We start from the raw sequence: 55,310 nt of genomic DNA, 5'->3' as shown, positions 1-55,310 counted from the left end.
TGGGTGGTGCGCTGGCCATCGGGCTTGCGCTGTTCCAGTTCTGGGGCGAATGGCACTGGATTGTCGCCGTCGCCATCGTCTTTGGCATCGGTCAGGTGGTCGAAGGCAATATTCTCACCCCCAAACTGGTTGGCGAAAGCGTGGGCCTGCACCCCGTCTGGCTGATCCTCGCCCTGTCCGTCTTTGGCGCGCTCTTTGGTTTTGTCGGCATGCTCGTGGCGGTGCCCATGGCCGCAGCCCTCGGCGTGTTCGTCCGCTTTCTCATCGAGAAATACCAGGACAGCCGCCTTTACCGCGGCATCGAGGCGGACGAAACCGAGGCCCGAGACTGATCATGGCCACGCAGCTTGGATTTGACCTGCCCGTGCGCGCCGCATCGGGGCGCGACGATTTCATGGTCGCCCCGTCCAACGCGGTGGCGCTGGCCATGATCGACAACTGGGCCGCGTGGCCCCTGGGCAAGTTGGCGCTGACTGGCCCCACAGGCGCGGGCAAGACGCACTTGGCCCAGGTCTGGGCCGCAGCCAGCGGGGCGCAGATCCTGACCGCATCGCAGCTGCCACAGCACGATATCGCCGCACTGGCCCATGCCCCCACAGCGGTCGAGGACGTGGACCGGATCGCAAGTGACATGGACGCACAAACCGCCCTTTTCCATCTGCACAACATGCTGCAAGCCGCAGGCCACCCCCTGCTGATGACGGGCACCGCGCACCCGGCCCACTGGCGGCTGTCCCTGCCCGACCTGCAAAGCCGCGTGGACGCCGCCGGGCACGCCGCCCTCGAGGCACCCGATGACAGCCTGCTGGCCGCCGTGGTCGCCAAGCTTTTCGCCGACCGCCAGCTTGCCCCCCACCCCGGCGTCATCGCCTATCTCACCACCCGGATGGAGCGCAGCTTTGCCGCGGCCCAGCAGATCGTGCGCGATCTGGACGCCGCCAGCCTCGCCCGCAAAAAGCCCATCACCCGGGCCCTCGCGGCGGAAGTGCTGGACAATACCGGCCCCCACGGGGGATAAACGTCATTCAAACGTCACACCGAATTGACATACCCCCCGAATGACAAACGCAGATTTCCTGACCTCCCCCTTTCCGCAGGCCGTCGCCATCGACGATCTGGACACCACTGGTCCGGGCCGGTTTTTCAACCGTGAACTCAGCTGGCTGGGCTTCAACTGGCGTGTGCTGGAAGAGGCGGAAAACCCCCGCGTGCCGCTGCTGGAACGGCTGCGGTTCCTGTCGATCTCTGCGGGCAACCTCGACGAATTCTACACCGTGCGCGTGGCGGGCCTGCGCGAACTGGCCATTGCGGGCAACACCACCCCCGCCGCCGACGGGCTGACGCCCGCGCAACAGCTGACCCTGATCAACGAAGATGCCCGCCAGCTGATCCAGCACCAAACCCAGGTCCTGAACGCCCTCAAGGACGAGATGGAGACGCAAGGCATCGACATCCTCACAGGCGGCGAACTGACCGACGCGGACCTTGCCCACCTCGAGGACGTGTTCCTTAACCAGGTCTTTGCCGTCCTGTCACCGCTGGCCATCGACCCCGCGCACCCGTTCCCGTTCATCCCCAACATGGGCTATGCGCTGGCCCTGCAACTCGAACGCAAGTCAGACAAACGCACCCTTCAGGCACTGCTGCCGATCCCGGCACAGATCGACCGGTTCATCCCCCTGCCGGGGGACGGGCAACGCTTTCTCCCGCTCGAGGAACTGCTGGTGCTCAAGACACCCAACCTGTTCCCCGGCTACAAGCTCAAGGCGCATTTCGGTTTCCGCGTGCTGCGCGACAGCGATCTCGAAGTCGAGGACGAGGCCGAAGACCTGGTGCGCGAATTCGAGGTCGCCCTGAAACGCCGCCGCCGCGGCGAGGTGGTGCGCCTGACCCACTCGGCGGGCGCGCCCAAGGCGCTCAAGGCCGTGATCATGGAAGAGCTGGGCGTGAGCGACGCCGAAGTCATCGAGGTCGACGGCATGATCGGCATGTCCGACATGTCCGAAATGGTGCTCGACACTCGCCCCGACCTGCTGTGGCCCTCCTTCACCCCGCGCGTGCCCGAACGCGTCACCGATTTCGAAGGCGACATGCTGGCGGCGATCCGGCAAAAGGATATGCTGCTGCACCACCCCTACGAGACCTTCGACATGGTGGTCCGCTTTCTCCAGCAGGCTGCACGCGACCCGCAGGTCGTGGCGATCAAACAGACGCTCTACCGCACCTCGAAAAACAGCCCCATCGTCGAGGCGCTCTGCGAGGCCGCCGAGGACGGCAAATCCGTCACCGCCCTTGTGGAACTCAAGGCACGTTTTGACGAGGCCGCCAATATCCGCCAGTCGCGCAGGCTGGAACGCGCGGGCGCGCATGTGGTCTATGGCTTTCTCGATCTGAAAACCCATGCCAAGATCAGCACGGTGGTCCGCCGCGAGGGCAAGAACCTCGTGACCTACACCCATTACGGCACCGGCAACTACCACCCGATCACGGCGCGCATCTATACGGATGTTTCGCTGTTCACCTGCGACGCCAAACTGGGGCGCGATGCCACCAAGGTCTTCAACTACCTGTCGGGCTACGCCCCGCCCGAAGGGCTGGACAACCTCGCCATCTCGCCCACCAACCTCAAAACCCGCCTGCTCGACATGATCGCCGCCGAGGCGGAGCACGCCCGCAACGGCCAACCGGCCGAGATCTGGGCCAAGATGAACTCGCTCATCGACAGTGAGGTGATCGACGCGCTCTATGCCGCAGGCCAGGCCGGCGTCAGGATCAGCCTCGTCATCCGCGGCATCTGCGGCCTGCGCCCCGGCATCAAGGGGTTCTCCGACAACATCCGCGTCAAATCCATCGTCGGCCGTTTTCTCGAACATTCGCGCATCGTCTGCTTTGGCAACGGCCACGGGCTGCCGTCGAAAAAGGCGCGCGTGTTCATCTCCTCCGCCGACTGGATGGGCCGCAACCTCAACCGCCGCGTCGAAACCCTGGTCGAAATCGAAAATGCCACAGTCAAGGCCCAGATCGTCAGCCAGGTCATGGCCGCCAACCTCGCCGATGTGGCCCAAAGCTGGATCATGGGCCCGGACGGACAGTTCACAAGGCCCGAACTGACCGAAGGCACCTTTGCTTTCAACTGCCACCGCTTCTTTATGGAAAACCCCTCGCTGTCAGGGCGCGGCTCCGCCGGTGCATCCGACGTGCCCAAACTGACCCATACCGAAGACTGAAATCCCCACCCCAAGGGTCGGCGGGTGGGCGCCTTTCGGCGTCAGCCGAAACAGAGCCGCCCGGCGGCGCACATCCATTGACCCGGCCCGCCCGCTGGTCCATCAACACAGCACCACATGTGCCACGGGGGGTCCATGACCGCACTGACCGAACCGCAAATCGACAGCGGCCTCTTCGACCGCCCGCTGTTCGAAGACCCCTCCGCCCGGGCCCTGTCGCGCGTGGGCGTGGTCGATGTAGGCTCCAACTCCGTCCGCCTCGTCGTCTTTGACGGGGCCGCCCGCAGCCCCGCCTATTTCTACAACGAAAAGATCATGTGTGCGCTGGGCGCGGGCCTGTCGGACAGCGGGCACCTCAACCCCACAGGCCGCGTCCGCGCGCTCAACGCGTTGAAACGGTTCAAGATGCTGGCCGACGGCATGGGTCTGTCGGGCCTCACGGTGGTGGCCACGGCGGCCGTGCGTGACGCCAGCGACGGGCTCGACTTCTGCGCAGACGTCCTGCGCGAAACCGGCCTCAACGTCCGCATCATCGATGGCCGGGAAGAGGCGCGCCTGTCGGCCCAGGGCGTCCTTCTGGGCTGGCCGGGATCCTACGGGCTTGTCTGCGACATTGGCGGCTCGTCGATGGAACTGGCCGAAATCTCGGGCGGCAATGTAGGCCGCCGGGTCACCTCCGATCTGGGCCCGCTCAAGCTCCAGACCCTGCGCGGCGGCAAGAAGGGCCGCCGCCGCCACATCAAGGACACGATCGAGGCGCTGCAGGCCGAAATGGGCACCCAGCGGGACCGCCTGTTCCTGGTGGGCGGGTCCTGGCGCGCCATCGCCCGCGTGGACATGCACCGCCGCGGCTACCCGCTGCACGTGCTGCACGAATACCGGATGACGCCGCAATCAGTGCAGCGCACCGCCAAGTTCATCGCCGAACACGCCGACCACACCGAATTGCGCCTCGCCTGCGGCATCTCCAGCACGCGGATGGCGCTGGTCCCGCTGGCCGCCGAGGTGCTCGCCCGGCTGGTCAAGACGTTCCGCCCCAAGGACATCGCCGTGTCCAGCTATGGCATCCGCGAGGGGATGCTCTATGAACAGATGCCCCAGCGCCTGCGCGACCGCGATCCCCTGATCGAGGCCTGCCGCTTTGCCGAGGCCAAGGACGCGCGCATGCCGGGGTTTGGCAAGGCGCTCTATGCGTTCATTGAACCGCTCTTCAAATCCGCCCCCTTTGCCCGCAAGCGCCTGATCAAGGCCGCCTGCCTGCTGCACGATGTCAGCTGGCGCGCCCACCCCGACTACCGCGCCGAAGTCTGTTTCGACAACGCCACCCGCGCCAATCTGGGTGGGCTCAAACATGGCGAGCGGATCTTTCTCGGCCTCGCGCTGCTTCACCGCTATACCAACAAGCGCGAAGGCACCCATTTCGAAGACCTCTACGACTTGCTGGACGACGCCTCGCGGCAACATGCGGAGATTGCGGGCAAGGCCATGCGCTTTGGTGCGATGCTGTGGATGGAGAAGGACGCCGACCGGGCCGTGTTCAAATGGTTTCCCAAGAAACGCATCCTCGAACTGCACCTCAGCCCCGATGCCCTGCCGCTCTTTGGCGAGGTGGCCGAGGCGCGGCTGAATTCGCTGGCAGATTCCATGGGGGCCACGGTCGAGGTCAAGAAACGCCGCCGCAAGGCGACAGATGCTTCTTAAATATCGATCTCGGGCGCAGGGGTCGCATCGGGCACATCCGGTTTGCGCCGGATGATGATGTCGCCATTGTCGAGGATCTCGGGCGCCTCATAGACGCTCCAGTCCTGCACATCTTCAAGAAGGCCGCGCATCGCCGGCCCCATCTGTGTCACGAAATCGCGCATTGCCGGGCCCATATCCTCGGCCAGCCCCTGCAAATCCTCGAGCGCGGGTTCCATTTCGCGCATCAAACCTTCCATCAGCATCTGCGCGCCCCGCTCCATCAGGGACCAGCCCTCGTCGGGCGGGTCTGCGTCCTGTGCGTGGACGGGGGCTGCGGCCAGGGCAAGCCAGAACGGGATCACGAAATACTTAACCATTACGCTTATATGGGGTGTCAGATGTCGATATCCAAGCTCACCGGGAAATGGTCCGATGCGGTGACAAGCGCGTCGCGCAAGTCAGGCCGCCGCCAGCATTCGGGATCATCCAGCGGATGCCAGATGCGCCAGCGCGGCGCGCGCGCCGCGAGATCAGGCGACACCATCACGTAATCCAGCAGCGCCTGAAGATATCTCTGCTCCGGCTTGATCCAGAACCGCGCGGTCGTGGGCGTAGCCCCCAGACGGCGTTGCAGCGCCTGGCGCGCATGGGGATCGAAAAGCGCGTCGGCGCCCGTGCCCATGATGATCTCGACCGAAGATCGGCCAAAGAGGTCCTCGTATTCATCAAGACCCGGACCGTCATTCAGATCCCCCATCAGCACCAGCGGGGTGCCTTGCGCCATATGCGCCGCCACCCGCGCCCGCAGCCAGATGGCCTGTGCCAGTTGCTTGCGCCGGTTGGCAATGGATATGCGCATCACATCGTCCCGATTGCGCGCGCCGTGCGGGGCCTTGGATTTCAGATGTGCACCGATCATCCGCACTTGCAGCCCGGACGAAGTACGCACGTCCAGTTCCAGCGGCGGTTTGGAGAACACCACCCGATCCTCGGTCGCATCGATATCCAGATCGATCGCAAATTCCGCATCAAAGCGCGGCGCGCCGTCGTGGACTTCCGGGTCATGGGTCACGCTCAGCGCATCGGGATCGTAAAGCAGCGCGATTTCCTGCTGCGTGTCGTTGGAAAAGCCCAGCACGGCGCGCCGCGCCCGGATGCCCGCATGGGCGGCAAAGGTCTCAAGTGCGGTGACCGTGCTGCGGCTGCGGCCATTGTCGGGCGCTTCGATCACCATCACCGCATCTGCGTCCAGCGCGCGGAACACGGTGGTCACCGCGTCGATCTGATCCCGCCGGGTCACGTCATGCCGGGACGACCGCGCATCGTCGCGCAAGAGCGCGCCCGCATCATCAAAGAGCGTGTTCATCCATTCAACGTTATAGGTCGCGATCCGCATCAGCCGCGTTCGCTCTGGATGTCTTCCCACGCGCGATTGATGTCGATCATCCGTTTCTCGGCCAGGCGCACCGCCTCTTCGGGGACACCGCGGGCCATCATCGCGTCGGGGTGGTTTTCCCGCACCAGCTTGCGCCAGACCGTGCGCATGGCATCAACGTCCATATCGGGCGTGACACCCAGCACCGAATAGGGATCGGGTGCAGCATCCGGCACGAAACGCGCGCGCAAGGCCCTGAAATCACTGTCGGAAATGGAAAATATATGCGCCACTTCTTCGAGGAAGGCATCCTCGTTCGGGTGATAGAACCCGTCGGCCATCGCGATGTGAAAAAGGCCCTCCATCAGGTCGGTCAGGGTTTCGGGCTGGCCGGCGAACATCGCATGGATGCGTGTGGCATATTCCTCGAACCCCGCCACGTCCGTGCGCGCCAGGTTGAACACCCGCGCGGCCCCCGCCTCGTCCTTGGCGGCGATGTGGAACACCTCGCGAAAAGCCGTCACCTCGTCGCGCGTCACATGCCCGTCGGCCTTGGCCATCTTGGCCCCCAGCGCGATCACCGCGATGGCAAAGGCCACGCTGCGTTCGGGTGGGGCGCGCAGCTTGTCGAAAATGGCCGTCAGCCCTTCTCCGGCAGAGAGGGCGGCAAGCGCGTCGGAAATGCGGGACCACAGGCTCATATCGGCACTATACGGGATCGGCGGGCGCGATGTTAGCGTCGTCCGACGCGGTCAGCAGCTTTTGCATCAGGATCAGGTCGAGCCAGCGCCCGTCCTTGCGCCCGACCTGCGGCAGGTGGCCGGACATCTCAAAGCCGAGACCGGCGTGGAAGGCGACCGCGCCTGCGTTGTCGCCACTGATCGCGGCGACCATGACATGGTGGCCTGCGTCGCGCGCCGTGGCCATCAGGCGGCGCATCAGCGCGCTGCCCTGCCCCAGCCCGCGCGCCTTGGGGGACAGAAAGATCGAGTGTTCGACCGTCGCGGCATAGCCGGGCCCGGACCGGAACGGCCCGAAGGTGGCAAAGCCGCCCGCGTCCTCCAGCACCAGCACCGGGCGCGTGGCGATCATCCGGGCGATGTCCGCAGGCGTCTTGAGCGTGCTGGTAAAGGTGATGGTCGTGCCGGAGATCACGTCATTCCACAGCGCGGTAATCCAGTCGGCGTCGGCCTCAATCGCGGCACGGATCATAGGGTGCGGTCCCCGTGCGGCGTGGCGAATTCGGCCTGCATTGCGGGTGCGGGCCCCTGTTCAACCGCCACGCGGTCATCGCGCAGATGCGCGCCCAGCGCAACTTCCAGCGTTAGGGCATCCGGGTGGATCAGGGTGAACCGTTTCAGGCGCACCCCGGTCGGCGCCAGCGCACGGGCCGGGTGCACGCCCTCGGGCCAACAGATCAGCGCAGGCCACAGGTTGTCAAAGGGCGTCGTGCCGTCATCGGACACCGCCATCTGCCAGTGCAGATCACCGCGGTGGACATCGACGGGTGCGCCTGCGCCTTCGGGCATCTCGGGCAGCGCGCGCGCCATATCCTTGACCGAACAGGCCCAGTTGGACAGGCGCGCAGGCCCGGTGAATCGGTCCAGATCGTACCAACGCGGCCGCGTAGGCGCCGCAACCGCCGGGTTTGGCGCAATCGCTTCGAGGTAGAGGCCGTCCTCCAGCCCCATGAGCGCGTTGTGCGTCTGAAACACGGCGTGGGTGCCGCCGGGCTGCATCGCGACGCCCAGCGCGTCCTCGATATGGGCGCGGGCGGCGTCCAGTTCCGTGCCGCCCACCACAAGGTGATCAAATTGCATGCCCGCCTCCTGCCGACCCAGCCTGCCGCGAAACTGCACGTTGGCGCGGCGGGCCGCAAGGCCGGATGCGGGGGTCAGCCCGCCCGCAGGATCGTCAGGATCTCTTGTGCGGCATCGGGGATGTTGGTGCCGGGCCCAAAGATCGCCTTGACCCCCGCATCATAGAGGAACTGGTAATCCTGCTGCGGGATCACCCCGCCACAGATCACGATGATATCCTCTGCGCCTGCGTCCTTGAGGGCCTGCACCAGCTGCGGTGCCAGTGTCTTGTGACCTGCGGCCTGGGACGAAATACCAACCACGTGCACGTCATTGTCGACCGCATCCTGTGCGGCCTCTGCCGGGGTCTGGAACAGTGGGCCCACATCGACGTCGAACCCGATATCGGCAAAGGCGGTGGCAATCACCTTGGCACCGCGGTCGTGGCCGTCCTGGCCCATCTTGACCACCAGCATCCGCGGGCGGCGGCCCTCGGCCTCGGCGAAATCCTCGACCGATTTCTGGATCGCGGCAAAGCCTGCGTCGCCTTCATAGGCGGCACCATACACACCGGCGAGCGTCTTGACCTCGGCCCGGTGCCGTCCGAACACTTTTTCCATCGCCATGCTGATTTCTCCCACCGAGGCGCGGGCGCGGGCGGCCTCGACCGCTGCGGCCAACAGGTTGCCATCCGATTGCGCGGTTGCCGTCAGCGCATCGAGGGCGGCCTGACACGCCGCCTCGTCCCGCTCGGACCGGATCCGGTCCAGCCGCGCGATCTGCGCGTCGCGCACGGCGGCATTGTCGATATCGAGGATGTCGATCTCGTCCTCTTTCTCGAGGCGGAACTTGTTGACGCCGACGATCACCTCGTCGCCCTTGTCGATCAGCGCCTGACGGGTGGCGGCGGCCTCTTCGATGCGCAGCTTGGGCATGCCGGAGGCCACGGCCTTGGTCATGCCGCCCATCTCCTCGACCTCTTCGATCAGTTTCCACGCCTCTTCGGCCAGATCATGGGTCAGCTTTTCCACGTAATAGGAGCCTGCCAGCGGGTCGACCACGTTGGTCACACCCGTCTCGTTTTGCAGGATCAGCTGCGTGTTGCGTGCGATGCGTGAGGAGAATTGTGTCGGCAAACCAATGGCTTCGTCGAAGGAATTGGTGTGCAGCGACTGCGTGCCGCCCAGAACCGCGCTCATCGCCTCGAACGCGGTGCGCACGACGTTGTTGTAGGGGTCCTGTTCCTGCAAGCTGACACCGGAGGTCTGGCAATGGGTGCGCAGCATCGAGGATTTGGGGTTCTTCGGCTCAAATTCGGACATGATGCGGTGCCACAGGAGACGTGCGGCGCGCAGCTTGGCTGCTTCCATAAAGAAGTTCATGCCGATGGCGAAAAAGAACGACAGACGCCCGGCGAACGCGTCCACATCCATGCCCCGCGCGATGGCGGCGCGCACATATTCGCGCCCGTCAGCAAGGGTGAATGCCAGCTCCTGCACCAGGTTCGCGCCCGCCTCCTGCATGTGGTAGCCCGAGATGGAGATCGAGTTGAACTTGGGCATCTCGGCACTGGTATATGCGATGATGTCCGCGATGATCCGCATCGAGGGTTCGGGCGGGTAGATATAGGTGTTGCGGACCATGAACTCCTTGAGGATGTCGTTCTGGATGGTGCCGGACAATTTGGCCTTGTCCACGCCCTGCTCCTCGCCCGCGACGATGAAATTGGCGAGGATCGGGATCACGGCACCATTCATCGTCATGGACACGCTGACCTTGTCCAACGGGATGCCGTCAAAGAGGATCTTCATGTCCTCGACGCTGTCGATGGCAACGCCGGCTTTGCCCACGTCGCCCTGCACCCGGTCGTGATCGCTGTCATAGCCGCGGTGGGTGGCCAGATCGAAGGCGACCGACACGCCCTGTTGGCCCGCATCCAGCGCACGGCGGTAAAAGGCGTTCGATTCCTCGGCGGTGGAAAAACCCGCATATTGCCGGATGGTCCAGGGCCGGCCCGCATACATCGTAGCCTTGACCCCGCGCGTGAACGGCGCCTCGCCCGGAATGGTGCCCAGATGATCGAGCCCGTCGAGATCCTCCGCCGTGTAGACGGGGGCCACGTCGATGCCCTCCAGCGTCTTCCATGTCAGATCTTCGACAGGCCTGCCGCGCAGTTCAGCTTCCGCGCGGCTCCGCCATGCGTCTTTCTTGCTTGTCATGTCCTCGTCCTCTTGTCAGCGGACCGTGCGGCGGGGTTTGCCCCGCGCGTGTGTGGTCCAATTCCTCTGTCAGTGTTGCCAGACCGTCCGCCCCGGCCACCAGCCACAGCATGTCGTCGGCATAGGCCTCGCGCAGGGCCGCGCGGGCGGCGATGTCAAACGGGGTCCAGCGCCCGGCACCGGCGGTGATCTGGTCAGGGTCTTCGCCCCGGTCCACCAGAATGGCGCGCAGGTCATCCGCACTGGGTGCGCGGTTGAGCCGGTCGGCTGCGTGATCCACGGGCGCGGGGGCCCCGGTCGCAAGGGTCAGCATCGTGTCGGGCCGGGCCGCCGCGGTCTCGAACGGGGCGACGATGATCCGCGCGCCGGGGGCGGCACAGGCCACATCGGTGATCACATCGCGCCACGTGCGCGCGGCCAGTGCGATCTGCATCGCGCAATCGGGGTCGGGCACGCCATGCCCCCGCGCCACGCCGTAGGCGGCGGCAGAGGCCCAATAGTGGTCAAGCGCGCGCACCGTGAGGACGACCGTATCCACCGTCCCGTCAAAGGCACAGACATAGCGGGAGAACCGTTCGCCCACATCCGCATAGAGCGTCCGGCTGCGCAGGTTGCGGCGCACCGATCCCATCATGTTCTCGTCACTGACGACCAATGTGTGCGTGCCGTTCTGGCGCGCCCGCGCCAGTTGCAGCTGGATGCGCCCGCGCGCGCGCTGCGCCGCCGTACCGCCCAGTCCGGGCACCGGCTGGATGCCCGCAAACAGACCCTTGCGCGTGCGCGCAGGCCCCCAGAAACCGACGCCCTGCCCCTGCAAGGTGCCTGACTGTTCACGCATATACGACTGAAAGCTGGTGGTGCCGGTGCGATGGGCACCGATATGCAAAATGACCTTCATGCTTGCCTTTCTGGCTCTGCCTTCCGAACGGATCGGCGCGCAGGCTGCCACGGCAGGGCTTGAAGAGCGATTAAAGCTAAAATTGACGTCATCGCCCGTCGCAATCGCGGAAAAAGCCGCTACATTGATGCCAACAGGAGACCATATGAAACAGATACTACCTATTGTTTTCGCAGGGCTTTTGGGCGGCTCACTGGCGGCGGCGGAGGGCGACACCACGTCCCCTCCGACGATTTTTCTGGAGCAGGATGTGACGGATTTGAGCGAATTTGTCTGGGAAAAGCGACCCATCATCGTTTTCGCCGACAGCCCCAACGATCCGAGTTTTGCCCAGCAGATGGACCTGCTGCGCGACCGCGCCCAGGAGCTTGCCGAGCGGGATGTGGTCGTGCTGACCGATACGGACCCGGCGGCCGAGGGCGCGCTGCGGCTGAAACTGCGGCCGCGCGGGTTCATGCTGGTGCTGATCGGCAAGGATGGCGGTGTCAAGCTGCGCAAACCGTTCCCGTGGGATGTGCGCGAGCTGAGCCGGACCATCGACAAGATGCCCATGCGGCAACGCGAAATCCGCGACCGGCGCGACAGCTGACCGGCCCGTGACACCACGGGCCGCGCGGGCGTCGGAGATATCGCAAGCGCGCAAGGCATCGAGGGATTACTCGAACTCCATGATGACATCGTCCACGGCCAGGCTGTCGCCCGCGCCCGCGTTGATCTTGGACACCACGCCCTTTTTCTCGGCGCGGAGGATGTTTTCCATCTTCATCGCCTCGATGGTGCACAGGGCCTGCCCTTCCTGTACTTCGTCGCCTTCGCTGACGTCGATCTTGACCACCAATCCGGGCATCGGGCAGAGCAGCATCTTGGACGTGTCGGGCGGCGTCTTTTCGGGCATCAGGCGGGCCAGTTCGGCCTGACGCGGGGTGCGCACATGGACCTTGAGGTCCGCGCCGCGGGTGCGGATGCGAAAGCCCCCCGACACCTTGCCGACCTTGAGCACCAGTGCGGCACCATCCACGGTCATTTCCGCCAGTTGATCCCCCGGCGTCCACGCCCCCGACACCCGCAGCGCGGATCCATCCGCAAAGGCCACGGTAGCTCCGTCGGGATCGGCGTCGATCTGCACGTCAAAGGACTGGCCCTGCAAGGTCACGTTCCAATCGCTGCCCACTTTGCGTTCGTGATTGTCCATCCGGCCCGACACGCGCGCGCGGCGGATTTCGGCCACTCGGTGCATCGCGGCACAAGCCGCAGCCACCCGCGCCAGTTCGCCGTCGGGCAGTATCACGCCCTGGAACCCGTCGGGATATTCCTCTTCGATAAAGGCGGTGGTCATGTCGCCGCTCACGAATTTCGGGTGATCCATCACGGCGCTGAGGAAGGGCAGGTTGTGGCCGATGCCTTCGACCTCGAAACTGTCCAGCGCCACACGCATCGCTTCGATCGCGGTCGCACGGTCTGGGCCCCATGTGCACAGCTTAGCGATCATGGGATCGTAATACATGCTGATCTCGCCGCCCTCGTAAACGCCGGTGTCGTTGCGCACGACGATGCTGTCGGGCACGACGCCGGGGGTATAGCTGGCGGTTTCGGCGGGGGGACGATAGCGCGTCAGACGCCCGATGGACGGCAGGAACCCACGATAGGGGTCCTCGGCATAAAGCCGGTTCTCGATGGCCCAGCCGTTCAGTTTCACATCGTCCTGGGTGATGCTCAGCGGCTCTCCGGCGGCGACGCGGATCATCTGTTCCACAAGGTCGACGCCGGTGATCAGCTCGGTCACCGGGTGCTCCACCTGAAGGCGCGTGTTCATCTCGAGGAAGTAGAAATTCTTGTCCCCGTCCACGATGAATTCGACCGTGCCCGCGCTGGCATAGCCCACGGCCTTGGCCAGTGCGACCGACTGTTCGCCCATCGCGCGGCGGGTGGCCTCGTCCAGAAACGGGCTGGGGGCCTCTTCGACGACCTTCTGGTTGCGGCGCTGGATCGAACATTCGCGTTCGCCCAGATAGATGCCGTTGCCATGTGTGTCACACAGCACCTGGATCTCGATGTGGCGCGGCTGGGTCACGAATTTCTCGATGAAAATCCGGTCATCGCCAAAGGAATTGGCCGCCTCGTTCTTGGAGCTTTGAAACCCTTCGCGCGCCTCGGCATCGTTCCACGCGATCCGCATGCCCTTGCCGCCACCGCCAGCAGAGGCCTTGAGCATGACCGGATACCCGATCTCGTTCGAGATCTTGACCGCCTCGTCCGCGTCCTCGATCAGGCCCATATAGCCGGGCACGGTCGACACATTGGCCTCCTGCGCGATCTTCTTGGAGGTGATCTTGTCCCCCATACTCTCGATCGCGCCTTTGGGCGGGCCGACAAAGGCCACACCGGCGGCGTCCAGCGCCTCGGCGAACTTGGCGTTTTCGGACAAGAAACCATAGCCGGGATGCACGGCCTCTGCGCCGCTGGACTTGATCGCCTCCATCACCTTGTCGATAACGATATAGGACTGGTTGGCGGGCGGCGGGCCGATATGCACGGCCTCATCGGCCATCTGCACATGCAGCGCCTTGGCATCCGCATCCGAATAGATGGCGACCGTGGGGATCCCCATCTTGCGCGCAGTCTTGATCACACGGCAGGCAATTTCGCCCCGGTTGGCAATCAGCAGTTTCTTGAACATGGGGCCTCACTTGGTTGGGTCGTCAGACGCAAAACGCCGCTGCGCCCGGGGGCGCAACGGCGTTGCAATGGATCAGTCACCCGGCGTACCGGGCGCGGTGTGGGTTCAGCAGTTCGCGATGTCGAGTTCGCAGGCCAGCACGTTGCCTGCCGCGCCAACGGCGGCACCTGTGACAACATTGCCGCTTGTGACCGCGGCTGCACCGGCGCCAACGGCACCGCCAATGACGGCCTGTTCGCCGACCGTGTCACCACAGGCGGCAAGGCCCAGCAAAGCTGCAATCGCAAGGGCACCAGTTTTCGAACGCATGACGGATCTCCTGAGTTTGTTCGTGTTCTAGGTACCGCAACGCGCCTTGTGCACAATAGTTCCGTGGCCGCCGGCGAAAACTGCGCAAAAGGCCGCCGAACCATGACAGGATCGGAGGAAAAGCGCCGCAGGGCGTGCAGGGATCGGGGGTGCGCAGGGTGCAAAAAAGTGGTGGGCAACGACGCAGCTTGCGATGCGGGTTGCCCACCAGGGGAAGGGGTACGGAAATGGTACTGAACGGCGGGAAAAACCTGGGGAACCGCCGTTATGGGACCAGCATCACACAGGCCAGCCGCCCCTGCACAGCGCAATATCGGGTCACGGGAAAAATGAGCCGAGTTTCGCCAAATCCGGGAATCCGTTGGCAGAGAAGCGCCGACAACCGTGTGCCTCATGCACCTGCACTCCCGTCAAATGCCTCGGGAAAGGACGCGCGCGCCAACCCCTCGTCAATGACGAGCAGCGCCTCGTAATCCGCCGGGTCAAATGGATCGGTGGCCGGTTTGACCTCGCGCCCGAACAGCCATGACAGCCGCCCTGCATCCAGGTTTCCGCGCTCGAAAGGGGCATCGCCGAACTGCGCCCAGAGTGCCGCCATAAATGCCGCATCCGCGCGTTTGTCCGCCGGTCTGCGATCGGCAAAGCGTTCGCGCCGCGTGATGGCGGTCACCCCTTTTGGGTTCGGTCGGCGAATGGTGAACTGGAAGTCTGTTCCGGCCAGACGGCCTGGAAACCCGCGATGTTTCAGCATGCGCCGACCCCCGCGGTCAGGGGCGTCAGGACGGGCCGTCCAGCGGCCCGTCCTGTCGTATTACTTGAACTTGCCGGTGTGGACAGGCTCTTGGCTGATGGGCTCGGGCTCAACAACCACGAACTCTTCTGTGGTGTTGTTGCGGCCGCACGCGGCAACCAGAACCATGAGGCTAACCATGCCCAATACTTTGATGTTCTTCGACATCTGTCTCTCCTGTAGTCAACATTTGGACGCACCATGCGGTACGCCCCCTGCGAGGTAAGGTGGTCTTGGGGACCCCTCGCCGCCGATATACGCGATTTTGACGCCAAAAGAAACGGCGCAGCAAAGGCTTGCGCGGGTTGTGGCCGCAAAGCATCAGGGGCCGCGGCGCGGATTGGTACGAATTGCGACACTACAACATCTCCCAGACACAGGCATCGCCCGTGATACGAAAGGCTTCGATAAACTGCGTGGCGTCGGGATCTGCCTGCCCGAAGGGCACCGTTCGATCCATGAGCGTGATCACCACCACGTCCGCCGTCAACGCATGATCGGCCAGATAGGGCCGCGCCACGGCGTCACATAGATGCGCGAAGTCGCCCTCGGCATCCGTATAGGTCACGGTGCCGGTCGCGCGCGCAATCTGGGGGGCCAGGAACCGGAACCGCAGCCATGCCTCTCCGCCCACATCGTCGATGAGAACCTCGGACAGGGTCAGGTCCTGCCCCGACGGGACCGATTGTGCAGTTGCGGGCATTCCGGACAGGATCAGGGCCAGCGTAGCGCAACCCCGGACCCATTCCCGTTGCCAGGTCCGAGCTCCTCCCTCCGGGGCTGCTGTGCGCGCGGTGATAATCCGTCGCACTGTTCTACGCGGCGATATACGCGTCCGTTGGGGCGTCATGGTGCATCTTCTTCTTGCGTTGTAAAGTCCGCAGGTGAGGTGATTTCGATCAATTCCAGGTCGTCGGAGTGCCGGACCTCTCGATGGACAATGCCCGGAGGTTGCAGCACACAGGAACCTTCGCGCAAAACGTGTTCGCCCTGCCCTTGGTACTCGAACACGACCCAGCCTTTGGTGACATAGACCAGCTGGAAATCCAGATCATGGGAATGCCATGTGGCGCGGCTTTCCATCCCCGGAACGGCGCGGATCACGTGGGCAGAGAACTTGCCGCCCGTCGCGTCCGGGATGCCCATGTGCCGGTATTCGAAAAACGGCCGCAGCCCGGCCCCTTCAAAGGCGCTGTCATCCGCGTGGCTGATGGCAAAGGCCTGCCCTTTCCAAAGCGTCATGTCGTTCCTCCTGCATGCGCCGTCCAGCGCGCCCGGTTGGCCGGGCTGTTCAAAACGGCCGTTGCGCGGTCAAACACCGCCTGCGGGATCGGCCCCGGCGCGCGCCCACCGGCGGTGACGGCCCAGCCCTCGGGTATGGGGTCGAGACGGATCACAGGCGAAAATCCCCGCACATTCTGCAAGGCGCGCCACAGGTCCTGCCGGATCTGATGGGCCAGCCGTACCGGTGCCACGCGCGGCAGCACCGTCTGCACGCCAAATTCCAGCCGTGGCGGCAACTGGCGGCACAGCGTCACGCTGTCGCCATCGCGCAGGATATGCCAGCCCTTGCTCATGCCGCCCCACTGTCCCCGCGGGGACGCCGCGCCACGCAGTCGATTTCCACCAGCGCCCCAACGGCCAGGGCAGTGACGCCCACGGTAGTGCGCGCAGGGCGACGGTCGGCCGGGAAATAGGTCTGATAGGTGTCGTTGAACGCGGCATAGTCCCGCTCGAACGCGGTCAGATAGGCGCGGCATTGAACGACATGGCTGAGGTCCAGCCCAACGCCTTTGAGGACAATCTCGAGATTGTCCATCACCCGCCGCGTCTGCGCCGCAACCCCATCGGGCAAAGGCGCGTCCGGCGCGTCGGGGTCCGTGGGCATCTGCCCGGTCAGGATCACCCAGCCATCGCTTTCGACGGCATGGGAAAACGGGGCGACAGGACGCGGTCCGCCTGAGATCATGTGAAAGGCGGTGTCAGACATGGCGCGCTCGCCTCAATGGTTGCGCAAAGCCTTGATCAGCGCGTCCTTGTCCATGTCCGAACGGCCCTCGATGTCCAGTTCCTGCGCGCGTTCGTACAACGCATCTTTGGTCCATTCCTCGTAGGGCGGCGCCTTGCCCCCCTTCTGCGACGGTGACTGATCGTCCGAGGCTTGCGCATTGGCAATGCGCGCCGCCTTTTCCTTCGACGCGCCATCTGCGCGCAGCGCTTCGTACGTCTCTTCGTTTTTGATGCTTGGTCGATCGGCCATGACGCCCTCCTTTTTCAAGGAACGCGTGCCTGCACAAATCAGTTCCTGCCCGCATATCAGAGGGGGATGTTGTCATGCTTCTTCCACGGGTTCTGTAGCGACTTGCCACGCAACGACGCAAAGGCGCGGCTGACGCGGCGGCGGGTGGAGCGGGGTTGGATCACCTCGTCGATGAACCCTTTTTCCGCCGCCACGAAGGGGTTCGCGAACCGGTCCTCGTAATCCGCCGTGTGCGCCGCAATCTTGTCGGCGTCGCCCAGATCGGCGCGGTGGATGATCTCTGTGGCACCCTTGGCGCCCATCACCGCGATCTCGGCAGTGGGCCAGGCATAGTTGAAATCGCCGCGCAGGTGCTTGGACGCCATCACGTCATAGGCCCCGCCATACGCCTTGCGGGTGATCACCGTGACCTTGGGCACCGTCGCCTCGCCATAGGCGAAGAGCAGCTTGGCCCCGTGCTTGATCACGCCGCCATATTCCTGAGACGTGCCAGGCAGGAAACCGGGCACGTCGACCAGCGTCAGGATCGGGATTTCGAACGCATCGCAAAAGCGCACGAACCGCGCGGCCTTGCGGCTGCTGTCAATGTCCAGACACCCGGCCAGCACCATCGGCTGGTTGGCCACGACACCCACGGTCTGCCCCTCAAGGCGGATGAAACCGGTGATGATGTTCTTGGCGAAATTCTCCTGGATCTCGTAGAAATCCGCCTCGTCCGCGACCTTGAGGATCAACTCCTTCATGTCATATGGGGTGTTGGCGTTGTCCGGCACCAGCGTGTCGAGCGATGCCTCGATCCGGCCCGGTTCATCAAAGAACGGGCGCACAGGCGGCTTTTCGCGGTTGTTCAGCGGCAGGAAGTCGACAAGGCGGCGCACTTCGGCGAGCGCCTCGACGTCGTTTTCGAACGCGCCGTCGGCGACGCTGGATTTCTTGGTGTGGGTCGATGCGCCGCCCAGTTCTTCGGCGGTGACAACCTCGTTGGTGACCGTCTTGACCACATCGGGGCCGGTCACGAACATATAGGACGTGTCCTTGACCATGAAGATGAAGTCGGTCATCGCCGGGCTATACACCGCACCACCCGCGCAGGGGCCCATGATCACGCTGATCTGGGGCACGACACCGCTGGCCATGATGTTGCGCTGGAACACCTCGGCATAGCCCGCGAGCGATGCGACACCTTCCTGGATGCGCGCACCGCCCGAGTCGTTGATGCCGATCACCGGCGCGCCGTTCTGCATCGCCATGTCCTGGATCTTGCAGATCTTCTGGGCGTGGGTTTCGGACAGCGACCCGCCAAAGACGGTGAAATCCTGACTGAAGACATAGACCATGCGGCCGTTGATCGTACCCCAGCCGGTGACGACGCCGTCACCCGCGGGCTTTTGCGATTCCATGCCGAAATCGGTGCAGCGGTGGGTGACGAACATGTCGAATTCTTCGAAAGAGCCCTCGTCGAGCAGCAGCTCGATCCGTTCACGCGCCGTCAGCTTGCCCCGCGCATGCTGGGCGTCGATCCGTTTTTGTCCGCCGCCCAGACGCGCCTCGGCGCGCCGCGATTCCAATTCGGTCAGGATATCTTTCATGCTGTCCCCGCTGGTGATTTGCGCCACCATATAGGCGGATGCGCGCCGGGTGAACGGCCATTCGGAATATTTGCAAATCAGTTTCCAAGAATGATTTGCAAACTGCAAACTCGCAAAGCACACCTGACCGTGCATAACTGCACTGGACAGTTCACTTATCGCGACTTACCTCCTCGGATATGCAAGACGCGCCCAAGGTCCGGTTTCTGGATCGCACCACTCCGCCACATATCGCGACGCTCATCCTGCTGGCCGGGGTGTCGGCGATGGTCATGAACATGTTCCTGCCCAGCCTGCCGCGGATGACCGAGTATTTCGACACCGAATACAAGGTGATGCAGCTGTCGGTGGCGCTGTACCTGGCCGTGTCGGCCATCATGCAGACGATCATCGGGCCGATCTCGGACAATCTGGGGCGGCGCAAGGTGCTGATGTGGGGCATTGCCCTGTTCATGCTGGCGACGCTGTGCTGCATCTATGCGCCGAATGTCGAAGTCTTTCTGTTTTTCCGCATGTGCCAGGCGGTGATTGCGGTGGCCATGGTGCTGAGCCGGGCGGTGATCCGGGACCTGTATGACCAGGATCAGTCGGCATCGATGATCGGCTATGTCACGATGGGGATGGCGATTGTGCCCATGGTCTCCCCGGGTCTGGGCGGACTGCTGGACGAGGCGCTGGGGTGGAAATCGGTCTTCTGGTTCTTCTTTGTCACGGGCGGTGTGCTGCTGTGGCTGGTCTATGCCGACCTTGGTGAGACGGCCAAGGTGTCGTCCAAGTCACTGATCGGGCAGTTCCGGGAATACCCCGAGTTGCTGCGTTCGCCGCGGTTCTGGGGGTATTCGCTGGCCGCCGCGTTCTGTTCGGGATCGTTCTTTGCCTATCTCGGTGGCGCGCCGTTCGTGGGCACGCAGGTGTTTGGCATGTCGCCGGCGGAACTGGGCCTCTATTTCGGCGCTCCGGCCATCGGGTATTTCTTTGGCAACTGGGCCAGCGGCCGGTTTGCCACCACCTACGGCGTGAACAAGCTGGTGCTTTGGGGCTGTCTGGCCAATGGGTTCGGCACCTTCGTGTCGTTGATCATCTTTTTGGCGGGCCTCGGGACACCGCTGACCTTTTTCGGGATGATGACTTTTGTCGGCCTCGGCAACGGGTTGGTTATTCCGAACGCGACTGCGGGCATGTTGTCGGTGCGCCCGCATCTGGCGGGCACCGCATCCGGTCTGGGCGGGGCGATCATGATCGGCGGCGGGGCCGCGCTGTCGGCGCTGGCGGGTTTCCTGCTGACGCCGGAAACCGGGGCCTATCCGCTGTTGTTGATCATGTGCACGGTGGGGGTCTGCGCGCTGGTGTCCATCGCTGCGGTCTATCGCCGCGAACGGCGGCTGGCACGGGCGTGAGGGTTGCGCGCGGCGCTTTGCAAACCTAGCATGACCATACTGCAAATCTGCAAAGATGGATCATCATGGCCGCCCCGAAACTTTATGCCGGTGCCAAGCTGCGCGAAGTGCGCACGCGCGTCGGGCTGACGCAAAAGGACTTTGCCGCCAAGCTCGGCGTGTCCCTGCCCTATCTCAACCAGATGGAAAACAACAACCGGCCCGTCAGCACCGCCGTGGTGCTGAACCTCGCGCAGGAATTCGGGCTGGATGTGACCGAGCTGAGCTCGGGCGATGGTGAACGGCTGGTGTCGGATATGCGCGAGGCGCTGGCCGACCCGGTGTTTTCCGGTGACATGCCGCCGGTTGCGGATCTGCGGCTGGCCGCGTCGAACGCGCCTGCGCTGGCTCATGCCTTTCTCGATCTGCACCGCGCGTACCGGCAGACCCATGAACGACTGGCCTCGCTGGACGAGGCCCTGGGCCGCGAAGACGCCCGCGCCCGCCCCAGCCCGTGGGAGGAAGTGCGGGATTTCTTTCACTACTGCGACAACTATATCGACGCGGTGGACCGGGCGGCCGAACATTTTGCCACCGCCGAGGGGCGGCACCAGAATATCCGTGTGGCGGCCGTCTCTGCCTTGTCCAACATCAACGTCAAGGTCGCTTTCACCGACACCGACACCCTGCGCCGCTTTGATGCAGAGGGCGGCGTGCTGCACATCTCGACCCGCGCCACACAGCAAAGCCAGACGTTCCAGATGCTGTTGCAGGTGGCCCTGTTGCGGCAGGACCCATTGTTGGAAGCGACGCTGGATCTGGCGCGGTTCCACAGCGACGAGGCGCGCGCCATCGCCAAGATCGGTCTGGCCAATTACTTTGCCGGGGCTGCTCTGATGCCCTACGCCGCGTTCCAGGCGGCGGCCCAGCGTACCCGGCACGATCTGGAGCAGCTGGCCACGGGCTTTGGCGCCTCGATCGAGCAGGTGTGCCACCGGCTGTCCACTTTGCAGCGCCCCGGTGCCAAGGGCATCCCGTTCTTCTTTGTCCGCGTCGATCAGGCCGGAACCATCACCAAGCGCCACTCGGCCACCCGGCTGCAATTTGCGCGGTTCGGCGGGGCGTGCCCGCTGTGGAACGTGCACCGCGCCTTTGAACAACCCGGCCAGTTCCTGCGCCAGCTGGCCGAGACGCCGGACGGTGTCCGTTATATCAGCCTGGCCCGTGATGTGTCCAAGACCGCCGGACGGTTCGGGGCACCGGTGCGGCGCTATGCCATTGCGCTGGGGTGCGAGGTGAAGCATGCGCCCGATCTGGTCTTTGCCGACGGGATGGACATCGCGCGCGACGCGGCGTTCGAGCCCATCGGCATTTCGTGCCGCATCTGCGAGCGCAAGCAGTGCCATCAGCGATCGGTGCCGCCGCTGGAGCGGCAATTGTCGGTGGACCCTGATGTGCGCGGCGTGCTGCCTTATGCCGTCAACTAGCGGCGTGCGGCGCGCCAGCCCGCCTTGCGCGCCTGCGCCTCGGAACAGAACCACCGTTCGCCGCGCGCCTCATTGATGCCGGTGCGTTCATAGAATTCCTGCCCCGGCACGTGAAAGATCTGGCCATTGGCCGAGATGTTGCCCTTGATCCGGCAGCGGGGGTCCGGCGGAATGCGCCCCTTGGCACGGGTCACGCGGAACTGTGCGGGCGATTGCACGCGAAACCCGTGCAGGCCGCGGTCGGTGACATAGGCGGCCTTTTCTTCGAGATCATAGTCCATGCCATAGCGGCGATAGGCAAAAGCCCAGCCCTGCGACACGATCTCGGCCCCCATGTCGACGCCATTCACCGTGCATTTGGCCACCGTGCGCCCATGACGGTCAGTGTCGAGGCGTTCGCAGGTCGCGTGCTGTCCGCCAAAACGCGCGGCCACCTGCGCCGAGGCCCACTGCCCGCAGGCAAAGGGCAGCCCGTGTTCGGTGGTGCAGGACTGGTCCTGTTCCGGCGCATCGATGGCGTGCAGACGGACGCGTGTGGCCCCGACATCAACCGTGTCCGCGTCGATCACGCGCACGGTGCCGGCAATGTCGGCTTGGGCGAAAACGGGCAGCATGGCCAGAACAAGGGCGGAACAAACTCTTAACATTTGGTTAATCTGGGGGCGGCGCCCCCGGATTGCAAATGCGAAATCCGCTCTTGCTTAACGCTGTGACGTTTCCCAGTCGGGGTGCAGCCACGGCGCGTCGTTGCTGCGCGCCAGCGGGTCGCGGCCCAGAATGTGATCGGCCATCTTTTCGCCCGTCATGATGGACGGCCCGTTCAGGTTGCCATTGGTGATGCGCGGAAAGACGGAACTGTCCACGACGCGCAGACCGTCCGCGCCGATCACCTGCCCCTGCGGATCGACTACCGCCATCGGATCTGACACGGCCCCCATCTTGCAGGTGCCACAGGGGTGATAGGCGCTTTCTGCGTGCTCGCGGATAAACCCGTCCAGTTCATCATCCGATTGCAGCGCGGCACCGGGCTGGATCTCGTGTTTGACAAAGGGGGCAAACGCCTCCTGGGCAAAGATCTCGCGGGTCAGGCGGATGCAGGTGCGGAAATCGTCCCAGTCCTGATCCGTGCTCATGTAATTGAAACGGATGACCGGATCCTCGGCCGGATCGGATGACCGCAAGGTCACCGCCCCACGCGAGGGCGAGCGCATCGGCCCAACATGCGCCTGGAACCCGTGCCCCTCGGCGGCGGCCTGCCCGTCATAGCGCACGGCAATGGGCAGGAAGTGGTACTGGATGTCGGGATAGGGCACACCCGCACGGCTGCGCACAAAGGCCGCGCTTTCGAACTGGTTCGACGCGCCGAGGCCTGTGCCGGTGAACAGCCACTGCGCCCCGATCACCGCCTTGGACAGGAGGTTCCAGTGTTTATAAAGCGTGATGGGCTGGCTTGCCGCCATCTGGATATAAAGCTCCAGATGGTCCTGAAGGTTCGCACCGACACCCGGACGGTCCGCCACGACGTCTATGCCGTGCTCTGCCAGATGTGCGGCGGGGCCGACGCCCGACAGCATCAGGATCTTGGGCGAGTTGATGGACGAGGCCGCGAGGATGACCTCGCGCCGGGCCCGGACTATAGTGCCGCCCGCAAGGGCCACGCCGACGGCCCGGTGATCCTCGAACACCACCCGTTCGACCAGCCCCCGGACCAGATCGCAATTGGCGCGTTTCAGCGCGGGCTTCAGATAGGCATTGGCCGCAGACCAGCGCCGCCCCTTGTGCACCGTCTGCTCCATCGGACCAAAGCCTTCCTGCTTTTGCCCGTTATAGTCGTCGGTGGCCTCGTACCCGGCCTGTTTGCCCGCGGCGACAAAGGCCGAAAAGAGCGGGTTGTCGCGCGGCCCACGGGTGACATGAAGCGGCCCGTCCGTGCCGCGCCAGCCCGGATCGCCGCCATGGCCGTTGCTGTCCCAGCTTTCCATCCGTTTGAAATAGGGCAGCACATCCGCATAGGCCCAGCCATCGGCACCGGACTCGGCCCAGTGATCGTAGTCCATCGCGTGGCCGCGCACATAGACCATGCCGTTGATCGACGACGACCCGCCGATGACCTTGCCGCGCGGGCAGGCCAGACGGCGGTTGTTGAGATGCGGCTCGGGCTCGGACTTGTAGCCCCAGTCATAGCGTTTCATGTTCATCGGGTAGGACAAAGCGGCAGGCATCTGGATGAACGGGCCCGCGTCCGTGCCGCCATGTTCAATGACAAGCACGGATTGCCCGGCCTCTGCCAGCCGGTAGGCCACGGCACAGCCCGCAGACCCGGCCCCGACAATGACGTAGTCAGCTTCCATTATCGACCTCTCGGATCACGGCGACAGATAACATCCAAGTACCCCGCCCTTTTTCGGCGAGACGGGGTGGGTGGGTGGGCGGCTTGCCGAAAAAGGGCGTCCCGACCCATCAAAATGGCGCCTCAAGGTCGCCCATGCGCACATAGACCGACTTGAGTTGGCTGTAGTGTGCGATGGCGGCGCTGGAATTTTCACGCCCGACACCCGACTGTTTGGACCCGCCAAACGGTGCTTCGACCGGCGCGTCATTGTAGGTGTTGATGTAACAGGTCCCGGCCTCGAACCCGGCGGCCACACGGTGGGCGCGGGCCAGATCGCGGGTGAACACACCCGCCGCCAGTCCGAATTCGGTGTCATTGGCGCGCGGCATCACCTCGGCCTCGTCCTCGAAATCCAGCACGGCCATCACGGGGCCAAAAATCTCTTCGCGGGCGATGGTCATGTCATCGGTCACATCCGCAAAGACGGTTGGCTCGAGATAAAATCCGGGCCGGTCAAGGCGCGCGCCGCCATAGACCAGCCGCGCGCCCTCGTCCTGGCCCTTGGCGATATAGCCCTGCACGATCTCCATCTGCCGGGCACTGACCATCGGGCCAAAGCTGGTCGCCGGATCCTGCGGGTCGCCGATCACTGCATCCGCCAGACGTTCGGCCAGCCGGGCAAGAAAGGCGTCCTTGATGCCCTTCTGGACAAAAACCCGGGTGCCGTTGGAACAGACCTGACCCGAGGAATAGAAATTGCCCAGGATCGCGCCGGACACCGCATTTTCCACATCGGCATCGTCAAAGATGATCAGGGGTGATTTGCCGCCCAGCTCCATTGTCACGTGTTTGATACCGGCTGCCGCAGCGGCATAGACCTTGCGGCCCGTGGGCACCGACCCGGTCAGCGACACCTTGTCGACGCGCGGATCACTGACCAGCGCCGCACCCACATCGCCCAGACCCTGCACCACGTTGTAGACGCCAGCGGGCGCGCCCGCCTCAAACAGGATCTCGGCCACCTTCAACGCGCAAAGCGGCGTGGTCTCGGACGGTTTGAACACCATCGTGTTGCCGCAGGCCAACGCGGGCGCACCTTTCCAGCTGGCGATCTGGGTGGGGTAATTCCACGCGCCGATGCCCACGCAGACACCCAGCGCCTCGCGGCGGGTATAGACCCAATCCTCGCCCAGCTGGATGTGCTGGCCGGTCAGGGTGGCGGCCATGCCGCCGAAATATTCAAGCGCGTCCGCGCCGCTGGTGGCGTCGACCACGCTGGTCTCCTGATAGGGTTTGCCGGTGTCGAAGGTTTCAAGCACCGACAGGTCGTGGTTGCGTTCGCGCATGATGTCGGCAGCGCGGCGCAGGATGCGGCCCCGTTCGGTGCCGGTCATCGCGGCCCAGGCCGCTTGTGCCGCGCGCGCGGAGGTCAGGGCTTGGTCGATGATGGCGGGCGTGGCCGAGTGCACGCGGCCGATCACCTCGCCCGTGGCAGGATAAATCACGTCAATGGGCGTGCCTGCGGTGTCTTCGACGTACTTTCCGCCGATGAAGTGGCTGGCGGTGGGTTGGGTTGGATAGGTCATGATTGCCTCCGGCAGGCATATTTTCTGGAACAATGAAGGGGCTATTCGCCTCGGGGGAACCGCTGGTTTTCCTCGAGCACGTTGAGATCCATGTGGTTGCGCATGTAGCGTTCGGAGGCCTTTTGCAGAGGCTGGTGGTCCCAGGGGTAATAGCCACCCTGCCGCAGCGCCTCGTAGACGACCCAGCGGCGCGCCTGACTGGCGCGAACATCCGCGTCGAAGCGGTCGAGATCCCAACGGGCCTCGGCCTTGGCCTGCAACTGGGACAGCGTGCCCTGATGGGCAGGTACATCCGCAAGGTTGGTCAGCTCGTGCGGGTCGGCGTCGAGGTCAAAGAGCTGGTCGGGATCCAGAGCGCAGCGGTTGAACTTCCACTTGCCATAGCGCAGCGACACCATCGGGGCATAGGAGGCCTCTGCCGCGTATTCCATGGCGACGGGTTCGGTCCGGGGGGTGCCTTGGCCTTGCGGAACGAGGCTTTGGCCCGTGGTCCAGGGCATGACTTCGGACATGTCGACTCCCGCCAGATCGCAGAGCGTCGGGCAGACGTCGATATTGCTGACCGGGTCGGTCACAAGGCTTGGCGTCATCGATGGTGCTGCGATCATCAGGGGCACCCGTGCAGAGCCTTCGTAGAAGGACATCTTGAACCACAGCCCCCGCGCGCCCAGCATGTCGCCGTGGTCTGAAACGAAGAGGATGATGGCCTCTTGGCGGGTGCCTTCGAGGGCGGTCAACACCTCGCCGATCTTGTCGTCGAGATAGGAGATATTGGCGAAATAGGCGCGGCGGGACCGGCGGATGTCTTCGTCGGAGATGTTGAAGTTATCGCGGTCGTTGGCGTCGAGGATGCGTTGCGAATGCGGGTCTTGGTCTTCGTATGGGATTGGGCCGACCTCTGGCATCAGGTGGTCGCAGTCCTCGTAGAGGTCCCAGTATTTCTTGCGCGCCACGTATGGGTCGTGCGGGTGCGTAAAGCTGACCGTCAGGCACCAGGGGCGCGCGTCATGGCCCCGGCCCAGATCGTAGATCTTGCGCGTGGCGTGGTAGGCGACCTCGTCGTCATATTCCAGCTGGTTGGTGATCTCGGCCACGCCTGCGCCTGTGACGGACCCCATGTTGTGATACCACCAGTCGATGCGCTCGCCCGGTTTGCGATAGTCGGGCGTCCAGCCGAAATCAGGCGGGTAGACATCGGTGGTCAGCCGTTCCTCGAACCCGTGCAGCTGATCGGGGCCAACAAAGTGCATCTTGCCCGAGAGGCATGTCTGGTAGCCCGCGCGGCGCAGGTGGTGGGCGTAGGTCGGGATCGACGAGGCGAACTCGGCTGCATTGTCGTAGACGCCCGTGGCGCTGGGCAGTTGCCCGGACATAAAGGCAGCGCGCCCCGGCGCACAGAGCGGCGAGGCGGTATAGGCATTGCGGAACCGCGTCGAGCGGGCCGCCAGCGCCTTGAGATTGGGGGCATGAAGCCAGTCGGCGGGGCCGTCGGGAAACAGCGTGCCGTTCAGCTGGTCGACCATGATGATGAGGATGTTGGGTTTGCTCATGTCCGTGCTCCGGTCAGGGTGTCGAGGGCGCGCAGGGCCGTGGCTTGCGCCGTTTGCGCGGAGGCGTCACCGCCCAGGGCCGCGCGCAAATAGAGCCCGTCGATCAACGCGCCAAGTACGGCGGCGTCGTCTTCGGGCGCCGTGCTGATGGGGCGCAGGGCGTGCGTCAGGTTAGACCGCAGGCGGCGTTGGTAGAGATCGAGCAGCCGCTGCGTGTCGGCGTTGGTTGTCGCCTGCGCATAAAGCGTCATCCACGCACTGACTGTGCCGGGGTCGAAACAGGACGGCGCAAAGCTGGCAGCAATCAGCGCCTCGGCACGTGCACGCGGCGTGCGCGCGGATTTCAAAGCGACAACGACCTCTTGGCCAAAGTCGCGCAGGATCTGGCGCATGGCCGCGAGGAAAATCTGGTGCTTTCCGCCAAAGTAGTGATGCGCAAGCGCCGTGGACATGCCCGCCCGTTTGGCGATCTGTCCCACCGTAACGTCCAGCGATCCTGCCGCACCGATCTCGGCAATCGTCGCTTCGACCAGGGCGGCCCGCCGGATCGGTTCCATTCCCAGTTTTGGCACGTCGCATCCCCTCACATCGCGTTTCGCGCAGATGTGGGGGTTTTTTATTGATCAGTCAATCAAGAAAAGATCAGAGCTTGGTCGCGGGGCTGGGCGGAGTGATGGCGCCGCGCTTCAGCACGGCCTCGCGCCAGGTGATGAAGGTTACCGATGCAAGGATCAGCGCACCGCCCAAGATCACCCAGATGTCCACCGGCTCGGCAAAGACCAAAGCGCCCAGCAGCACCGCCCAGACCAGTTGCAGGAAGGTGATCGGCTGCGTCACGGTGACGGGGGCCGCGGCAAAGGCCATCGTCATCGTATAGTGGCCCGCGGTCGCAAAGCACGCCACGAGGAACAAGAGCCCCAGATCCCCCCAGCTGGGCGTGACCCAGTCGGCCAGCGCAAAGGGCGCCAGACCGATGGTGACAAAGATCGACAGCATCGCGACGACCACGGCGGGCTTGGCCTCGTCCGCCATGATCTTGGCCAGCAGGTAGGACCCGGCAAAAGTGACCGCACAGAACAGCATGGCGATATGGCCGGGGGCGACCTCTCGGAACCCCGGGCGCAGGATCACGGCCGTGCCGATCAGCGCCACGGCAATGGCCGCGATCCGGCGGGCCGCCAGCTTTTCGCCCAGAAACAGCGCCGCACCGATGCTGACATAGACCGGCGCGAGGTAGTTCATGGCCGTCACCTCGGCGATGGGGATGCGCGTCATGGCGTAAAACCACAGGATCACGCCTGCCGAATGAAAGACGCCGCGCAGGGTGAACAGCTTCCATTGGCGCGGGGTCAGGTGCGCCGAGCGCACCGCGGGCAACATCGGCAGCAGGAACACCAGCCCCAACAGATAGCGCAGGAACGCCGCCTCGGCCGGGGGCACGCGCGGGCCCATGTATTTGACGAGTGCTGTCACGGCCACGAAACACAAGCCTGTGACAAGCATCCAGAAGATGCCTTTGAGCGGGGTCTGAGGGTGGGTGGTCATGGGCCATCAATGCGGATTCGCCGAGGCGCTTGCAAGCCCGCGCCCGTACCCCGCACCCCAGCTATTCGATTTTTGCACAGCAGAGTTGCACGGATGAACGGCGCAATTCGCTTGCTGCATACCTATTTGGATGTCACACGACACATCCCGCAACGATGGCGGGGCGACTACTGCCAGCATTTGACAGCTGACACGGTTATCACGGTGATCTGATATTTGATGATTGGCGTATACTGTTTCAGACCCCATATGCTGGTCAACGATAACAAGGATGCATTCAAATGCTCGACTCGACACATACCGTTGATCTGACCAAGCAGGACCTTGAGCTGATCGAAGCCGCGTTGCAGACGCAAGAGAAAATCCTGTCGGTTCAAAGCCGTGCAGGAGGAAGTGCTGCGCGCACGCGGCTCAATGATCTCAAGGGCCTGATGCGCCGCTTGCGTCGCCAGACCCCTGCCCCCAACGCAGGCTGCACGCAAAGCTGGAGCCAGGTGGCAAGACAGCTCTTTTTCTGATCGCGAACCCGCGACTTCTGACAGGCACGAAAAACGCCGCCTCTGGTGACAGGGCGGCGTTTGGCATTTCTTAAAGGGCCATGTGAGGCTTATTCGTCCAGCTGCGCCATCACTTCATCGCTCGCTTCGAAATTGGTGGTGACCTGCTGGACATCGTCGTCGTCTTCCAGCGCATCGACCAGCTTCATCAGCTTTTGCATGCCTTCCAGATCCATCTCGGTCGTGGTGGTGGGGCGCCAGACCAGTTTGGTCGAGTCCGACTCGCCCAGTTCCGCCTCGAGCGCGTTGGACACATCGTTGAGGTCGGTATCCGCGCACCAGATCACGTGGCCATCCTCGGACGATTCGACATCCTCTGCCCCGGCCTCGATCGCGGCCATCATCACGGTGTCCGCGTCGCCCACATCCGCCGGATAGCTGACAGCCCCCTTGCGGTCGAACATAAAGCCGACGCTGCCGGTTTCACCGAGGTTGCCGCCGTTCTTGGTAAAGGTCGAGCGGACCGTCGATGCCGTGCGGTTGCGGTTGTCGGTCATCGCCTCGACGATCACCGCCACACCATTGGGGCCATAGCCCTCATAGCGGATTTCCTCGTAATCGTCCCCGTCGCCCGCCTGGCTCTTCTTGATCGCGCGGTCGATGACGTCCTTGGGCACCGAGTTGGACTTGGCCTCCTTGACGGCCAACCGCAGGCGGGGGTTCTTGTCGGGATCGGGGTCGCCCATCTTGGCGGCGACGGTGATTTCCTTGGACATCTTGGAAAACAGCTTGGCCCGGATCTTGTCCTGCCGGCCCTTGCGGTGCTGGATGTTCGCCCATTTTGAGTGGCCTGCCATGAGATGCCTCCTGTCTGCTGCGTCTGCAAGAACATGTGCGGAAAATTCGTTCCGCGTTGCTATAGGACATCCACTCCCGCAGGGGCAAGCCCGCCTTGTGCAGCCACGCACGCCCCGTGCGCGTGGCGCGGTGCGCAGCGGGTGCTATCGTCGGGGCATCCAGCAAGAGGACTGCGCATATGGGCGTGATGATCAACGGCACCTATCAGGTCGAGGACCCAGGCCCCGACACGCAAAAGGGCGGTGCATATGAACGCGCGAAATCCACGCTGCGCCACTGGATCACACCAGAAGGACCGTTCACGCCCGAGCCGGGCCGCTATCACCTCTTTGTGGCGTGGAACTGCCCGTGGGCCCACCGCACGCTTCTGACCCGCGCCGTGCTGGGTTTGCAGGACGCCATCTCCATCAGCGTCGCGAAACCCGCACGCACCGACCAGGGATGGGTTTTTGACACGGACGGCGCATTTGCCGACGCCGTGCTGGGCGTGACGGCAATGCACGAGGTCTATTCCCGCCAGCGCCCCGCCTATACCGGGCGCATCACCGTGCCCGTTCTCTGGGACACGCAGACCGGCACCATCGTCTCCAACGAAAGCGCGGACATCACGCGCATGCTGTCGCTGGCCTTTGATCCCGCGCGGCGTCTTGTGCCCCGCGGCCTGGAGGCCGAGATTGACCGATGGAACGACCGCATCCACAGGGACATCAACAATGGCGTCTACCGCGCCGGGTTTGCCCGCACCCAAGGGGCCTATGACAGCGCGGTCACCGGCCTTTTCGATACGCTGTACGCACTTGACGCGCATCTGGCCACGCACAGCACCTTGGCAGGCGGGCAATTGACCGAGGCCGACCTGCGCCTCTTTCCCACTTTGGCCCGGTTCGATGTGGCCTATCACTATGCGTTCAAATGCAACCTGGCCAAGCTGAGCGACCTGCCGCATCTGTGGGACTATGCCCGCGCGCTTTATGCCGCGCCCGGGATTGCGGACACGGTCAAACCGGAGATCTACAAGGCCGGATACTTCTCGCGCTCCGACCTGCGCAATCCGCTGGGGATCGTGCCCAAAGGCCCGGTGGTGGACTGGACGGCGCCGACGCAGCGGCAGATCACCCTGCCCTGAGTGCGTCAGAAACCGCTGGTGCCGCCCCTGCCCCACGCCTAACGTGGCGCGCATGACGACAGACCAGATCATCCTCTTTTCGCTCTTTGGCACCGTCTTTGGCCTGCTGCTGTGGGGGCGGTTTCGCTATGATATCGTGGCCTTTTCCGCGCTAATGGCCGGTGTCGTGCTGGGGGTTGTGCCCAGTGCCGACGCGTTCTCTGGCTTCGGCCACCCGGCGACGCTGGTGGTGGCGCTGGTTTTGGTCGTGTCGGCCGGTCTGGTGCGGTCGGGGGCGGTGTTCCTGATCACGCGGACGCTGGTCGATGCCAGCCGCAGCCTTGGCGCGCATATCACCCTTATGGGGGCCATCGGCGGCGTGCTGTCGGCCTTTATGAACAACGTGGCAGCACTAGCCCTGCTGATGCCCGTCGATATCCAGACCGCGCGCAAGGCGGGCCGATCACCGGGGCTCAGCCTCATGCCGCTCAGCTTTGCCACCATACTGGGCGGTATGGTGACGCTGATCGGCACGCCGCCCAACATCATCATTGCCACCATCCGCGAGGACAGCCTCGGCGCACCGTTCCGCATGTTCGACTTTGCCCCCGTGGGCGGGATTGCGGCGATCGCGGGTCTCGCCTTTGTTGCGCTGGTGGGCTGGCGCTTCATTCCCGACCGCGACACCGGGTCCGCCCCGGACGAGGCGCTGTCGGAGTACATCGCGGAACTGACCGTGCCCGAAGGGTCCAAACAAATCGGCACCCGCGTAGGCGAGATGGAGGAGGACGCGGAAAAGGCCGATGTCGCCATCATCGGCCTCGTGCGCGACGGCCAGCGCCGCTATGGCCGCGCCCGCAACGCGCAACTGCGCGCAGGCGACGTGCTGGTGCTCGAGGCCACACCCGACGCGCTGGACGAATTCCGCACCGCAACCGGTCTGGCGGTGGCGGATGCCAAGCGCGAGGAAAAGCTCAAGGCCGCGGGCGACGGGGTTGAGATCATCGAGGTGGTTGTGACCGACCAGTCGCGCCTGATCGGGCGCACGGCCCAGTCCGTCGGCCTCAGCTGGCGGCAGTCCACGGTGCTGATGGGGATCTCGCGCGGCGGAACACGCGTCACCAAACAGATCCGCAAGACCGAAATCCGCGCAGGCGATATCCTGCTGCTACTGGTGCCGCGCGATACCGGCACGGATGTGACGCAATGGCTGGGCGCGCTGCCCCTCGCCGAACGCGGGCTGGCGGTAACGGCGGATGACAAGGTCTGGCTCGCCATCGGCCTCTTTGCCGCGGCGGTGGCGGCGGCGAGCGTCGGGTTGCTCTACCTGCCCATCGCGTTGGGTCTGGTCGTGGTGGCCTATGTGCTGTCCAAGATCGTCCCTCTGTCGGAACTCTATACCCATATCGAATGGCCCGTGGTGGTCCTTTTGGGGTCAATGATCCCGCTGGGGGCCGCATTGGAAAGCTCGGGCGGCACCGAACTGATCGCAGGCTGGCTTGTCACCCTGACAGCGGGCATGCCCGCATGGGCGGTGCTGACCGTGCTGATGATCGTCACGATGAGCCTGTCGGATGTCCTCAACAACACCGCCACCACCATCGTCGCGGCACCCGTGGGCATCCAGATGGCGCAGACGCTGGGCGTGTCGCCCGATCCGTTCCTGATGGCGGTGGCTGTGGCGGCATCCTCGGCGTTCCTCACGCCCATCGGGCACAAGAACAACACGCTGATCCTCGGGCCCGGCGGCTATCAGTTCGGAGATTACTGGCGCATCGGCCTGCCGCTCGAGGTGATCGTGGTCGCTGTCTCGATCCCCGCCATCCTCGTCTTCTGGCCGCTGTGACGCACGCTTCCCATGCGTCAACGTTGCGCGATCCGAAAAAACGCGGCTAACCTGGACCAAGGGAGACGGTCACATGGATATTCTGATCAACGTGGTGCTGCCGCTGTCGCTGGCGGTGATCATGCTCAGCCTCGGCGTCGGGCTTACCTTCGCCGATTTCGGGCGCGTGCTGCGCATGCCCAAGGCCTTTGCCATCGGCGCGGTGGCACAGGTGGTGGTGCTGCCGATCGTGGCATACGTGACCGTACTGACCTTTGGCCTCAGGGCCGAAATCGCGGTTGGCGTCATGTTGCTCAGCTTTTGTCCCGGCGGGGTGACGTCGAACATGGTGTCGCGACTGGCGCGGGGGGACGTGGCGCTGTCGGTGTCACTGACGGCGGTGATCAGCCTGCTGAGTATTCTGACCGTGCCGGTGCTTGCGGCGTGGACGGTGGTGCATTTCATGGGTGCAAGCGCGCCGGATGTCAGCGTGACGGATCTGGCCATCGCCATGTTCCTGATCACGACGCTGCCCGTGCTGATCGGTGTGCTGTTCCGCCACTTTGCTCCGGGTGCCGCGATGGCGATTGAGCCGTTCCTCACCCGTCTGGCAACGCTGCTGTTCCTGCTGATCGTGTTGGCGGCGCTGGCGGGCAACTGGGGCATCTTCGTCGAAAACCTTGCCGATATCGGCCCCGCGCTGATCGTGCTCAACCTCGTGTTGCTGATCCTCGGTCTGGCGATTGCACGTGGCGCGGCTCTGGCCTGGAACCAGGCCAAGACCGTGTCCATCGAAACCGGCATTCAGAACGCGACGCTGGGCATCACCATGGCCGCGCTGATCTCGGGCCAGACCGACGGGTTCAGCACCATGGCCCTGCCCTCTGCCGTCTATGGCATCACCATGTACCTCGTCGCGGCGCCTTTCGTGATCTGGTTTCGCAACCGCTAAAGGACCGCCTCATGGATCAAGCAGACGCCATCGTCGTGGGCGCGGGGCTCGCCGGGCTGGCCGCCGCCGCCGAGCTGGGCGACCGGGGCAAGCAGGTGATCATCGTCGATCAGGAGCCGCGCAGCTTTCTGGGTGGTCAGGCGTTCTGGAGCCTCGGCGGCCTCTTTATGATCGACACGCCCGAACAGCGGCGCATGGGCATCCGCGACAGCCGCGAACTGGCCCTGAACGACTGGATGGGCAGCGCCCAGTTCGACCGCGCCGAAGACGCGTGGCCGCGCAAATGGGCCGAGGCCTTCATCGACTTTTCCGCCGGCGAAATGCGGCCCTGGCTGCACGCCATGGGCCTGCGCTGGTTCCCGGTGGTGGGCTGGGCCGAACGCGGCGGCAGCTTTGCCGACGGGCACGGCAATTCTGTGCCGCGGTTCCACATCACCTGGGGCACCGGGCCGGGGATCATCGAGCATTTCGTGCGCCGCTGCGAGGAGCACGAGAAAGCCGGGCGCATCCAGTTCCATTTCCGCCACCAGGTCGACCGGATCGACATGGAAAACGGCGCGGCCAAGGGCGTCAGCGGCACGGTCCTGACCGAAGATACCGCCGCGCGGGGGCAAAAAACCAACCGCGATCCGGTGGGCGATTTCGTCTTGCGCGCCCCGTCGGTCATCGTAACCTCAGGCGGTATCGGCGGCAATTTCGACATGGTGCGCAAGGTCTGGCCCACGGACCGCCTTGGCCCCGCGCCCAAGGACATGGTCGCGGGCGTCCCCGCCCATGTGGACGGGCGCATGATCGGCATTTCCGAGGCGGCGGGCGGTCACGTGATCAACGGCGACCGCATGTGGCACTATACCGAAGGGGTCAAGAACTGGGACCCGATCTGGCCCGCCCACGGCATCCGCATCCTGCCGGGGCCCTCGTCCATGTGGTTTGACGCGACCGGAAACCGCTTTGCCCCGCCGGCCCTGCCCGGTTTCGACAGCATGTCGACCCTGCGCGACATCCTGGCCACGGGCTATGACTACAGCTGGTTCGTGCTGACCCAGAAGGTCATCAAGAAGGAATTCGCCCTGTCCGGGTCCGAACAGAACCCGGACCTGACGTCCAAGAAATGGTCCGAAGTGATCAGGCAGCGCGTGCTGTCGGGCAAGAACGCCACCGGCCCGGTCGAGGCCTTCAAGGAGCGTGGCGAGGATTTCGTCGTGGCAAACGATCTTGACACGCTGGTGCGCGGCATGAACCAGATCGCGGGCGGCAACCTGATCGACGTGGCCCGCCTGCGCACCCAGATCGAGGCGCGCGATGCCCAGATCGACAACCCGTTTTCCAAGGACGCGCAGATGATGGCGATCCACGCCGCGCGCAACTACCGTGGCGACCGCCTGTTGCGGACGGCCAAGCCGCACAAATTCCTCGATCCGGCCAACGGCCCCCTGATCGCGGTCAAGCTGCACGTGCTGACGCGCAAGACGCTGGGCGGGCTGCACACGACCCTCGACAGCCAGATGATCGGGGCGGACGGCAACACGGTGCCGGGCCTCTTTGCCGCGGGCGAGGTGGCGGGATTCGGCGGTGGCGGCTACCATGGCTACAACGCGCTCGAAGGCACATTCCTCGGCGGCTGCATCTTTTCCGGGCGCAATGCGGGGCGGTCCACGTCGATTGCGTGACGCCCGGCCCAAACCGCTAAAATCTGAATAAACTTGTCCGGTGAAAGGAATTGGAAACTACGTTTTCCAGCCCTACTGTTGACCCATCAACGAAACCCGCCGGAGCTTTGCAATGACCATGCAACGACCCATCGACACGCAGAACGCTGACTTTGTTTCCATGCAGGAATTGGGGTTTGAGCGACCGGAACGGTCCTCTGCCCTGATGTCGTGCAGCCCCGATTGCATCAAGCTTTTGTGCCCCGAGGGGCGCATCACCTACATGAGCCACAATGGCCGTTGCGCGATGGAAATTTGCGATCTGGCCCTAGTGCTGGGTGCCGACTGGTGGGTCCTGTGGCCAGAGCAGCACCATGGCCTGATCCAATCCGCCATCGCCGAGGCGCGCGCCGGGCGCACTGCGAATTTCATTGCCGATTGCCCCACCGCCGGAGGGCGCGAGGCCCGGTGGGACGTGACCGTGCAAGGTATTTTCGACAATAGCGGCACGCTCTACGAGTTCATGGCCGTTTCGCGCGAAACCCACGAGGATACGCGGCCCCTGAGCAGTATCTGACGCGGGCGATCAGAGCGGCCAGATGAACGGGATCACCGCCGAGGCAAGGATGCCAACGCTCAGGTTCAGCGGAATGCCGACGCGCATGAAATCGGTGAACTTGTACCCGCCCGGCCCATAGACCAGCATGTTGGTCTGATACCCGATGGGCGTGGCAAAGGACGCCGAGGCGGCCACCATCACCGCCACGACCAAGGGGCGCGGATCAAGGCCCAGCGCGCCGGCCAGACCGATCGCAATGGGCGTCACCACCACGGCCACGGCGTTGTTGCTGACCAGTTCGGTCAGAACGGACGTCAGAAGATAGACCGCCCAGATGATCAGAAAGGGCGGCAGGACCGCCAGCCCCGGTGCCACCGCATCCACGATCAACGCCACCGCCCCGGTGGATTCGAGCGCAGCCCCGATCCCCAGCATCGCGAAAATCAACGCAAGCAACCGCCCGTCCACAAAGGAAAACGCCTCATCCGCATCGATGCAGCGCGTGACCAGCACAAGGGCCACCGCCATCACCGACAGCATGAAGATCGGCGCAACACCCAGTGCAGCCAGCACCACAATCCCCAAGAGCGCCCCCAACGCAATCGGCGCATGCCCGCGGCGGAACGCGCGCTGCGAGGGCTTTGACACATCGACCATATCCATGTCATTGGCCAGACGCTGGATGTCCTCAGGCGCCCCTTCCAGCAGCAGCGTGTCGCCGACCTTGACCACCAGATCGTCCAGCTGCCGCCCGATGTTCTGATTGCGCCGATGCACCGCCAGCGGATAGACGCCGTATCGCCGCCGCAACCGCAACGCCCCCAGCGATCGGCCCACCATCCGGCACCCCGGCGTGATCAGCACCTCGACCGTGGTCGTCTCGACCGCGCCCACCTGATCAAGGCGCTTGAGTTCCTTGTTGCGTTGCAGGCTCAACAGTTCGGTCATCTGCGTGCGCAGCACCACGCGGTCACCAACCTGCAACTCCACCCCCTTGAGGTTGCGCCGCAACGACAGATCGCCCCGCACCACGTCGACCAACCGTACCCCGTCGCGCTTGAAAAGCTGCACCCCGGTGACTTCCCGGCCAATCAGGTTCGATTCAGGCGGGATCACCGCTTCTGTGAAAAATTTCATCTGGCTGCGGTCGCTCAGCAATCCCGCCATGCTGTCCCGCTCCGGCAACAGCATAGGCCCAAAGAACCGCAAGTAGATCATGCCCCAGATCACCAGGATGACACCCAGCGGCGTGACCTCGAAAATCGTGAACGGCGCCAACCCCTGCGCGCGCGCCACACCGTCCACCAGCAGGTTCGTCGATGTCCCGATCAGGGTCAGCGTCCCCCCGAGGATCGCCGCATAGCTCAGCGGGATCAGCATCTTGGATGGCGCCAGCCCCATCGTCTTGGCCAGCTGGATAAACACCGGGATCATCACCACGACCACCGGCGTGTTCGACACGATGGCGGAACTGATGATCACAAAGGCCATGAGCAGCGCAATCGCCAGCACCGGATTGCTGCGCGCCTGCCGGTCGGCCAGCCCGGTGAACGCCTCCAGTGCGCCGGTGCGCACAAGTGCCCCCATGATGATGAACATCGCCGCGATCGTCCACGGCGCGGGGTTCGACAACACCGCAACCGCCCGGTCATAGGGCAGCGCGCCCGAGGCGAGCATCAAGCCTACGCCGGCAATCGCCACCACCTCTGCCGGGAAACTCTCGCGCAGGAACAACGTGAACATGATGAACACGACCACAAGCGTCAGAACGGCATTGCCCGTCTGAGAAAGCTCAATCAAACCCATATCGGATGTCTGCTCCGGCCATTATCAGCCGCCAGTTTCCCTTATCGCCGCGTGGGCTTCAAGCGGTGGTTTGCGCGGCTGCACCAGATACATCCCCACGAGCATCAGCCCCAATGCGCCCCAGATCACCGTCGGATAGGCCTCGCTCAGGATCGCCCAGGCCCAGAAGATCCCGAACAGGGTCACAAGGTAACTGATCTGCACCGCAAAGACCGGCCCGGCCCGTCCCACCAGCCAGACATAGCCGGTATAGACCAGCACATGCAGCGTCGAGCTGATGACCTGCGCCAGATCCGCGGCGCCGTAGGGCGGCAAGGGACTGATCCACTGGCCCGACCCCAGTGCCAGCGGCAGCGACAGCACCGTCCCCACCAATGACGCGCCCCAAAGGACCTGCACCGCATCAAGGCCCGAAGTGCCCCATTTGGCGACGTAATTGCCCTCGAACGCGTAAAACAGCCCGGAAATCAGCCCCACCATAACCCAGATGACCGGGATCGCGCCGGACATGTCGGCCCCCGGCAGCACCAGCAGCAAAACCGCCCCCATACCCGCAGCCAGCCCCGCAAAACGCCGCCACTCGAACCCGTCGAGACCCAGCGCCAGCGCAATCGGAAAGGCCCAAATCGGGATCATCGACAACAACAGCGACATCACCCCCGACGGCAGGTGCACCGCCGCCTGATAGCTCGCCGAATTGGGCAGGAGCGACCCGATGAGCGCGATCATCACATAGACGCGCAAGGGCCCGCGCCCCAGGGGCAACCGCCGCCCCGTCGCCAGGGCAATCGCTGTCATCACGACACCGCCAATGGCCAGCTGCCAAAAAATGAGGCCGAAATGCCTGTATCCTGTGCTGACCGCGATCTTGGTCAGCGGCATGGTCAGCCCCCACCCCGCGCCCAGCAGGATCAGAACGCCAACATAGATCGCAACAGGCGCGCGCGTCATGGCCCGCTTTGGGCCAGAACACCGCCCTGACGCACCATCTCGATCCGGGTGGCACGCCCATCGGGGCCGGTTTCCACATAGACCCCGGACAGGGTCGCGGGCCCGTTGGCCGGGGTAAACCGCTCCTTGGGCATGCCGGTGATGAACCGGCGCAATGGCTCGTCGCGCTGCATCCCGATCACCGACTGGTAGTCCCCGCACATCCCCGCATCGCTCAGATAGGCGCAGCCGCGATTCAGGATCATCGCATCCGCCGTCGGCACATGTGTGTGCGTGCCCACCATCAGGCTGGCGCGCCCGTCACACCAATGGCCCATGGCCATCTTCTCGGATGTGGCCTCGCAATGGAAATCAACAATCACCGCATCGGCCTGCCCGCCCAATGGATGGGTGCGGAACACCGTCTCCAACGCGGAAAACGGATCGTCAAACGGGCGCTTCATGAACACCTGCCCCAACGCCTGCGTCACCAGCACGGTCTGCCCGCCCCGCGCCGTAAACAGCCGCGCGCCTTTGCCGGGGGCCGCCTTGGAAAAGTTCAGCGGACGGATGATGCGCGGCTCGGCCTCGATGAATTGCAACATGTCCTTCTGGTCAAAGGCATGATCCCCCAGCGTCACGCAATCGGCCCCCGCCTCCAGCAGGATCCTCGCATGCGCCCCCGACAAGCCCATGCCCGAGGTGGCGTTCTCGCCATTGACCACGACGAAATCCAAATCCCAGTCGGCCCGCAATTGCGGCAACCGCTCGGTCACGGCCTGCCGGCCGGCCCGGCCCATCACATCGCCCAGAAACAAAATCTTCATATCGCCCCATATGCCCCACGCATGTCCATCGGCAAGACCAAAGCGCCCGCACCGGCCGCTTCCTTTCGCCCCAAATACCTCGGGGGGCGCGCGCAGCGCGGGGGGCAGCGCCCCCTCATACGTCGATCACACCCGCCTCTGTCACGGTTCGATCACACGCGCCTCCGTCACGATCAGGTCCAGCGGCTGATCCGTCGCCTCCAGCGGCAGATCCAGCGCCTCTTGCGCCGCATAGGCAAACCCGATGGCCAGCGTCGCCCGACGCGCGCGCAACCGCTCCAGCGTCCGGTCGTAAAACCCCCCACCATAGCCCAGCCGCCCGCCGTCCCGACCAAAGGCAACCAACGGCACGATCACGATCTCGGGGTCGAAAAACGCATCCACCACAGGCACCTGTGCCCCAAACGGCCCCTCCCGCAACGCCCCCTCCGGCGTCCAGCGCGAGAATTTCAAAGGCTGTCCCTCCGCCTCGATCACCGGCACAGCCACCGGCCCATGGGCCGCTGCCTCCGCCATTGCGGGCAACGGATCAATCTCGGTGCGGATCGGCATATACCCGGCCAAGGGCACACCCCGATATCCCGCCAACACAGATGACAACACACCCGAGGCACCCCCAGGGTCCAGATCATGCGCGGCCTTGCGCGCGGCAAAGGCCGCCTTGCGCGCCGCCGCCTTGCGCGCGCTTAAATCCATGCACACCCCCATACGGGATGGTGGGCGGGGCGTCTTTGCGCGCCAGCGCAAAGCGCGTCCGTCCCGGCATCCCTCACAACAGCACCATCGCGGCCAGGCCGAGAAAGGCAAAGAAACCAACCACATCCGTCACCGTCGTCACAAAGGCACCCGAGGCCAGCGCCGGGTCAATTCCCAGCCGGTCCAACACAACCGGAATGACCGTGCCCGCCAATCCGGCCACCACCATGTTCACCACCATCGCCGCCGCAATCACGTAACCCAGCGCAGGTGAGCCAAACCAGATCACGCCCACGATCCCCATCACAACGGCAAACACCGCCCCGTTCAGCAACCCAACCAGCACCTCGCGCCGGATCACCCGCCACACATTCGCGCCAGTCAGATCCTTGGTCGCCAATGCCCGCACCGCCACGGTCAGCGACTGCGTCCCCGCATTGCCCCCCATTGACGCCACGATCGGCATCAACACCGCCAGCGCCACAATCTGCGCAATCGCCATCTCGAACTGCGCAATCACCATCGAGGCAAGGATCGACGTCACCAGGTTGACCGCCAGCCACGGCAGGCGCTGGCGCGTGGTCTCGCGCACATTGTCCGACAGGGCGGATTCCTCACCCACGCCGGCCAGGCGCAGGATGTCCTCCTCGTGCTCTTCATCCAGAACCGCCATCGCGTCATCGATGGTGATCAACCCGATCAATCGCCCCTCGTCATCCACCACCGGGGCGGAAATCAGGTGATACTGGTTGAACGCATAGGCCACATCGCTCTCGGGCTGCGTGGCAGGGATGACGCGAAACGTCTCCTCCACCAGATCCATCAGCCGCACATCGCGCCGCGACCGCATCAACTTGCCCAGAGTGACATTGCCAATCGGATGCAGACGCGGATCCACCAGCACGATGTGATAGAACTGCGTCGGCAGATCGTCCTCCTCGGCACTGCGCAACCGGTCAATCGCCTCGCCCACTGTCCAGTGCTCGGGCGCCATGACCACTTCGCGCTGCATCAGACGGCCCGCGGAATACTCCGGAAAGCTCAGCGACTGCTCGACCAGCGCCCGGTCGCCATCCTCCAGCGCATCCAGGATCTGTTCCTGCTGCGCATCGTCCAGATCCTCGATCAGGTCGACGACATCATCGCTGTCCAGATCCCGCACCGCATCCGCCAGCACCGCAGGCTTCAGCACCGCGATCACCTCTTCGCGGATCGATTCGTCCAGTTCCGACAGAATCTCGCCGTCGAACTCGCGGTCATAAAGGCGGATCAGCCGCGACCGGTCATAAGCGTTGATCTGTTCCAGAAGGTCGGCAATGTCGGCGGCGTGCAGCGGCTCCATCAGCGTGGTCAGCTGCGCGCGGTCCTCGATATCGACCGCATAAAGGATCGCCGAGACGTCCTTGCGCTCAAGCTCATAGCCCGCATCGTCCGCCGGCTGGTCGGCCACATCGATTTCATCAGACATGTGACACCTCCGGGCCGTTGTGCGTTTACCCGGCAGACCATAGGGCGCGCCCCCCAAAGTGACAATGGCCGCGCAGTTTCGCTTTGCGCCGGCGCGCGGGCAGCGCCATAACGGCACCATGACACACCGCCACCTTCTGACCGGACATGTGCTGCACTTTGCGGGCGACCCCTTTGCCGGGCCGTGGCAGGACGCCGTGCAGATCGACACCGATGGCGCAGTCCTGATCGCCGACGGCCGGATCGTGGCCACCGGCGCCGCCGCGCGGGTCACCGGTGACGACATCACCCATCACGACCACAGCGGCCGCCTGATCTGTCCGGGTTTCATCGACGCCCACGCGCACTATCCGCAAACCGCGATCATCGCCTCTTGGGGCAAGCGTCTGATCGACTGGCTCAACACCTATACCTTCCCCGAGGAAATGCGCCTCGCCGATCCGGCCTATGCCCGCAAGACCGCCGACACCTATCTGGATCTTGTGCTGGATCACGGCACCACCAGCGTCGCCAGTTACTGCACCATCCACCCGCACAGTGTCACGGCACTGTTTGAGGCCGCCGAGACGCGCGGCATGGCCATTGTCGCGGGCAAAACCTGCATGGATCGCAACGCCCCCGACGGGCTGCGCGACACCGCGCAATCGGCCTATGACGACAGCAAGGCGCTGCTCGATCACTGGCACGGCACGGGCCGCGCGCGCTATGCCATCACACCGCGGTTCTCGCCCACCTCGACGCCCGATCAGTTGGCGGCACTGGGCGCGCTCTGGTCCGAACGGCCCGACGCGTTGATGCAAACCCATCTCAGCGAACAGATCGACGAGATCGACTGGGTGCGCGGGCTCTTTCCTCAAGCGCGCGACTATCTCGACACCTACGAGCAGTTCGGGCTTTTGGGCGCACGCGGGCTTTATGGCCACGCCATCCACCTGACCCCGCGCGAGATCGACCGCCTGCGCGACACCGGCGGCGCGCTGGTCCATTGCCCGACATCGAACACCTTCATCGGCTCGGGCCTCTTTGACCTGATGGGCCTTGCGGGCGGCGGCATCCCGGTGGGGCTGGCCACGGATACCGGCGGCGGGTCGTCCTTTTCCATGTTGCGCACCATGGCCGCCGCCTATGAGATCGCACAGCTGCGCGGTGTGGCGGTACATGCCGCCCAGCTCTTGTGGCTGGCCACCGCCGGGTCGGCCCGTGCGCTGCACCGGCAGGACCATATCGGCACGCTGGCGCCAGGCATGGATGCGGATATCTGCGTGCTTGATCTCGCCTCCACCCCCGCCATCGCACAGCGCGTGGATCAGGCCCGGACGATATGGGACGCGGTGTTTCCCACGCTGATGATGGGCGATGACCGGGCCGTGGCCGATGTCTGGGTGGCTGGACGCCAGCGCATGCGTCCCTAGCAGGGCGCGCCCAGCACCATCACCCACCGATTGCCAGTGACGCGCGCCACCGCCACCTCCTGTGCGCGCGCATGCAGGATGTTGGCGCGGTGCCCCGGCGATCCCATCCACCCGGCCATGACCTCCGGCAATGAGCGCTGGCCCATCGCGATATTCTCGGCCCCAAAGCAATAGGCATAGCCCGCGCGATCCAGCCGGTCGGCCAGGTCGGATCCATCCGAGCCTGCGTGATCAAAAAACCCGTTTGCGGCCATGTCCTCGCCATGGGCACGCGCGGCCGCTTCCAGCGTGGCGTTATAGCCTACAGCAGGCAGGCCCGCCGCCGCACGTTCGGCATTCACCGCCGCCAGCACCGCAGGGTCCGCCGCAGCGCCTGATGCACACACTACCGCCGCTACAATCCAGTTTCGCATTACATGTCCTCGCTCAATTGCCGCGCCAACCTGTTCTGGTGCGCGATGGTGGCCTGCACCTCAACCGTCGTCACCTGCCCGTCGCGCACGATCTGACGGCCTTCGACAAACAGATCCCGCACAGTCGTGGGCCCTGCCAGCAGCAAGGCGGCCGGATCCCAACTGCCAGCCGCCTCGATCCCCGACACATCCCACAGCGCCAGATCCGCCCGCGCGCCTACCGCGATCCGGCCACAGTCCGCACGGCCCAGAACGTCGGCACCGCCCCGCGTTGCGATCTCCAATGCCTCCATCGGCGACATCGCGGTGGCCCCCTGCGCCACCCGCTGCAACAGCATCGCCTGCCGCGCCTCGGCCACCAGATTGCCTGCGTCATTGCTGGCCGATCCGTCCACGCCCAGCCCCACGGGCACGCCCGCATCACGCATCGCGCGCACCGGGGCGATGCCAGAGCCAAGGCGGCAGTTCGAACAGGGGCAATGCGCCACGCCCGTGCCCGTCTGCGCAAACAGCGCGATCTCGGACGCGTCCAGCTTGACGCAATGCGCGTGCCAGACATCCGGCCCGACCCAACCCAGATCCTGTGCGTATTGCCCCGGACGGCAGCCGAAATTGGCCAGCGAAAAGGCGATGTCCTCGTCGTTCTCGGCCAGATGGGTGTGCAGCATCACGCCCTTGTCCCGCGCCAGAACCGCCGCATCGCGCATCAATTCGCGGCTGACCGAGAACGGCGAACAGGGGGCAATGCCCACCCGGCACATCGCGCCCGGGTCGGCATCGTGATAGCGGTCCACGACGCGGATGCAGTCTTCGAGGATGGCGGCCTCGTCCTCGACCAAGTCATCGGGCGGCAACCCGCCCGCGCTCTCGCCGATGCTCATCGCTCCGCGCGTCGGGTGAAACCGGATGCCCAAGCCCCGCGCCGCCTCGATCGTGTCGTCCAGCCGGGCGCCATTGGGGTAGAGGTACAGATGGTCCGAGGTCAGCGTGCATCCCGACAGCGCCAGTTCCGCCAGCCCCACCTGCGCCGAGACGAACATATGCTCGGGCGTGAACCGCGCCCAGATCGGGTACAGCGTCTGCAACCAGCCAAAAAGCAACGCGTTCTGCGCTGCGGGCACAGCACGTGTCAGCGTTTGGTAAAGATGGTGATGCGTGTTCACCAGCCCCGGCGTTACGACGCAGGCACTGGCATCCACCGTCTCGCCGGTTGTGGTGAGGCCGCCGCCAATCGCCGCGACCACCCCGTCGCGCAGCAGGATGTCCTGCCCGTCCAGCACCCGGCGCGTGTCGTCCATCGTGACGACATGGCGCGCGTTGCGGATCAGAACCTCGGTCACAGCACGCTCTGCACGTGGCGCATGGCTTGGGCATGGATGTCCGCGTTTGCGGCCGCGATGACCCGTCCGCCCGCGTGCACCGGTCCTCCGGACCAATCGGTCACGATGCCGCCCGCCGCCTCGATCAGGGCAATGGGGGCCTGAATGTCATAGCTGTTGAGCCCCGCCTCGATCACCAGATCGACCTGACCGGCCGCGACCAGCGCATAGGCGTAACAATCCATGCCATAGCGGACCAACCGCACATGGCGCGCCACCGCCTCAAATCCTGCCCGGTCCTCATCCGTGCCAACCTCGGGAAAAGTGGTGAACAGCACCGCCTCTGACAAAGGACGCGCCATACGTGTTCGTATGTCTCGTTGCCCCTGCGGCCCGTCCAGCCACGCCCGATCACCCGCGCCCACAAAACGCTCGCCGATATAGGGCTGATCGATCACGCCGAGGATCGGGCCGCTGTCCGGCCCCACGGCGATCAGCACACCCCAGGTGGGGGTGCCCGCCACGAAGCCGCGCGTGCCATCAATCGGATCCAGAACCCAGGTCATGCCCGACGTCCCTTCGGTGTTGCCGAACTCCTCGCCGAGGATCGCATCCTGTGGACGCCGCTCCTGCAACACCGCGCGCATCGCCTCTTCGGCGGCACGGTCGGCGATTGTCACGGGGTCGAACCCGCCTTCAAGCTTGTTGTCAGCCTGCAAATCGGGCGCGCGAAAATGCGGCAGGATGGCCGCTCGGGCGGCGTCTGCCATCGCCCCGGCCACATCCGTCAGTTCATCAAGAAGATCATCCATGTCCAGCGCGTGCCAGACCGCGCCATCCAAATCAAGTCCCTGCGCGAAGCGCGCGGGTCAGGCGACGTCGCTCAGCACCCGTGCCAATTCGAACAGACGGCGGCGCTGGTTCTCGGGGATCGCATAATAGGTCCGCACCAGCTCCATCGCTTCCTTGTCGCTCAGCAGATCGGGCGGCACGTCGCTACGGCCCTGATCGGCCTCGTGCGAGGGATCGCGCACCCCCTCAAAGAAAAAGGCCACTGGCACACCCATCGCGTCGCCAATGTCCCAGAGCCGGGACGCACTGACCCGGTTCGCGCCGGTCTCGTATTTCTGGATTTGCTGGAACTTGATTCCCACGAGGTCTGCCAGCTTTTGCTGGGTCATCCCGATCAGCCAACGCCGTTGCCTGATCCGCTTGCCAACGTGAACATCAACCATATGTGCCATGGTAACTCCCAACTCTGTGCAGTGCCGCTTGGGACCACGCAACGCAAACGACCTGAGCGCGCTATGTCTTGGCTAAAACACTGTTCCGGGACACTACGCGCTGGCGGGTTTCATTTCAACGGAAACCACCCGCATGGCGTGCGTGCCAGCGCTTTCATTCCGTGCCATGGGTTACGTTAAGGGCATCCACAGTTCTTGATATTTTTCAACCAGTTGCCGCTAGCCCCTCGCCGCTCCGCGTCAGACATGATCAGTTTGTTGACCTGCAATCAACACCTTAGCCAATTGCATTCACCCACAACCGAGGGGTGAATGCATTCATTAACGATTTCGAAATCCACCACGGCGTCAATCCTACGAAATCTATAGTATATCTGAGCATTTTTTTGCCCATCCAGAGGCTGAATTCGAAAGAATCGATGCGAATCGTTCCAGTTTCACACTTTCGACACCGCCCGCAGTTGCACCGGCTCGGGCACGGTAAAGGCGCGGCGCAGCATGGCGACCAGTGCCTCCTGCACCTCGTTTGTACCCCCCGTCGCGCCATAGAGGTTGATCCGATGCGCCGGCAGATCCGGCAGCGCGCCGCCATGATCAATGCGGTCCAGATGCGGCGGCTCGGTCCCTTCGATCATCGTGTGAACTGCCAGATCGGCGCTGACTGTGGCTTCGATGGTGCGGTCGCTCTCGGTCTCGACCACCACGTCCCAGGGGATGCCCGCGCTGTCCAGTTGTTCGACCACACGCGGGCGGAACGTGCACTGCCGCCCAAAGGCCAGCTTGAGCGGCCGCTGCCGCCACGCCGACCCGCCCGGCGCGCCCACCCAGCACAGGGGCTTCACGCACAGCTCTTCCCCGCCTGCGTCCAACCCGGTCTCCGTGGTCAGGATGATGTCACAGGCGCCCTTGGCAAATTCCGATTTCAAACGGCGTGTATAAGAGCTGTCGAGCTGTACCTTGACCCGCGGAAAGGCCGCGTGGAACTGCTTCAGAACACGGGGGATGGCCGGATAGACAATGTCATGCGGTACGCCCAGCGTGACCTCCCCCTCATAGGCCTGATCGGTCAGACGCGTAATGACCTCGTCATTCAACGCCACCATGCGGCGCGCATAAACGAGCAACTGCTCACCAGAGGCCGTCAACGCGATGGTCCGGCCCGACCGGTCAAACAGGTCCAGCCCCAACAGCTCCTCCAGCCGCTTGAGCTGCATCGACACCGCCGACTGGGTCAAATGCAGGAACCCCGCCGCCCGCGTCACCCCGCCGCTTTCCGCCACTGCCACAAACGACCGCAGCGTGGTTATGTCCAAATTCCTCATATCACCGATCCTGATGCAATGGCTCACAAACATTCGTTTTTAAAATGTGCCATGCTCCGCCATATACATCAAGAGATTTGATGCAACGCCAGAAATTCATCACTTAACCCAAGGAGACCTCATCATGGCACTGATCGACACAACCGCCCGCCACACCCGCGTCGCGGCCCCCGCACGGGCTCCGTTCTCGCTGGCCACCCTGTTCAACGTCTGGCGCTCGCGCCGCGCCCTGTCCCGTCTGGACGCCCGCGCCCTGGACGACATCGGGCTGAGCGAACGCGCCGCCATGAAAGAGGCCGCCAAACCGATCTGGGACGTGCCCGCAACATGGCGCGACTGATCACACAGGGCACGGCGCGAGCCTGATTTCCGCGATATCCGGGCATTTATGACAAAAATGGTCGGAATGTCGCAGCCAGACCGCGCCGCGCCCCCGAAAAACCCTTGAAACAGAGGCCGCAGGACCCGATATTTGACGCAATGCGGGCGTAAATCCGCGACCGGCGGATCCCCCGTCGGAAATCTGTATCAATTTGGAGGTCACTTACATGGCTGAGTTGAATACGATCCGGTCCGCGGCCGGTACACGCGCCGCCCAGATCGACGCCGGGCTTCGTGCCCATATGAACAAGGTCTACGGCACGATGTCCGTGGGCATGCTGATCACCGCGCTTGCGGCCTGGGCCATTGCTGGCCTTGCCGTGACGTCCGATCCGACCGGTGCCACCGTCGCCCTGCGCGAAGGCCAGTACCTGACGGGTCTGGGTGTCGCGCTCTACACGACACCGCTGCGCTGGGTTGTGATGTTTGCACCGCTCGCCTTCCTGCTCTTTGGCTGGGGCGCGCTGATGCGCCGTGGTTCTGCCGCGGCCGTGCAACTGGGTTTCTTCATCTTCGCCGCCGTCATGGGCGTGTCGATGAGCTCGATCTTCCTGGTCTTCACCCCCTACTCCATCACCCAGACCTTCCTGGTCACCGCCATCGCCTTCGCCGGTCTCAGCCTCTATGGCTACACCACCAAGAAGGACCTGAGCGGCATGGGCACCTTCCTGATGATGGGTGTGATCGGCCTGCTGGTTGCGATGGTTATCAACATCTTCCTACAATCGCCCGCGATGATGTTCGCGATCTCCGCGATTGGCGTTCTGATCTTTGCCGGTCTGACCGCGTTCTACACACAGGACATCAAGAACACCTATGTGGCGCATGCCGCCCATGGCGATCAGGAATGGCTGGACAAGGCCGCCTATGACGGCGCGCTGAGCCTCTACATCTCCTTCCTGAACATGTTCCAGTTCCTGCTGATGTTCATGGGACAGCAAGAATAACGCATCACTTGATGCGCCGAAACGAACAAGGGCCGGTCACCGCGACCGGCCCTTTCTTCATGACAGAAAGGCAGCTCCATGACCGTCATCAGATCCGGCAACGCACGCATTGACGCCGCTGGCGCGGACACGCCCCTTGGACCCTACCGGGCCGAGCTGATCAGCGACAGCGCGGGCCTCACCCAATTCGGCGCCTTCATCGAGGAACTGCCCCCAGGTTCGCGCAGCTCCCATACCCACTGGCACATGGAAGAGGATGAAATGGTGCTGATCCTGACGGGCAGCATCACCCTGATCGAGGGCGGGACAGAGACCGAACTGCACCCCGGCGATGCCGCCTGCTGGAAAGCCGGCGATGCGGTGGGTCACAGCATGCACAACCGCTCGGGCGCGCCCGTGCGCTACATGGTGATCGGCACCCGCGCACCCGCCGACCGCGTCACCTATCCGGATCACGACCGCGTCCTGATCTTTGACCGCGCCAGCGGCACGCGCAGCTATGAAACACTAGACGGCAAACCCGCGACCAAACCGACCTGACCGCACCACGGTTGCCGCGCGCCCAATCAGAATGGCGTGCGCGCGCCAGCGCGCTCCTTTGGATCACGCCCCGCCGGTCAGATCCCGCATCATCCGCACGGACGGGAACACGATGCCGCCCTGCATCGGCACATCGATCGGCCCCAGTACCTCGAACCCGACCGCCTCATAGAACGGCACCGCCGTGCGCGTGGCCCAGCACTCCATGCGCCGCTTGCCCGCCGCATGGGCCCGGTCGAAACACCAGGCCATCAACCGCCGCCCCACCCCGCGCCGCAGCGCCCGGTCATCCGTCACCACGTGGCGGATATGGCCCAGATCCGCCATTTCCTTGTCCGGCGTCCAGCCCCCCGCGCCCAGAATCTGCCCGTCCTCTTCCACCACGTAATAGGTCCCGCACGTGATCAACTTGGGCTGCGCCCGCGCGATGACCGGCAGGGCCGTCACCAGCACCGAAGGCGGATAATCGGCCTTGAGCAACTTGGGATAGCTGCGCGCCAAAAGCGCATCCACCGCCGCCAGATCGGCGGCTGTCGTCGGTCGAATGATCATGGCAAAACCTCTTCCTCAAATCGACGCACCGCGCCGCGCGAGGTCAGATGATGCACCGCCAGCCCCTCGGGTGCGTCCGCAATCAGCGTCAGCAATCGCTGCCGCGCCGTTTGCCGCGTGCGCCAGATCCACGCGTAAAAGGCAAGCGTTTCGCTGTGGAAACCCTCGGCACAGCCCGGCGCCATGTCTGGACGGCGCTGGCCCCAAAATTGAAACAACCGCCGCGTCACCCGCCACATCCGCAACCCCACCGGCAGGTCCAGCCAGACCAGCGTATCGGCGCGCCCGACCCGGTGGGCATAGGTCGTCGAAAACCCGCCCTCGAACACCCAGGCGTCGCCCCGCTCGATCTCAAGCGCCATCTCGCGGCGCAAGGGGCGCGGGCGTTGCTCCCAGCCGGGCAGCCAATGGATGTGGTCCATGTGGTGCACCGGCAGGCCCGTGCGTGCGCCCACGATCCGCGCCAGCGTGCTCTTGCCCGATCCCGGGCCACCGACAATCATCACACGTTGCATGGCCATCCCCACAAAGCAAAAAGGCCGCGTCCTTGCGGCGCGGCCCTTGAAACGTCAAAAAAGGTTTCAGCGATCTTACTTGATCTTGCCTTCTTTGTATTCCACGTGCTTGCGCGCAACGGGGTCGTACTTCCGGACCGTCATCTTCTCGGTCATGGTGCGTGCGTTTTTCTTGGTCACATAGAAGTGGCCTGTGCCTGCGGTCGAGTTCAGGCGGATCTTGATCGTGGTTGGCTTGGCCATCTGGTGTCTCCTGCGTCGCGCGGGCGGACCGCGCGGTCAAATCGATTAGCCCCGCGTTGTACGGATTGCACGCACACTGTCAACCGCAATCGTTCTGGACAGGACGCATCCCGCCGCCTAGCCTCGGTGCCGGCGAAATTCATGCGCCATCCAGATCAAGGAAACCCTGAATATGACACGTCTCTTTTCCTCTCTTGCCCTGGTTGCCGGGCTGCTCTGTGCCCCCGGTTTTGCCGCTGCCGACTTCAAGGCCATCACCACAGAGGCGGATTTTCGCACCCTCGTCGTGGGCAAGAAATTGAAGTTCAACAAGGATCACTTTGTCATCCGCCGCAACGGCAAGCTTTCGGGCAATTTTGGCGGCAAGGCGCTCAAGGGCAACTGGGCCTGGCGCGACGGGTACTGGTGCCGCACGCTGACCACGCACTCCAAGAACACCGACTGCCAGCTGTGGGAAACCGACGGCGCCACATTCCGCGTGACCCGGAGCAAGGGCACCGGCCAGAGCTTTGAATATACCCAGTGATGCGCGGAGGGGCTGTAAGCCGGATTCTGTCATAGGCAGGTTGCCCCGCCCGAGATGACCATTCGTCTCGGGATGCTGTTGCCAACACCCCTCTAGCTGCCAACCCGGACCTGCTGGGGCAAAAGCAGCCCCGCCGCCTGCCCGAAGGCAGGGCGGCACGCGGTCCCTATTTGGCATTGCTCCCGGTGGGGCTTGCCATGCCCGGTCTGTTGCCAGCCCGGCGGTGGGCTCTTACCCCACCGTTTCACCCTGGCCCCGTGCGGAGCACGGGGTGGTTTGTTTTCTGTGGCGCTGTCCGTCGGGTTGCCCCGCCCGGGTGTTACCCGGCACCGTTGCTTTTGGGAGTCCGGACTTTCCTCTCAGGGTATTGGCGTCAGCCAATGCCCGTAAGCGGCCATCCGCCCCTCCGCGCGCCTTGGCCTTACGTGCGGGTGCGGGCCGCGTCAATGGCCGCGCGCGCGTGGGCGGCGCTTACGCACCTGCGTCGGGCTGGCCCAGCGGGGTGAAGTCCGCAGCCTCCAGAGGGCCGGTGGCAAAGGGGCGGTAGCGCAGGCGCACGGCCGCGAGCAGGGTGTCAGTGTCGACATCAGCGGTGTAGCCCGCGCGGCGGGCCGCCTCCGTAAACAGGACGGGGTCGGTATCTGATGGGCCGGGTGCTGTGCCGCGCTGGCCTGCAAGGCCCAGCCGTTCCAGCCGCGCCCAGTCGAACCACGGGCCGGGATCGGTCTTGCGGCCCGGTGCCATGTCGGAATGGCCGATCACATTGCGCGGCGGGATGTCCCACGCGGTCAGGATGCCGCGCAGCAGGGCCTCAAGGCTGTGCATCAGCGGCGCGGTAAACGGCCCCCGCCCGTTATTGTCCAGCTCGATCCCGATGGACCGCGAGTTGAGATCATCCAGACCCTGCCATGTGCCAATCCCCGCATGCCATGCGCGCAACCCTTCGGGCACCAGCTGGGTGACGGCACCCGATTTGCAGATGACGTAATGGGCCGACACCTCGGCCTCCGGGTCACAGAGCCGGTCTATGGCCGCCGCCGCGGACCCCATCGCGGTATAGTGCAGTACCACATAACCCGGCACCAACCCGTCCCGGCGGGGGCCGCAATTGGGGGACGGGTGTTGGTGCAGGATCAGTCGCCAGCCGCCCGGCGGAACGGTGCCGGGTCCCAGCCGCAGGCATAGCCATCGCCATCCGGGTCGAGGCCACGGCGGTCACGCTCCGGCCCGCCGCGCGCGAGGAAATCGATCTGTGCCTCGTCGGCGGAATTGTATTCGGCGCAGTTGCGCTGGAACTTGGCGGAGGCATTCACGCTGAACCGCCGGTGCACCTGCGTGCCGCGCGGGTGGTTGGTCTGCAACGCGTATTGCACGACATTGGGCTGCGCGCTGCCGTTGCGGGATGGCAGCGCGGTGGGTTGCACAACCTGGTATTGCTGGCGGTTCGACTGGATCCGCGCGGCATCGCTTTCGATCGACTGGCGGGACGACACCGCGCCAAAGTCGTTTTCATCGGAAATGCCGGGATTGTTCAGGATCACCGGGGCCGCGTTTGACGGGCTGGCGTTCAGCACGGCCTGGCCGGAATTGGACTGCGCGGCGGTGGCGTCGCTCTGGGCCGCAACCTGCGCCAGTTCCGCATCAAGGCCCTGCGGGTCGGTGACGGCGCGGGCGGTTGCGGGCGTCGTGGTGGGCGTCGTGACGGTGGCCGCAGGCGGCAGGGCCTGCGTGCCAACGGGCGCGGCGGCAGGCACGGTCGAGGTGGCCAGTTCAGCCGCGCGGGCCTCTCGCTGGGTCAGCGTGTTGGGGTTGTCGAAACCGACCCCCCGTCCGGGGTCGACAACGCCTGCCCCACTGTCGGGGATAGCGGGCTGGCATGCGGCCAAACCGGCAATTGCGCCCATAAACACGAAACTGCGGATACTCATCTCTGCTCTGCCCTTTTTGGGTGCTATTTGCGCGGGTTTACCACCATTTCTGCGGCTTGGCCACAAACCCGGCGCGTGCCTCAAGCGCATAGGCGGTGTTCAGCAAATCGCCCTCTTCCCACGGACGCCCGATCAGTTGCAGCCCCAGTGGCAGCCCGTTGTTATCTGTCCCCGCGGGGACAGCGATGCCCGGCAGGCCCGCCATGTTAACCGTTACGGTGAACACATCGTTCAAATACATCTGCACCGGATCGTCCGACGCCTCGCCCAGACCAAAGGCCGCCGACGGCGTGGCAGGCGTCAGGATCGCATCGATCCCTTGGGCAAACACGTCCTCAAAGTCCTTTTTGATCAGCGTCCGCACTTTGCGTGCGCGGTTGTAATAGGCGTCGTAGAACCCCGCCGACAGAACATACGTCCCGATCATCACCCGGCGCTGCACCTCGGCGCCGAACCCTTCGGCGCGGGTCTTTTCATACATCTCGGTGATGCCGTCGCCCTGATCCAGCGTGGCGCGGTGGCCATAGCGGACCCCGTCATAGCGCGCGAGGTTCGAGGACGCCTCGGCAGGGGCAATCACGTAATAGGCCGGCAGCGCGTATTTTGTGTGCGGCAGGGAGATGTCGACAATCTCGGCCCCCGCATCGCGCAGCATCTCGGTGCCGGAGGCCCAGAGCGTTTCGATCTCTTCCGGCATGCCGTCCATGCGGTATTCCTTGGGAATGCCGATCTTCTTGCCTTTGATATCGCCGGTCAGCATCGCCTCGAAATTCGGCACGGGCAGATCGGCGGATGTGGAATCCTTGGGGTCGTGGCTGCACATCGCCTCGAGCATGATGGCGGCATCGCGCACCGATTTGGTCATCGGTCCGGCCTGATCGAGGCTTGAGGCAAAAGCCACAACGCCCCAGCGCGAACAGCGGCCATAGGTTGGCTTGATCCCTGTGATGCCTGTAAAGGCCGCAGGCTGGCGGATGGACCCGCCCGTATCGGTGCCGGTCGCGGCAAGGCACAGATCAGCCGCCACAGCCGAGGCCGACCCACCGGACGAGCCGCCGGGCGTCAGTGCCGCATCATCATTGCCGCGCCGCCATGGGTTGATCGCATTACCGTAAACAGAGGTCTCGTTGCTGCTGCCCATGGCGAATTCGTCCATGTTCAGCTTGCCCAGCATCACCGCACCTGCATCAAACAGGTTCTGGCTGACCGTGCTTTCGTATTCGGGCAGGAACCCTTCGAGGATACGTGATCCGGCCTGGCTTGGCACACCCTTGGTGCAGAACAGATCCTTGATCCCGATGGGCAGGCCGCACATCGCGGGCGCGTCACCGGCCTTGATCCGCTCGTCAGCCGATTTGGCTTGGGCGCGCGCAATCTCGGGCGTGTTGTGGACAAAGGCGTTGAGCGCGTCCGCGCCCTCGATCTCGGTCAGGCAGGCCTCGGTCAGCTCGACGGAAGTGACATCGCCCGCACGCAGCGCATCGCGCGCCTCCGCGAGGCCCAGTTTGTTCAGCTCACCCATTATTCCACCACCTTCGGCACGGCAAAAAATCCCTCGCGCGCGTCGGGCGCATTGGCCAGAACGCGGTCCTGCTGGCTGCCATCGGTCACCTCGTCCACGCGGCGTTTCAGACGCTGGGGCGTGACAGAGGTCATCGGCTCCACGCCGTCCACGTCCACTTCGCCCAGCTGTTCGATAAAGCCGAGGATGGTGTTGAACTCGGCCGCCAGCGCAGGCAGGCGATCGGCCTCGACCTTGATCCGGGCCAGTTTCGCCACGCGGGCGGCGGTGTTTTCGTCGATGGACATCAAAACCCTCTGCGTCTGTTTCCAACGGGCTTTAGCGCGGGCGTCGGACGCCTTCAAGCCTCCGGCCTTGCCGTGCGTCCCGCTTTGGCCCAGATTTGACCGGAGGAGCGCGCAAATGAAGCTGAAACTGCATCACGTCAACCTGGTCACCGATGATGTGGCGCGCATGGACGCATTCTATCGCGACGTGCTGGGGCTGGCCACGGAAACGGACGGCCTGCCGACGCTGGAAAAGCGCAAGGGGTACGCGGGCCACGTGGCCTTTGTCACCGATGGCGCAGTGCAG

At 64.4% G+C, this 55,310-nt stretch carries 60 protein-coding genes and 1 other RNA gene (2 of these 61 running past the window's edge); 19 read left to right on the top strand and 42 right to left on the bottom strand.

Annotated elements, in window-relative coordinates; genetic code table 11:
* The 4 genes from Q0949_RS13730 to Q0949_RS13715 form a co-directional block, all read left to right on the top strand.
* On the top strand, positions 1-332 hold the 3' end of the coding sequence (locus Q0949_RS13730; RefSeq protein ID WP_299373241.1) for an AI-2E family transporter. Its footprint begins 745 nt before the window's first position; 332 of the gene's 1,077 nt are visible here — the last part of the coding sequence; its start codon lies off the left edge, out of view; its stop codon occupies positions 330-332.
* A gap of 2 nt (positions 333-334) precedes the next feature.
* On the top strand, positions 335-1,018 hold the full coding sequence (locus tag Q0949_RS13725) for a DnaA/Hda family protein (protein WP_299373239.1): 684 nt from the start codon (positions 335-337) through the stop codon (positions 1,016-1,018).
* A 40-nt stretch (positions 1,019-1,058) separates the two neighbouring features.
* Positions 1,059-3,227 carry an RNA degradosome polyphosphate kinase gene (locus Q0949_RS13720; RefSeq protein WP_299373237.1) on the top strand — a complete coding sequence of 723 codons (2,169 nt, stop codon included), beginning with the start codon at positions 1,059-1,061 and terminating at the stop codon, positions 3,225-3,227.
* A gap of 135 nt (positions 3,228-3,362) precedes the next feature.
* Complete coding sequence (locus tag Q0949_RS13715; protein ID WP_299373234.1) at positions 3,363-4,928, top strand: Ppx/GppA family phosphatase; 1,566 nt, start codon at positions 3,363-3,365, stop codon at positions 4,926-4,928.
* Here Q0949_RS13715 and Q0949_RS13710 read toward each other — a convergent pair.
* The 7 genes from Q0949_RS13710 to Q0949_RS13680 all read right to left on the bottom strand — a co-directional run bounded on the left by Q0949_RS13710 (position 4,925) and on the right by Q0949_RS13680 (position 11,201).
* Positions 4,925-5,287: a hypothetical protein gene (locus Q0949_RS13710; protein ID WP_299373231.1), complete on the bottom strand. Its 363-nt coding sequence runs from the start codon at positions 5,285-5,287 to the stop codon at positions 4,925-4,927. The genes Q0949_RS13715 and Q0949_RS13710 overlap by 4 nt on opposite strands.
* A gap of 17 nt (positions 5,288-5,304) precedes the next feature.
* Positions 5,305-6,306 (bottom strand): endonuclease/exonuclease/phosphatase family protein, encoded by a 1,002-nt coding sequence (locus tag Q0949_RS13705; RefSeq protein ID WP_299373229.1) that lies wholly within the window; start codon positions 6,304-6,306, stop codon positions 5,305-5,307.
* Entirely contained in the window at positions 6,306-6,986 is a 681-nt protein-coding gene (locus Q0949_RS13700) for a molecular chaperone DjiA (RefSeq protein ID WP_299373226.1), read from the bottom strand. Before Q0949_RS13700 ends, Q0949_RS13705 begins: the two co-directional genes overlap by 1 nt.
* Positions 6,987-6,993: 7 nt before the next feature.
* Positions 6,994-7,497: a GNAT family N-acetyltransferase gene (locus tag Q0949_RS13695; RefSeq protein WP_299373223.1), complete on the bottom strand. Its 504-nt coding sequence runs from the start codon at positions 7,495-7,497 to the stop codon at positions 6,994-6,996.
* Positions 7,494-8,105 (bottom strand): VOC family protein, encoded by a 612-nt coding sequence (locus Q0949_RS13690; protein ID WP_299373220.1) that lies wholly within the window; start codon positions 8,103-8,105, stop codon positions 7,494-7,496. The genes Q0949_RS13695 and Q0949_RS13690 overlap by 4 nt, the downstream gene beginning before the upstream one ends.
* Before the next feature lie 74 nt (positions 8,106-8,179).
* Entirely contained in the window at positions 8,180-10,303 is a 2,124-nt protein-coding gene (gene scpA, locus Q0949_RS13685; protein ID WP_299373218.1) for a methylmalonyl-CoA mutase, read from the bottom strand.
* Positions 10,260-11,201 carry a hypothetical protein gene (locus tag Q0949_RS13680; RefSeq protein ID WP_299373215.1) on the bottom strand — a complete coding sequence of 314 codons (942 nt, stop codon included), beginning with the start codon at positions 11,199-11,201 and terminating at the stop codon, positions 10,260-10,262. Before Q0949_RS13680 ends, scpA begins: the two co-directional genes overlap by 44 nt.
* A 145-nt stretch (positions 11,202-11,346) precedes the next feature.
* Between Q0949_RS13680 and Q0949_RS13675 the strand changes: the two genes are divergently transcribed.
* The gene (locus Q0949_RS13675) at positions 11,347-11,790 is read left to right on the top strand and encodes a DUF4174 domain-containing protein (RefSeq protein ID WP_299373212.1); all 444 of its coding nucleotides are present in this window, start codon (positions 11,347-11,349) and stop codon (positions 11,788-11,790) included.
* A 66-nt stretch (positions 11,791-11,856) separates the two neighbouring features.
* On the opposite strand, the gene Q0949_RS13670 is transcribed toward Q0949_RS13675, so the two are convergent.
* From Q0949_RS13670 to Q0949_RS13625, 10 genes are all read right to left on the bottom strand, one after another.
* A complete protein-coding gene (locus Q0949_RS13670; protein ID WP_299373209.1) occupies positions 11,857-13,878 on the bottom strand; it encodes an acetyl/propionyl/methylcrotonyl-CoA carboxylase subunit alpha in 2,022 nt (673 codons plus the stop codon).
* Between the two features lie 105 nt (positions 13,879-13,983).
* Complete coding sequence (locus tag Q0949_RS13665; RefSeq protein WP_299373206.1) at positions 13,984-14,187, bottom strand: hypothetical protein; 204 nt, start codon at positions 14,185-14,187, stop codon at positions 13,984-13,986.
* A gap of 391 nt (positions 14,188-14,578) precedes the next feature.
* Positions 14,579-14,938 (bottom strand): hypothetical protein, encoded by a 360-nt coding sequence (locus Q0949_RS13660; RefSeq protein ID WP_299373203.1) that lies wholly within the window; start codon positions 14,936-14,938, stop codon positions 14,579-14,581.
* 60 nt (positions 14,939-14,998) lie between these two features.
* Positions 14,999-15,145 carry a hypothetical protein gene (locus tag Q0949_RS13655; protein ID WP_299373200.1) on the bottom strand — a complete coding sequence of 49 codons (147 nt, stop codon included), beginning with the start codon at positions 15,143-15,145 and terminating at the stop codon, positions 14,999-15,001.
* A 190-nt stretch (positions 15,146-15,335) separates the two neighbouring features.
* The gene (locus tag Q0949_RS13650) at positions 15,336-15,680 is read right to left on the bottom strand and encodes a DUF6497 family protein (protein ID WP_299373197.1); all 345 of its coding nucleotides are present in this window, start codon (positions 15,678-15,680) and stop codon (positions 15,336-15,338) included.
* 143 nt (positions 15,681-15,823) lie between these two features.
* Positions 15,824-16,219 (bottom strand): cupin domain-containing protein, encoded by a 396-nt coding sequence (locus Q0949_RS13645; RefSeq protein ID WP_299373194.1) that lies wholly within the window; start codon positions 16,217-16,219, stop codon positions 15,824-15,826.
* Positions 16,216-16,554, bottom strand: a complete 339-nt coding sequence (locus Q0949_RS13640; RefSeq protein WP_299373191.1) for a hypothetical protein — start codon at positions 16,552-16,554, stop codon at positions 16,216-16,218. The genes Q0949_RS13645 and Q0949_RS13640 overlap by 4 nt, the downstream gene beginning before the upstream one ends.
* The gene (locus Q0949_RS13635; RefSeq protein ID WP_299373188.1) at positions 16,551-16,967 is read right to left on the bottom strand and encodes a RidA family protein; all 417 of its coding nucleotides are present in this window, start codon (positions 16,965-16,967) and stop codon (positions 16,551-16,553) included. The genes Q0949_RS13640 and Q0949_RS13635 overlap by 4 nt, the downstream gene beginning before the upstream one ends.
* Before the next feature lie 12 nt (positions 16,968-16,979).
* Complete coding sequence (locus tag Q0949_RS13630; protein ID WP_299373185.1) at positions 16,980-17,237, bottom strand: Rho termination factor; 258 nt, start codon at positions 17,235-17,237, stop codon at positions 16,980-16,982.
* 56 nt (positions 17,238-17,293) lie between these two features.
* Positions 17,294-18,826, bottom strand: a complete 1,533-nt coding sequence (locus Q0949_RS13625; protein ID WP_299373182.1) for an acyl-CoA carboxylase subunit beta — start codon at positions 18,824-18,826, stop codon at positions 17,294-17,296.
* Between the two features lie 179 nt (positions 18,827-19,005).
* On the opposite strand from Q0949_RS13625, the gene Q0949_RS13620 reads away from it, so the two are divergent.
* Together Q0949_RS13620 and Q0949_RS13615 are read left to right on the top strand one after the other, a co-directional pair.
* Positions 19,006-20,223, top strand: coding sequence for a multidrug effflux MFS transporter (locus Q0949_RS13620; protein WP_299373178.1), 1,218 nt, complete (start codon positions 19,006-19,008; stop codon positions 20,221-20,223).
* A 65-nt stretch (positions 20,224-20,288) separates the two neighbouring features.
* The gene (locus Q0949_RS13615; protein ID WP_299373175.1) at positions 20,289-21,689 is read left to right on the top strand and encodes a helix-turn-helix transcriptional regulator; all 1,401 of its coding nucleotides are present in this window, start codon (positions 20,289-20,291) and stop codon (positions 21,687-21,689) included.
* Here the strand turns inward: Q0949_RS13615 and Q0949_RS13610 are convergent.
* The 6 genes from Q0949_RS13610 to Q0949_RS13585 form a co-directional block, all read right to left on the bottom strand.
* Positions 21,686-22,336 (bottom strand): thermonuclease family protein, encoded by a 651-nt coding sequence (locus Q0949_RS13610; RefSeq protein ID WP_299373172.1) that lies wholly within the window; start codon positions 22,334-22,336, stop codon positions 21,686-21,688. The two genes, Q0949_RS13615 and Q0949_RS13610, sit on opposite strands and share 4 nt — an antisense overlap.
* Positions 22,337-22,390: 54 nt before the next feature.
* Complete coding sequence (betA, locus tag Q0949_RS13605) at positions 22,391-24,040, bottom strand: choline dehydrogenase (RefSeq protein ID WP_299373169.1); 1,650 nt, start codon at positions 24,038-24,040, stop codon at positions 22,391-22,393.
* A gap of 109 nt (positions 24,041-24,149) precedes the next feature.
* Entirely contained in the window at positions 24,150-25,607 is a 1,458-nt protein-coding gene (gene betB / locus Q0949_RS13600) for a betaine-aldehyde dehydrogenase (protein WP_299373166.1), read from the bottom strand.
* 41 nt (positions 25,608-25,648) lie between these two features.
* Positions 25,649-27,157 carry a choline-sulfatase gene (gene betC / locus Q0949_RS13595; protein ID WP_299373163.1) on the bottom strand — a complete coding sequence of 503 codons (1,509 nt, stop codon included), beginning with the start codon at positions 27,155-27,157 and terminating at the stop codon, positions 25,649-25,651.
* Positions 27,154-27,729: a transcriptional regulator BetI gene (gene betI, locus Q0949_RS13590; protein ID WP_299373160.1), complete on the bottom strand. Its 576-nt coding sequence runs from the start codon at positions 27,727-27,729 to the stop codon at positions 27,154-27,156. Before betI ends, betC begins: the two co-directional genes overlap by 4 nt.
* A 70-nt stretch (positions 27,730-27,799) precedes the next feature.
* On the bottom strand, positions 27,800-28,702 hold the full coding sequence (locus tag Q0949_RS13585; RefSeq protein WP_299373157.1) for a DMT family transporter: 903 nt from the start codon (positions 28,700-28,702) through the stop codon (positions 27,800-27,802).
* Between the two features lie 281 nt (positions 28,703-28,983).
* Here Q0949_RS13585 and Q0949_RS13580 point away from each other — a divergent pair, with 281 nt between their 5' ends.
* Positions 28,984-29,220 (top strand): hypothetical protein, encoded by a 237-nt coding sequence (locus Q0949_RS13580; RefSeq protein ID WP_299373154.1) that lies wholly within the window; start codon positions 28,984-28,986, stop codon positions 29,218-29,220.
* A gap of 89 nt (positions 29,221-29,309) precedes the next feature.
* On the opposite strand, the gene Q0949_RS13575 is transcribed toward Q0949_RS13580, so the two are convergent.
* Positions 29,310-30,056, bottom strand: coding sequence for a YebC/PmpR family DNA-binding transcriptional regulator (locus tag Q0949_RS13575; protein WP_299373151.1), 747 nt, complete (start codon positions 30,054-30,056; stop codon positions 29,310-29,312).
* Positions 30,057-30,235: 179 nt separating this feature from the next.
* On the opposite strand from Q0949_RS13575, the gene Q0949_RS13570 reads away from it, so the two are divergent.
* The 5 genes from Q0949_RS13570 to Q0949_RS13550 all read left to right on the top strand — a co-directional run bounded on the left by Q0949_RS13570 (position 30,236) and on the right by Q0949_RS13550 (position 36,165).
* Positions 30,236-31,183: a glutathione S-transferase C-terminal domain-containing protein gene (locus tag Q0949_RS13570; RefSeq protein ID WP_299373148.1), complete on the top strand. Its 948-nt coding sequence runs from the start codon at positions 30,236-30,238 to the stop codon at positions 31,181-31,183.
* A 52-nt stretch (positions 31,184-31,235) separates the two neighbouring features.
* Positions 31,236-33,008 (top strand): SLC13 family permease, encoded by a 1,773-nt coding sequence (locus Q0949_RS13565; RefSeq protein WP_299373145.1) that lies wholly within the window; start codon positions 31,236-31,238, stop codon positions 33,006-33,008.
* Positions 33,009-33,081: 73 nt separating this feature from the next.
* Positions 33,082-33,939, top strand: a complete 858-nt coding sequence (locus tag Q0949_RS13560; RefSeq protein ID WP_299373142.1) for a bile acid:sodium symporter family protein — start codon at positions 33,082-33,084, stop codon at positions 33,937-33,939.
* Between the two features lie 11 nt (positions 33,940-33,950).
* Positions 33,951-35,609, top strand: a complete 1,659-nt coding sequence (locus Q0949_RS13555; RefSeq protein WP_299373139.1) for an FAD-binding dehydrogenase — start codon at positions 33,951-33,953, stop codon at positions 35,607-35,609.
* Between the two features lie 112 nt (positions 35,610-35,721).
* Positions 35,722-36,165 carry a PAS domain-containing protein gene (locus tag Q0949_RS13550; RefSeq protein WP_299373136.1) on the top strand — a complete coding sequence of 148 codons (444 nt, stop codon included), beginning with the start codon at positions 35,722-35,724 and terminating at the stop codon, positions 36,163-36,165.
* Between the two features lie 9 nt (positions 36,166-36,174).
* On the opposite strand, the gene Q0949_RS13545 is transcribed toward Q0949_RS13550, so the two are convergent.
* The 5 genes from Q0949_RS13545 to mgtE all read right to left on the bottom strand — a co-directional run bounded on the left by Q0949_RS13545 (position 36,175) and on the right by mgtE (position 41,874).
* Complete coding sequence (locus tag Q0949_RS13545) at positions 36,175-37,953, bottom strand: SLC13 family permease (RefSeq protein WP_299373134.1); 1,779 nt, start codon at positions 37,951-37,953, stop codon at positions 36,175-36,177.
* A gap of 24 nt (positions 37,954-37,977) precedes the next feature.
* Complete coding sequence (locus Q0949_RS13540) at positions 37,978-38,904, bottom strand: DMT family transporter (RefSeq protein WP_299373131.1); 927 nt, start codon at positions 38,902-38,904, stop codon at positions 37,978-37,980.
* Entirely contained in the window at positions 38,901-39,710 is an 810-nt protein-coding gene (locus Q0949_RS13535; RefSeq protein ID WP_299373128.1) for a TIGR00282 family metallophosphoesterase, read from the bottom strand. The genes Q0949_RS13540 and Q0949_RS13535 overlap by 4 nt, the downstream gene beginning before the upstream one ends.
* 141 nt (positions 39,711-39,851) lie before the next feature.
* Positions 39,852-40,406: a 5-formyltetrahydrofolate cyclo-ligase gene (locus Q0949_RS13530; protein ID WP_299373125.1), complete on the bottom strand. Its 555-nt coding sequence runs from the start codon at positions 40,404-40,406 to the stop codon at positions 39,852-39,854.
* A 73-nt stretch (positions 40,407-40,479) separates the two neighbouring features.
* Positions 40,480-41,874 (bottom strand): magnesium transporter, encoded by a 1,395-nt coding sequence (gene mgtE, locus Q0949_RS13525; RefSeq protein ID WP_299373122.1) that lies wholly within the window; start codon positions 41,872-41,874, stop codon positions 40,480-40,482.
* A 118-nt stretch (positions 41,875-41,992) separates the two neighbouring features.
* Between mgtE and guaD the strand changes: the two genes are divergently transcribed.
* Entirely contained in the window at positions 41,993-43,285 is a 1,293-nt protein-coding gene (gene guaD, locus Q0949_RS13520) for a guanine deaminase (RefSeq protein WP_299373119.1), read from the top strand.
* Here guaD and Q0949_RS13515 read toward each other — a convergent pair.
* The 5 genes from Q0949_RS13515 to Q0949_RS13495 form a co-directional block, all read right to left on the bottom strand.
* A complete protein-coding gene (locus tag Q0949_RS13515; RefSeq protein ID WP_299373116.1) occupies positions 43,282-43,698 on the bottom strand; it encodes a CAP domain-containing protein in 417 nt (138 codons plus the stop codon). The two genes, guaD and Q0949_RS13515, sit on opposite strands and share 4 nt — an antisense overlap.
* On the bottom strand, positions 43,698-45,038 hold the full coding sequence (locus Q0949_RS13510; protein ID WP_299373113.1) for an 8-oxoguanine deaminase: 1,341 nt from the start codon (positions 45,036-45,038) through the stop codon (positions 43,698-43,700). Before Q0949_RS13510 ends, Q0949_RS13515 begins: the two co-directional genes overlap by 1 nt.
* Complete coding sequence (gene hisN, locus Q0949_RS13505; protein ID WP_299373110.1) at positions 45,035-45,829, bottom strand: histidinol-phosphatase; 795 nt, start codon at positions 45,827-45,829, stop codon at positions 45,035-45,037. The genes Q0949_RS13510 and hisN overlap by 4 nt, the downstream gene beginning before the upstream one ends.
* 57 nt (positions 45,830-45,886) lie before the next feature.
* The gene (locus Q0949_RS13500) at positions 45,887-46,261 is read right to left on the bottom strand and encodes a helix-turn-helix transcriptional regulator (protein ID WP_299373107.1); all 375 of its coding nucleotides are present in this window, start codon (positions 46,259-46,261) and stop codon (positions 45,887-45,889) included.
* A 437-nt stretch (positions 46,262-46,698) separates the two neighbouring features.
* Entirely contained in the window at positions 46,699-47,583 is an 885-nt protein-coding gene (locus Q0949_RS13495; RefSeq protein WP_299373104.1) for a LysR family transcriptional regulator, read from the bottom strand.
* Between the two features lie 124 nt (positions 47,584-47,707).
* Here Q0949_RS13495 and Q0949_RS13490 point away from each other — a divergent pair, with 124 nt between their 5' ends.
* From Q0949_RS13490 to Q0949_RS13480, 3 genes are all read left to right on the top strand, one after another.
* Positions 47,708-47,923: a DUF1127 domain-containing protein gene (locus Q0949_RS13490; RefSeq protein WP_299373101.1), complete on the top strand. Its 216-nt coding sequence runs from the start codon at positions 47,708-47,710 to the stop codon at positions 47,921-47,923.
* Positions 47,924-48,131: 208 nt separating this feature from the next.
* Positions 48,132-48,911 (top strand): Bax inhibitor-1/YccA family protein, encoded by a 780-nt coding sequence (locus Q0949_RS13485; protein ID WP_299373098.1) that lies wholly within the window; start codon positions 48,132-48,134, stop codon positions 48,909-48,911.
* A 78-nt stretch (positions 48,912-48,989) separates the two neighbouring features.
* Positions 48,990-49,451, top strand: coding sequence for a cupin domain-containing protein (locus Q0949_RS13480; protein WP_299373095.1), 462 nt, complete (start codon positions 48,990-48,992; stop codon positions 49,449-49,451).
* 63 nt (positions 49,452-49,514) lie between these two features.
* Here the strand turns inward: Q0949_RS13480 and Q0949_RS13475 are convergent, their stop codons facing one another.
* From Q0949_RS13475 to rpmG, 3 genes are all read right to left on the bottom strand, one after another.
* Positions 49,515-50,003, bottom strand: a complete 489-nt coding sequence (locus tag Q0949_RS13475) for a GNAT family N-acetyltransferase (protein WP_299373092.1) — start codon at positions 50,001-50,003, stop codon at positions 49,515-49,517.
* Positions 50,000-50,518, bottom strand: a complete 519-nt coding sequence (locus Q0949_RS13470; RefSeq protein WP_299373089.1) for an AAA family ATPase — start codon at positions 50,516-50,518, stop codon at positions 50,000-50,002. The genes Q0949_RS13475 and Q0949_RS13470 overlap by 4 nt, the downstream gene beginning before the upstream one ends.
* Positions 50,519-50,593: 75 nt before the next feature.
* A complete protein-coding gene (gene rpmG, locus Q0949_RS13465; protein WP_005630270.1) occupies positions 50,594-50,761 on the bottom strand; it encodes a 50S ribosomal protein L33 in 168 nt (55 codons plus the stop codon).
* Between the two features lie 172 nt (positions 50,762-50,933).
* Here rpmG and Q0949_RS13460 point away from each other — a divergent pair, with 172 nt between their 5' ends.
* Positions 50,934-51,287 carry a hypothetical protein gene (locus Q0949_RS13460; protein WP_299373058.1) on the top strand — a complete coding sequence of 118 codons (354 nt, stop codon included), beginning with the start codon at positions 50,934-50,936 and terminating at the stop codon, positions 51,285-51,287.
* On the opposite strand, the gene rnpB is transcribed toward Q0949_RS13460, so the two are convergent.
* From rnpB to gatC, 5 genes are all read right to left on the bottom strand, one after another.
* Positions 51,287-51,697, bottom strand: an RNA gene (gene rnpB / locus Q0949_RS13455) — RNase P RNA component class A. The genes Q0949_RS13460 and rnpB overlap by 1 nt on opposite strands.
* 61 nt (positions 51,698-51,758) lie before the next feature.
* Positions 51,759-52,370 carry an N-acetylmuramoyl-L-alanine amidase gene (locus Q0949_RS13450; RefSeq protein WP_299373056.1) on the bottom strand — a complete coding sequence of 204 codons (612 nt, stop codon included), beginning with the start codon at positions 52,368-52,370 and terminating at the stop codon, positions 51,759-51,761.
* Between the two features lie 50 nt (positions 52,371-52,420).
* A complete protein-coding gene (locus Q0949_RS13445; RefSeq protein WP_299373053.1) occupies positions 52,421-53,215 on the bottom strand; it encodes an excalibur calcium-binding domain-containing protein in 795 nt (264 codons plus the stop codon).
* Positions 53,216-53,252: 37 nt separating this feature from the next.
* Entirely contained in the window at positions 53,253-54,737 is a 1,485-nt protein-coding gene (gene gatA, locus Q0949_RS13440; protein ID WP_299373050.1) for an Asp-tRNA(Asn)/Glu-tRNA(Gln) amidotransferase subunit GatA, read from the bottom strand.
* Positions 54,737-55,024: an Asp-tRNA(Asn)/Glu-tRNA(Gln) amidotransferase subunit GatC gene (gene gatC / locus Q0949_RS13435; RefSeq protein ID WP_299144489.1), complete on the bottom strand. Its 288-nt coding sequence runs from the start codon at positions 55,022-55,024 to the stop codon at positions 54,737-54,739. The genes gatA and gatC overlap by 1 nt, the downstream gene beginning before the upstream one ends.
* Positions 55,025-55,139: 115 nt before the next feature.
* On the opposite strand from gatC, the gene Q0949_RS13430 reads away from it, so the two are divergent.
* Positions 55,140-55,310 carry the 5' end (the start) of a VOC family protein gene (locus tag Q0949_RS13430; RefSeq protein ID WP_299373047.1) on the top strand. The gene runs 240 nt beyond the window's last position, so 171 of the gene's 411 nt are visible here — the first part of the coding sequence; it begins with the start codon at positions 55,140-55,142; its stop codon lies off the right edge, out of view.

This window comes from uncultured Tateyamaria sp. (assembly GCF_947487805.1).
Classification (GTDB): domain Bacteria; phylum Pseudomonadota; class Alphaproteobacteria; order Rhodobacterales; family Rhodobacteraceae; genus Tateyamaria.
This window is presented reverse-complemented; position numbering and strand designations above follow the sequence as displayed.

Coding starts and splice junctions, on each gene's coding strand:
- Q0949_RS13475 (WP_299373092.1), bottom strand. CDS start 50,003: ATGATCATTCGACCGACGACAGCCGCCGATCTGGCGGCGGTGGATGCG.
- Q0949_RS13645 (WP_299373194.1), bottom strand. CDS start 16,219: ATGACGCTTTGGAAAGGGCAGGCCTTTGCCATCAGCCACGCGGATGAC.
- Q0949_RS13695 (WP_299373223.1), bottom strand. CDS start 7,497: ATGATCCGTGCCGCGATTGAGGCCGACGCCGACTGGATTACCGCGCTG.
- Q0949_RS13470 (WP_299373089.1), bottom strand. CDS start 50,518: ATGCAACGTGTGATGATTGTCGGTGGCCCGGGATCGGGCAAGAGCACG.
- Q0949_RS13580 (WP_299373154.1), top strand. CDS start 28,984: ATGCTCGACTCGACACATACCGTTGATCTGACCAAGCAGGACCTTGAG.
- Q0949_RS13545 (WP_299373134.1), bottom strand. CDS start 37,953: ATGGGTTTGATTGAGCTTTCTCAGACGGGCAATGCCGTTCTGACGCTT.
- Q0949_RS13530 (WP_299373125.1), bottom strand. CDS start 40,406: ATGGATTTAAGCGCGCGCAAGGCGGCGGCGCGCAAGGCGGCCTTTGCC.
- Q0949_RS13665 (WP_299373206.1), bottom strand. CDS start 14,187: ATGCGTTCGAAAACTGGTGCCCTTGCGATTGCAGCTTTGCTGGGCCTT.
- Q0949_RS13625 (WP_299373182.1), bottom strand. CDS start 18,826: ATGAAAGATATCCTGACCGAATTGGAATCGCGGCGCGCCGAGGCGCGT.
- Q0949_RS13610 (WP_299373172.1), bottom strand. CDS start 22,336: ATGTTAAGAGTTTGTTCCGCCCTTGTTCTGGCCATGCTGCCCGTTTTC.
- betB (WP_299373166.1), bottom strand. CDS start 25,607: ATGACCTATCCAACCCAACCCACCGCCAGCCACTTCATCGGCGGAAAG.
- Q0949_RS13560 (WP_299373142.1), top strand. CDS start 33,082: ATGGATATTCTGATCAACGTGGTGCTGCCGCTGTCGCTGGCGGTGATC.
- Q0949_RS13700 (WP_299373226.1), bottom strand. CDS start 6,986: ATGAGCCTGTGGTCCCGCATTTCCGACGCGCTTGCCGCCCTCTCTGCC.
- scpA (WP_299373218.1), bottom strand. CDS start 10,303: ATGACAAGCAAGAAAGACGCATGGCGGAGCCGCGCGGAAGCTGAACTG.
- Q0949_RS13660 (WP_299373203.1), bottom strand. CDS start 14,938: ATGCTGAAACATCGCGGGTTTCCAGGCCGTCTGGCCGGAACAGACTTC.
- Q0949_RS13535 (WP_299373128.1), bottom strand. CDS start 39,710: ATGAAGATTTTGTTTCTGGGCGATGTGATGGGCCGGGCCGGCCGGCAG.
- Q0949_RS13630 (WP_299373185.1), bottom strand. CDS start 17,237: ATGGCCGATCGACCAAGCATCAAAAACGAAGAGACGTACGAAGCGCTG.
- Q0949_RS13615 (WP_299373175.1), top strand. CDS start 20,289: ATGGCCGCCCCGAAACTTTATGCCGGTGCCAAGCTGCGCGAAGTGCGC.
- Q0949_RS13585 (WP_299373157.1), bottom strand. CDS start 28,702: ATGACCACCCACCCTCAGACCCCGCTCAAAGGCATCTTCTGGATGCTT.
- Q0949_RS13675 (WP_299373212.1), top strand. CDS start 11,347: ATGAAACAGATACTACCTATTGTTTTCGCAGGGCTTTTGGGCGGCTCA.
- guaD (WP_299373119.1), top strand. CDS start 41,993: ATGACACACCGCCACCTTCTGACCGGACATGTGCTGCACTTTGCGGGC.
- Q0949_RS13575 (WP_299373151.1), bottom strand. CDS start 30,056: ATGGCAGGCCACTCAAAATGGGCGAACATCCAGCACCGCAAGGGCCGG.
- Q0949_RS13550 (WP_299373136.1), top strand. CDS start 35,722: ATGACCATGCAACGACCCATCGACACGCAGAACGCTGACTTTGTTTCC.
- hisN (WP_299373110.1), bottom strand. CDS start 45,829: ATGGATGATCTTCTTGATGAACTGACGGATGTGGCCGGGGCGATGGCA.
- gatA (WP_299373050.1), bottom strand. CDS start 54,737: ATGGGTGAGCTGAACAAACTGGGCCTCGCGGAGGCGCGCGATGCGCTG.
- Q0949_RS13680 (WP_299373215.1), bottom strand. CDS start 11,201: ATGAAGGTCATTTTGCATATCGGTGCCCATCGCACCGGCACCACCAGC.
- Q0949_RS13640 (WP_299373191.1), bottom strand. CDS start 16,554: ATGAGCAAGGGCTGGCATATCCTGCGCGATGGCGACAGCGTGACGCTG.
- Q0949_RS13495 (WP_299373104.1), bottom strand. CDS start 47,583: ATGAGGAATTTGGACATAACCACGCTGCGGTCGTTTGTGGCAGTGGCG.
- Q0949_RS13710 (WP_299373231.1), bottom strand. CDS start 5,287: ATGGTTAAGTATTTCGTGATCCCGTTCTGGCTTGCCCTGGCCGCAGCC.
- Q0949_RS13515 (WP_299373116.1), bottom strand. CDS start 43,698: ATGCGAAACTGGATTGTAGCGGCGGTAGTGTGTGCATCAGGCGCTGCG.
- Q0949_RS13705 (WP_299373229.1), bottom strand. CDS start 6,306: ATGCGGATCGCGACCTATAACGTTGAATGGATGAACACGCTCTTTGAT.
- Q0949_RS13540 (WP_299373131.1), bottom strand. CDS start 38,904: ATGACGCGCGCGCCTGTTGCGATCTATGTTGGCGTTCTGATCCTGCTG.
- Q0949_RS13725 (WP_299373239.1), top strand. CDS start 335: ATGGCCACGCAGCTTGGATTTGACCTGCCCGTGCGCGCCGCATCGGGG.
- Q0949_RS13690 (WP_299373220.1), bottom strand. CDS start 8,105: ATGCAATTTGATCACCTTGTGGTGGGCGGCACGGAACTGGACGCCGCC.
- Q0949_RS13555 (WP_299373139.1), top strand. CDS start 33,951: ATGGATCAAGCAGACGCCATCGTCGTGGGCGCGGGGCTCGCCGGGCTG.
- Q0949_RS13490 (WP_299373101.1), top strand. CDS start 47,708: ATGGCACTGATCGACACAACCGCCCGCCACACCCGCGTCGCGGCCCCC.
- Q0949_RS13650 (WP_299373197.1), bottom strand. CDS start 15,680: ATGCCCGCAACTGCACAATCGGTCCCGTCGGGGCAGGACCTGACCCTG.
- Q0949_RS13460 (WP_299373058.1), top strand. CDS start 50,934: ATGACACGTCTCTTTTCCTCTCTTGCCCTGGTTGCCGGGCTGCTCTGT.
- betA (WP_299373169.1), bottom strand. CDS start 24,040: ATGGAAGCTGACTACGTCATTGTCGGGGCCGGGTCTGCGGGCTGTGCC.
- Q0949_RS13570 (WP_299373148.1), top strand. CDS start 30,236: ATGGGCGTGATGATCAACGGCACCTATCAGGTCGAGGACCCAGGCCCC.
- Q0949_RS13620 (WP_299373178.1), top strand. CDS start 19,006: ATGCAAGACGCGCCCAAGGTCCGGTTTCTGGATCGCACCACTCCGCCA.
- Q0949_RS13565 (WP_299373145.1), top strand. CDS start 31,236: ATGACGACAGACCAGATCATCCTCTTTTCGCTCTTTGGCACCGTCTTT.
- Q0949_RS13485 (WP_299373098.1), top strand. CDS start 48,132: ATGGCTGAGTTGAATACGATCCGGTCCGCGGCCGGTACACGCGCCGCC.
- Q0949_RS13720 (WP_299373237.1), top strand. CDS start 1,059: ATGACAAACGCAGATTTCCTGACCTCCCCCTTTCCGCAGGCCGTCGCC.
- gatC (WP_299144489.1), bottom strand. CDS start 55,024: ATGTCCATCGACGAAAACACCGCCGCCCGCGTGGCGAAACTGGCCCGG.
- mgtE (WP_299373122.1), bottom strand. CDS start 41,874: ATGTCTGATGAAATCGATGTGGCCGACCAGCCGGCGGACGATGCGGGC.
- Q0949_RS13635 (WP_299373188.1), bottom strand. CDS start 16,967: ATGTCTGACACCGCCTTTCACATGATCTCAGGCGGACCGCGTCCTGTC.
- Q0949_RS13480 (WP_299373095.1), top strand. CDS start 48,990: ATGACCGTCATCAGATCCGGCAACGCACGCATTGACGCCGCTGGCGCG.
- Q0949_RS13670 (WP_299373209.1), bottom strand. CDS start 13,878: ATGTTCAAGAAACTGCTGATTGCCAACCGGGGCGAAATTGCCTGCCGT.
- rpmG (WP_005630270.1), bottom strand. CDS start 50,761: ATGGCCAAGCCAACCACGATCAAGATCCGCCTGAACTCGACCGCAGGC.
- Q0949_RS13655 (WP_299373200.1), bottom strand. CDS start 15,145: ATGTCGAAGAACATCAAAGTATTGGGCATGGTTAGCCTCATGGTTCTG.
- Q0949_RS13715 (WP_299373234.1), top strand. CDS start 3,363: ATGACCGCACTGACCGAACCGCAAATCGACAGCGGCCTCTTCGACCGC.
- Q0949_RS13445 (WP_299373053.1), bottom strand. CDS start 53,215: ATGAGTATCCGCAGTTTCGTGTTTATGGGCGCAATTGCCGGTTTGGCC.
- betC (WP_299373163.1), bottom strand. CDS start 27,157: ATGAGCAAACCCAACATCCTCATCATCATGGTCGACCAGCTGAACGGC.
- Q0949_RS13500 (WP_299373107.1), bottom strand. CDS start 46,261: ATGGCACATATGGTTGATGTTCACGTTGGCAAGCGGATCAGGCAACGG.